This is a genomic window from Thermococcus sp., from assembly GCF_027012695.1.
Taxonomy (GTDB): domain Archaea; phylum Methanobacteriota_B; class Thermococci; order Thermococcales; family Thermococcaceae; genus Thermococcus.
Genome location: NZ_JALUYR010000145.1, coordinates 1 through 45396, shown reverse-complemented (window position 1 = coordinate 45396; position 45396 = coordinate 1). Strand labels below are relative to the sequence as shown.

The window sequence follows — 45396 nt, the reverse complement described above, 5'->3', positions numbered from 1 at the left end:
GAGGTTTTCCCCCTCGAGGAGGCCGTTTTTCACGGCCAAACTCTGAACCGGGAGGAGTTCCTTAACGCCCTCCTTTTTCAGGACTTCCTTAAACTTCTCAGGAACGGAAAGCTCATCAACCTTAATCCTCTCAACCTTCACGCGCTTTGCCTTCAGCTCGTCCCACTTGGTTATCTCCGGATGCTTCGTCGGGTCGAAGCGGGGGTCAAAGGCGTATAGGACTTTATCGAGGTCCCTAAACCTTTCCAGGAGCTTCTTCGCCTGCTCGAACATCGCTATGCTGTTGAAACGAAAGCGGAGCTCCCTCTTAAGCTCGTCCTCGGCACAGCGCTCGCAGATGTACTCGTTGCGGTACTTTATCCTGTTGCCGGGCGTTAGAACCGTTATCCTGCCCTCCAGGAGGCAGAGACGGCACAGCTCGGCCTTTTCAACGCGCCTGTTTTGAAGCCTCCGCCTGAAGTAGTCCTCCCAATCGTCGGCGTTGACCAAAACTATTCTCGCCCCCCTCAAAAGCTTCTCTATCTCCTTGGGGTTCCTGTACTGGCTTCCCTCAAGGACCTTGAAGAGCCTGCCCTCGCGCATTATGAAGCGGTAAACTCTATCGGCCTTAAGTCCCTGCATCTGTGAGAGCTTCTCAGGTTCTTTCTCGATGAAAAATGCCTCAAGCTCGTTCTTCTTCCTGCCGGGCCTTATAACAAAGAGCATCTTTCGACCCTCACTCCACGGGGATCCAGCACTCCTTGAAGGTGTCTATGATCAGCGTTACCTCGACCCGCTCCAGGTTCTTGCCGAAGAGATGCTTTAACCTTCCGGCGAAGGTCTTGACCTCGTCGGTATCGTGAAAGTGGGCCTTTATGAGTATCTGCCTCTCGCCGCTTCTTCTATAGACTGCCTCGACGTTCGCCATCCCCGCTATCCTTCTGAGTATAGGATCAACCGTGTGGTCGTCTATGGCCAGCCTGAGCTCGATAAACACCGAGACGTACTCCTCCAGAAAGGAGGGATCAACGACGGCCGAATAACCCTTTATCGCGCCGAGACCCTCGAGTTTTTCCATCCTGTTTTTAACACTCGCCGGGGAGAGGTTTACCCTCCTGCCCAGCTCTGTGAGGGTTATCCTGCTCTCCTTTCTGAGGATCCGCAGTATCTCCCTGTCCTTCTCATCGACACCGGGCATTTTCCCACCGAATTTAGTTGTTCATAAAGATAACAGGATAAAGCGAAAGGCCAAAATCAGCGGGTAATCTTTACCTGGTTCATCAGCTCAAGCGGTTCAGGATGCTTCTCGAAGTACTCCCTAATGGGTTTGAGCAACTCGATGAGGTACTCGGCAACGCCGTTCTTCAAATCGAGCGGGTGGAGCTTTCCTTCGGCGAAGTCCCTCTTGAGCTCCTCGAAGGTCGTGTAGGTCACATCCCCACCGAACTTGGCCGGGCGGTGAATGGTAAATTCAGTCGGCTCCTCGCGGAAGATTATGTATTCGGCCCAGTCCAGAACGGGGTTGTATTTGACCTCCTTTGCCGGACAGAAGGCCTTCCTGAGCTTTTGCTTTATCTCCTCTGGCGAATCGTGGATGAACACAGCTGAGTAGGGCTTGCTCTTGCTCATCTTCATCTGGGTCTTGAGCTCTTTGAACTGCTCCTCGCTCTCTATCGGCCAGACAGGAGGTTCCTGAAGGCCGAGGAGGAGGTGGTGGTGTAAAGCTACCGGTTTAAGCTTCTCGCCCTTCCACTCGAGGGGATGGTATTTGAGCTTTTGAGCCACTTCAATCGCTATAACGTGGGCCTTCCTCTGGTCCATTCCCGCATGGGCGATGGTAACGCCCTGGTAGAAGATATCAGCGACCTGCATTGCCGGGTAAATCAGCTTGGCGAAGTCTATGGCCTCTCCCATCTGCCTGCCCATTATCGTTATCGAGCGCATCATTCTGGCTAGCGTTACGTTCTTCGAGATGTCTATTACCGTCTGCCAGTAATCACCTTTCTCCAGTATCTCGCTCGCTAAAACGAACTCGACCTTGTCAGGGTCGCCGCCCATGACCTTTATGCTCTGCTTCATGCCCTCCTTGAAGTACGTTAAGGCAACCTTCTGTATAGTCTCAAGGTCACCACCAAGCTTGTCGTTTATCCAGCTGTGCCAGTCAGCCAAGAAAACCCTCGTCTTTATGCCCGCCTTCTGGAGGTCCGCTATCTTAGCGCCTGCCATCAGTCCGGTTCCGAGGTGAATGTAACCGCTTATCTCGAACCCGATGTAGTGCTGCATCGGGATTCCAACCTCAAGGAGGTGCCTGAGGTTCTCCTCTGTCAGGAGCTCCTCCGTGGGCTTCCTCTTTATGAGCGCTATCTTCTCTTCAATGTCCACAGTCATCACCTGAGCCTGAAAGGGTGAAAGGCTTTAAGGGTTTTACTGATCCTCGAGACCCCCAAAGTTTAACGGAGCCGAAAAACTTCTCCTTCATAAGATTTATAACTTCCAGCGCCCTACGATACCCGGTGATACCATGAAGAAGGCTGCAATATTACTTGCAGTGTTTGTTTTCTTTGGCGTTTTCGGGTTTGCCATGGCCAGCGCCACTACCATCGGAGTCGACCTCGCCCACGGTGAGAACGACAAGGGTCTGGCGGTTCTAACGGACAAGGACGGCAACGTCATAGCGGACGGAATGATAAAGACCATCACCGACGTCAACTGGGTCTACATTGGACCGGCGGACAAGGCCGACACCCTCGGAATACCGCAGGCTGGTGAGCAGATCACCTACGACGCCATCAAGGACGTGGACTTCCTCATCATAGGCCAGCCGACCCAGGCCTTTACCCCGGATGAGCTGGCAGCCCTTGAGAAGTGGTGGAACGACGGCAACAGGATCCTCTGGATAGCGGGCGATTCCGACTACGGAAACGGTCCGCAGACCATCGATAACGTTGATGCGGTCCTCGACAGGCTCGGCGTCAACCTTAGGCTCGACCAGTGCTCCGTTGAGGACGCCACCAGCAACGCTGGAGCCGGTTATCGTGTCATAGGCCTCGTCAACCCATCCTCCAACACCCCGGACAAGGACATGCTCACCAAGGACCTCAAGAACGGAGGAAAGGTCCTCTTCCACGGACCGGGTGTCGTTGCCTACGTTGATGACCAGGGCAACTGGAAGAAGCTCCCGGCCGGAAGCGGCATGGAGAACGTCTACGTTATAGTCACCAGCAGCAGCGACGGTCAGATAGTCGAGAACACCGATCCCCCGGCCCAGGCATACACCGCTGGCGAGACTGGCCAGTTCCCGCTCATGGCGGTCCAGGTCTTCCCGGACAAGAAGAACGTCCTCATCGTCAGCGGTGAGACCCCCTACGGTGGCTACGAGCCGATGTGGACCCCTGAGTACCACGGCGTCAAGCTCGATGGACCGCAGTTCGTTACCAACTTCATCCACTGGACCATCAACGTTCAGAGCAACCTCGGTAAGGAAGAGGGTGGCGGTGGCGGAAGCACCTGCGGCCCGGCAATACTCGTCGGCCTCGCCCTCATACCTCTCGCCCTCTACCGGAAGAGGAAGTGATACTTTCCTTTCTTTTTTGGTCGAACCATTAATTTTTTATTGAGTTCTTCGAACCCTTTTCCGACGACATAACCGGGTGGTAGCCATGAGAAAACTCGCGTCAATTGGCGTTGTTCTTCTACTCGCCCTCAGCGTCGTGGCCAGCGGATGTATGAGTGGCGGAGGCGGGGAAACCAGCGGCGTAACCCTCGTCGTCGTCACCAGACACGACGCGACCATACAGTACATGGCAAAGCAGGCCTTCCTCCACAGCGAGATAGCCAAACAGTACAACATCCAGGACATCAAGTTCGTCAAGGTTCCCGAGAGCCTCTGGCCGAGCTATATCGAGAAAGGGGCGGACGTTGGATGGGGTGGTGGCCCGACCCTCTTTGACGACCTCTATAAAGCCGGTTACCTCGCTCCAATAACCGACGAGAAGATCCTCAAACTCATAGGGAACCCGATCCCAACCGAGCTCGCGGGAATGCCAATGATAAGGAAGGACGGCGACAAGGTCTACTGGATAGCTGCCGCGCTTTCGTCCTTCGGTTTCACCGTCAACAAGAAACAGCTCAGGAAGTGGAACCTCCCTATGCCCCAGAGATGGGAGGACATAGCCAGCGAGACCTGGGCCCTCAACCCACCCCAGTACGGCATAGCCGACCCGACGAGGAGCACCTCCAACACGAGGATATACCAGATCATCCTTCAGGCCTTCGGCTGGGATCAGGGCTGGAGGGTGCTGACCCTCATAGCGGCCAACTCCAAGATATACATGCAGAGCGACGCCGTCAGGGACGCGGTCATAAACGGTGAGATCGCCGCTGGAAACACCATAGACTTCTACGGCTACACAGCCATGCAGCAGAACCCCGACTGCCAGTACATCGTCCCGAAGGGGGAGAGCATCATCAACGGCGACCCGATAGCGCTTCTTGCCAAGGCCAAGCACCCGGAGGCGGCCCAGGCCTTCATCTACTGGGTCCTCACCGACGGACAGGCCATCTGGATGAGCCCCGACGTAAACAGGCTGCCCATCAACCCGCAGATCTTCGATACCAAGATAACCGAGGAGTACGCGAAGATCATCTTCAAGGGACAGCACGTTGGTGAAACCTACGGCGAGGCCAGGCCGGCTCTCAGGAAGGCCTACGAGGACGCGATAAAGGCCGAGGGAATACCCTTCGACGACAAGCGCGCCCTCGAGACCGTCAACGCACTCCAGTACTACTTCAAGGCCACGCTCGTTGACCCCAACCAGAAGCTCCACGACGCCTGGGTTGCCATAGTCCAGGCTCACAGGCAGGGTAAGATAACCGACGAACAGTTCAACCAGCTCAAGGACGAGCTGACCGCGCCGATCAAGTTCAAGGATCCTGAGACTGGCAAGATCGTCACGTTCACGGAAGAGTACGCCAAGAGCATAAACGACAGGATAACTAAGGACAGGAACTTCCAGGACCAGCTCGTTCAGGAGTGGCGCCAGGCAGCTAGAGAGAAGTACGATAAGGTCCTCCAGGACCTCAAGGCCCTAACCGGCTGAGGTTTTGCCGGCCTCCTGCCCATTTTATTCCCTTTTCTCAGCTTTTTAAATGCGGAAAATGCAAGGCTTTTCGGAAACGTTTAAATAGACCGCGGCTCGACCCAGTGAGGGTGAATGGCTGAACTCAACGGAGGTTGATGCTCATGAGGGTTAGTAAGTGGAGCGAGAGACTCTTTGGAACGCCCATATTCGACCCCGTAGTTGCGACTTCCTTCCTCTTCCCGCTCCTGTACCTCATATCGTTCCTTATAATACCAGTGCTGGCGATGCTTGCGATAGCCTTCGTTTACAACGGACACTTCTCACTCCACTGGTTCGGCAGCATCCTGGGATCGGACTATTATATCAGCCTTCCATCGGGCGACTTTTACAAACTCGTGACGCTTCCCAGCGGGGAACAGATATACTACGTCCAGGGCGTTGACTTCGGGGTTATACTCAACTCCCTCCTCGTCTCCCTCAGCGTCATGCTCCTCACGACGATTCTTGGGACGATCTTCGCCTTCGTCATGGCCCGCTACAACTTTCCGGGCAAGAACATCGTCAGGATCCTCCTCTTCGTTCCCCTCCTCGTTACCCCCTTCGTCAACGTCTTCATCGTCAAGAAGATGTTCCTCCCGAACGGCCTCATCAACTGGCTCTTCTACGATATCCTCCACATCTTCCCCCACAGGATCGTCATCGATGGTCTGGTGGGCGTCATAATCGCCCAGACAATGACCTACTACCCCATAGTTTACCTCAACGCCTACGCGAGCTTCATCAACATTGATCCAACCTTGGAAGAGCAGGCCGAGAACCTCGGGAGCGGGGGCTTCCATCTCTTCAGAACCGTCACCCTGCCCCTCGCACTTCCGGGAATCGCGGCGGGGGCGACCCTCGTCGGAATATTCAGCCTCGAGGATCTGGCAGCTCCGATAGTCTTCCAGGGCAACCCCCTCGCGAGGAAGCTCATGTCCTTCCAGATATACAGCGCCTTCACGAGCGGTTTCAACGTCGGCAGCCCGCAGCTCGCGGCCCTCGCAATAATAATGCTCACCATAGCCATTCTGATGTTCCTTGGAATCAGGAAGTACGTCAGTATGAGGCAGTACGCGATGCTCAGCAAGGGAGGAAGATGGAAGCCGAGGATAGCAAAGCCCAAGGCCTGGCAGGCGGCCCTTATATACTTCCTCGTCATTCCAATGCTCCTGATCTCAATATTCCCCCAGGTTGGTGTGGTCCTGCTGGCCTTCAGCGAGAGCTGGTCGGGTACCTGGCCCGAGGGCTTCACGATGCAGCACATAATGAGCATAGTCACCCAGCCGGACATAGAGAGGGTCATCATGAACAGCGTCATGTACTCCACCGCGGCGATAGTCGTCATCATACTGCTCTCCCTAACCGCGGCCTACGCCTCCAGCAGGTTCAAGAAGAGCCTCCTGGGTCCCGTTCTCGACAGCCTTTCGACCCTCCCGATAGCCGTTCCGGGTATCGTCATAGCTATGGGCTACTTCTTCTTCTTCGCCAAGGCCTTCCCTGACACCCTCCTCGATCCGACAAACCTGCTCGGCTTCAACCCGGCACTGGTGCTCGTGCTGGCCTATTCCATAAGGCGTCTCCCCTTCGCGGCGCGTTCCATAGCGGCTGGAATCCAGCAGGTCCACGTCTCGCTCGAGGAGGCTGCGCTCAACCTCGGCGCAAGCAGATGGAAGGCCCTGACCGGGATCCTCATACCCCTTATACTCCTGAACCTGCTCGGTGGTGCAATGCTCAGCTTCGTCTACTGCATGAGCGAGACCAGCGTTAGCATAACCCTCGGTTCCATCAACCCCGACTACTACCCGATAACCGCCAGGATGGTCGAGCTCATGACAAGCGCCGTTGGAAGCGCAAACCTTGCGGCAGCGCTCGGTGTCTTCCTCATGACCGTCCAGATAATAGCCATAGTCCTCGCGAACCTGATAACCAAGCAGAGGTACTCCTTCATAGGTCTCACCTGAGGTGGTGGTTGGAATGGTAGATGTTAAGCTCGAAAACGTGGTCAAGACCTTTGGCGATACCGTTGCCCTCAAGGGAATAAACCTATACATAAAGGCCGGCGAGCTCTTCACCCTGCTCGGCCCGAGCGGCTGCGGAAAGTCAACCACGCTAAGGATAATAGCGGGCCTCGACTTCCCCGACAGCGGGCACATATACTTCGGCAATGAGGATGTCACCTACCTTCCCTCCAGCAAGCGCGGGGCCGTTCTCGTCTTCCAGAACTACGCCCTCTGGCCCCACATGACCGTCTTCGACAACGTCGCCTACGGCCTCAAGCTCAGGAAACTCCCCAAGGAGGAGATAAAGAGGAGGGTTGAATGGGCCCTCGAACTCGTAAAGCTCAAGGGATATGAGAACCGCTACCCCACCCAGCTGAGCGGCGGTCAGCAGCAGCGCGTTGCCATAGCCAGGGCCCTCGTGGTCGAGCCGAAGGTTCTGCTCCTCGACGAGCCGCTCAGCAACCTCGATGCAAAGCTTCGCCTTGAGATGCGATCCGAGATAAGGAGAATCCAGCGCGAGCTCGGCATTACAGTGATATACGTCACCCACGACCAGGAGGAGGCGATGGCGATAAGCGACAGGATAGCGGTCATGAACGTCGGAACCGTTGAGCAGGTCGGAACGCCAAGGGACATCTACGAGAGGCCCAAGACGGAGTTCGTTGCTTCCTTCATGGGCAAGACCAACGTCATCCCCGCCAAAGTCGTTGAGAGGACGGGAGACCGCGTTACGGTTGAGTTTGACGGCATCCGGCTGGACGGTCTCCACTACACGGGGAAGGAGGACGAGGTCGTCATAGTCATAAGACCCGAGAGGGTGAAACTGAAACCGGTGGAGAACGCCATCTCCATCTCCGGAATCGTGGACCTCGTTGAGTACTATGGCTTCTTCATAGAGGTCGTCGGTCTCTTCGGGGAAGAGAGAAGGATCATAGCCAGAACCATAAGCGACAGGGACGTTGAGGGTCTTAAACCGACCCAGCCGGTGACCTTCTACGTGAACAGGGACGATGTGATTATTCTGCCGAGGCAGAAGCGCTGACCTTTCTTTCATTCTTCGGGTGATCCCATGCTCCTGGATTTTTTCAACGAGGGGCAGGTCTACGAGGTTCTCCTGGTCACGGAGTCCAACGCCGCTCCAATCGGTGTCGTGAGGAGGGGAGGGCGGCTCTTCTTCAAGCTCTTCGGGGGAAGGAGCGCGGAGGACATACGCTCCAATCCCGTCGTCTCGGTGCAGGTGACCAACGACGTCGAACTCATCGTGAGGCTTGCCCTCAACCTCGACGTGGAGCTCGAGTTCGAGGAATCACCCCACCGCAGGATCAGGCACCTCCCTGGCCTCTATGGAAGGGTCGAGTTCAGGGAGGAACGCCATGAGGATGAGCTCGGTCCCACAACCGTCCTGAGGTGTTCCCTGATCCCGGAAGGAGAACTCCCCGGGTACCTTCCACCCCGCCCGGTTAGTCGCGCGGACAACCATCTGCTCGAAATGGCGGTCAACGTGACCCGGCTGCCCGTTGCCGTGAGGGGGGGAAAGAGGAAAGTGGCGGAGAGACTTTACCGGCGGATTTTGGAGGACTACGAAACCTACCGGAGGCTGGGGGGACGCTCGAAAACCGCCGAAGAGATCCTCAAGCTCGCCGGGAACATTTTTGGGTAACGCCCCGCGGGAAAACTTATAACCTTCCCCGCACACCCTGGAACGGTGATACCATGCAGGGCAAAAGGTTTCTGGCCCTTTTAATAGTACTTCTCGCGGTGGCAGTACCGCTGGGTACGGTCTCGGCAGCAGGCAGTCCCGCCCCGGGAAGCGTTCTGATAAAGCCCCTCCCAGGAGTTCCGGCGATAGGAAAGCCCGGGGAAGTGATCGAGCTGACGCCCGCGGAGGGAGTCTCCATCGAGGCACTCCAGATAGTCTCAATACTCCACGGACCTTATGAGCTCGAAATACTTGGCACCGAAAACGGCGTCGTGAAGGCCAAAATACCAGAAGACGCGGTTCCCGACGTCTACTTCCTCATTGTGAAAAGCAACAAGGGCGAGGTAACGATACCCAACGGCGTCTGGGTAATGAAGGAAAACCCCAAGGTCATCAGGATAGCCCACGTGAGCGACCTCCACGTGACGAGCGGAGCGAAGATAGGTTTCGTCTGCGGTGACTACTTCCAGAAGAGTCTGCCTGAGATAATGCAGTACTGCAAGCACCCCTACGCGATGCACAGCTACACCGCCCAGGTCAGCGCGTTAACCTACTACGCCATGACCGGCCTCAAGGGCCAGGACATCGTCAACCTGATAATCAGCACAGGTGATGATGTTGACACCAGCGGTGACCAGGAAGGCTACAAGATGTTCGATCACGGTGTTCTCCTTGGAACGGCGGCGGGAACGCCCTTTATAAGCATTAAGGGCAACCACGACCACCCGCCGGTTTACTACACCAAGTACCTCGGTCCAAGGTACTTCTACGAGGTCATCGGGGACTTCCTTATCATAGGCCTCGACAGCAGGGGCGAGGAGAGGCACCCTGAGATGGAGCAGCTCCAGTGGATGGAAAGTGTCCTCAAGAGCCACCCGAACAAGACGGTAATAGTCCTCGTTCACCACCCCTTCTGGTACAGCACCCCCGATGGAAAGTGGGGCGGAACCATAAAGGGCTACACGGCCTTCGATGACAACGACTGGAAGGCCCTCACCAGGTTTATAAGCTGGGACTGGGAGGGCAGGAACGGCGAGTACGACGACATAGCGAGGTACTTCCTCAAAATGGTCGAGAAGTACAACGTCAGGCTCGTTCTTGCCGGCCACATCCACAGGGACAAGCCCGTCCTCTACATCGACAAGAACGGAAACGAGCACTGGTTCTACACGGTAACCACGACCGGCGCCCCGGACAAGACCAGCAACCCGCCGAGCGAGAAGGACAAGAGCCGCGGCTACACCACACCCAGCTGGTACGGTTCACAGGTGGCCTACGTCTACTCCAACGGCACCGTTGAGTTCCCGCTCGCTGGAAACGTTCTCCACCCGGGCATAAGCTCCCTCCCCATTCCCCAGAAGTTCATCGTTTACAGGCAGAACGGCGAAGATGGAACCGCCGTCAAGTTTGTCAACGAGCTCGACCAGGCGGTTACCGGGCCGATAGTCCTCCAGATCCCCGAGGGAGCCAGGGTTGACCCCGAGCACACCAACGTAACCTACACCGTCCTCGGCGAGAGGGAGATAGGAGGAAACTACTACATGCTCCTCAACGTCAGCGTCCCCGAGGGAGTGAGCCAGATAACCGCCGTTAAGGAGGCCGACACCAAGCCACCCAAGGTCGCGGTCGGATACCTCAGCCCCAGCAGGCCCAAACCCGGCCAGCGCTTTAAGGTGTACATCTCGGTGGGTGACAACGTTGGGGTGAGGGACGTTACTGTCCGGATCGTCAGCGACGGTAAGACCCTCCTCGAGTACCCCGCCTACTCCATGAAGCCCTCCCTCGTTGACACCACGTACGTCACCGATATTCCCGGCGTTGATGCAAGCCAGTTCACGATAAAGGTTGTCGCCACCGACTTCTACGGCAACACCGCCGAGACCACCTACGAGGTAAAGGCACCCTCAAGCACGGGGAGTCCATCAAAGACCCCGACGACCACCGGCGGTGGCGGAAGCACCTGCGGTCCGGCGATAATAGTCGGTCTCGCCCTCCTCCCGATCCTCCTGAGGAGGAGGTAAGCCCCTTTCCCTTTTCATTTACCGGGAAGGTTTTTAAACCATCATCCCAAGCCAGCCCGAGGGTGATGAGGGTGAAATTCAGGGGGAAGGTTTTCGGCAGCGTCGTGAGAATGGAGTTTGACATCCTCACCCTTAGCGAGCTGAAGATAGAGGACCTGCGCGATTTTGACGTTGATTCCATCAAGATCGAACTCAAGCCCACCTCCTCGGGGCTGAAGGTAATCGGCATATGGGAGGGTCCCGTCGGGGAGGCGGGAGAGGGAATAAAGAAGGCCCTCCTGGAGAGCTACAGGCTTCGCGAGAGGATCCTGAGCAGGATACGGAGCAAGACCGAGGCGATAAGGAGCACGATGCGGCAGCTCGGCTTCAGGGAGGAAGTGGAGGGTTACGGCAGCGTTCTTCGGTTCACCAAGAAGGTCGGACAGTACAGCATCGTGGTCATGGCATCAACCACCGACGACGTTGTCAGGGTGGAAGTGTATGGCAACGACAGGAAGGTAATCAGCCCCGAGCTCGAGAGCGTCTTCGAGGACGTTGAGGTGGAGGAACTTGAGGTATACGACTTCGAAAACGGCAAGGAGGAGAGGCTCGTCATAAACCTGGAGATACCAAAGAACGAGGAAAGGCCCGAGAAGAAAATAGTCGAAGCCATACGGATGATAGAGAGCATGCTGATGGCCTGATCCCTTATCACCCCCGGTGGATGGAATAACCTTTTAACGATACCACCCGAGGGGAAACCGGTGGTGGGATGTTCAGGCTCACTGACTTCAACTTTTATGGAAAGACCGTTTTTCTGAGGGCCGACCTGAACTCCCCCGTCAGGGATGGGAGGATAATCAGCGACGCCCGTTTTCAGGCGGTTCTCCCCACGGTGAGGCACCTGCTCGATGACGGTGCCAGGCTCGTTATAGGCACCCACCAGGGCAAGCCCTACGGCAGCGACTACACGACCACCGAGGAACACGCCCGGATCCTAAGCGAACTCCTCGGCCAGGAGGTGGAGTACATCGAGGACGTCTTCGGCAGATACGCCCGCGAGAAGATCAGAAAACTGAAACCCGGGGAGGCGATGATGCTCGAGAACCTCCGCTTCGCCGCTGAGGAGGTTAAGTACAGGCCAGTCGAGGAGTGTGAGAGAACCTTTTTCGTCCGAAAACTCGCCCCCCTCATTGACTACGTTGTAAACGACGCCTTCGCGGCAGCTCACAGGAGTCAGCCATCACTCGTTGGTTTTGCCCGACTGAAGCCAATGATAATGGGATTCCTGATGGAGAATGAAGTTGAAGCCCTGACGAAGGCCTACGGGACCGGGGAAAAACCCAGAGTTTACGTCCTCGGCGGGGCAAAGGTTGACGACTCGCTCCGCGTTGCGGAGAACGTCCTGAGGAGGGGAAAGGCGGACGTTATCCTCACGGGGGGACTGGTTGGTCACGTCTTCACCCTGGCCAAAGGGTTCCATCTCGGCGATGCAAACCTCGAATTCATGGCCAGAAAGGGCCTCCTCGAACTCGTTGATAGGGCGGAGAGAATACTGGATGGGTTCTACCCGATGATACGAACCCCCGTGGATTTCGCAGTTGATCTCGATGGGGAGAGGCTGGAGGTTGACCTCCTCAGCGACGAGAAGAGGCTCTTCGATGAGCACCCGATACTGGACATAGGCTCCCGCACGGTAGAGAAATACCGCGAGGTTCTCATGAAGGCGAAGATAATAGTCGCCAACGGCCCCATGGGAGTTTTTGAAAGGGATGAGTTCGCCCTCGGCACCGTGGGAGTCTTCAGGGCGATTGGAGAGAGCGAAGCATTCAGCGTGGTCGGTGGTGGCCACTCTATAGCGAGCATTTACCAGTACAACATAACAGGTATAAGCCACGTCTCAACCGGCGGCGGGGCGATGCTGAGCTTTTTCGCCGGCGAGAAGCTGCCGGTCCTTGAGGCCCTGAGAACGAGCTACGAGACCTTTTCAGAGACCGGTGCGGAGGATCGGAGGGGATAGCCCATTAGGGAGGATTGCCCCCGAGGAGTATCAGCCTTACCCTCCGAATGAACTCCGAGAACTCGCGCGCAAGGGCCTCCTTCTGCTCCCCGCTCAGATCGTCCATCGAGTCCAGGACCTCCTTAAGGACCCGCCCGAGCTCCCTTCCGCCCAGCTGGGAAAACTCCCTGAACCTGCGCGCTAGATCCTCGATCTCCTGGAGCTCCTTCTCGTGCTCCCGGAGATATTGGATACCCTTTTCCGTGGCCCGATAGAGCCTCTTGTCCCGGCCACCCCCTCCAGCGGCCTCGATAAGACCGGCCCTCCTTAGAGAGGCGAGGATGGGGTAAACCGTTCCCGGACTGGGATGGGGAATCCCATAGGTTTTTTCGAGCTCGGACATCAACCCGTAGCCGTGCATCGGCTTCTCGGTGAGGATTTTGAGTATAAGCAGTTTGAGATGTCCCCTGAAATACGGACGCTCCACAATATCACCGATATGTCGTCCGATACATTGGGTTATAAGAGTTTCGATACTACCGGCCGTCGGGACGGTATCACACTGAGAACCGGCATTTCGAGTTTAACGCCCCTCCTCTGTGCTTATCTTCGATTTGAGAGACCACCGAGCATCTGGAAGTCTTTAGTAACGTTTTGTTATCATCTCTCAAAAGGTTATGATTTGGTGGGATTTTGTAACGAGTTTTCTTCGGAACTCCGGGAAAAGCCGGGAGATAACTCCTCTCACTCCGAACCCTGCTTAACCCCGACCTTTTCGGCAGAAGAGCACTTTAAAAACTCTAAAGCGGGTTTGAGGGCTTTAAAAACCTCTGGAAGTCTCGTGATTGGAAGTGTGCACTGGCTGAACGGTGGCTGGAGCGCTCTTTTCCGGGCTGGGGGGATTTTCTTTGCCCTTGAACTAAAGGCTTTTCCGGGGTTTTTGAGACCCCCTTGGGGAAAGGCTTATAAGATTGGGGGTTTTAGGTTTCCTGTATTGGTTAAAGGAGCGAAAATCCCGCCTGTTGCAATAAGACTTTAGGAGACTTGAAACGTGGAAAACAGCCGGTACAGCGACATCTGGTGGAAGGTTGCAATAAGACTTTAGGAGACTTGAAACCTATATGAGGGGCATAGGGACGCCCATCGTCTTCGAGTTGCAATAAGACTTTAGGAGACTTGAAACGAAGAAGACTCTCACGTGGGAGGGCATCAAGAACACGGTTGCAATAAGACTTTAGGAGACTTGAAACTTTCTGGTAAGCCTCTTTGTGGAGAGACCAAAGCGTATGTTGCAATAAGACTTTAGAAGAATTGAAACGATGCTGCTCGCGGGTTATCACTCCGCGGCTCTTGAGGTTGCAATAAGACTTTAGAAGAATTGAAACGTTTCCTTGCCGTGCCATAGACTGCCGCTCCGAATATCGTGGGTTGCAATAAGACTTTAGAAGAATTGAAACCTTCGTGGAGCGGGTACTTTGCTATGTTGTCCTGAGTTGCAATAAGACTTTAGAAGAATTGAAACCATGCTGGAGGGGTTGTGATGGCGGTTAGCGTCGCTGCGCGTTGCAATAAGACTTTAGAAGAATTGAAACGTATCTACGGCGAAAAACCATACTCCTGAAAGCTACGTTGCAATAAGACTTTAGAAGAATTGAAACTGAGCTGTTCAACGAGGTTCCTGCCCTCTATGGCGAGGTTGCAATAAGACTTTAGAAGAATTGAAACTGAGGAGTTACTACTGTGGCTTCTTGATGAATTCGTTGCAATAAGACTTTAGAAGAATTGAAACCTGAGGAGTTCCTCAGAAAGGGCTTCAGGGCAATCTAGTTGCAATAAGACTTTAGAAGAATTGAAACCGAAAGCGTAGATGAGGTCGCTGATGGTGAGTGCCCGTTGCAATAAGACTTTAGAAGAATTGAAACTCAAGACAACCTGCGGAGAAAACAACAAGGACGACAATAAGTTGCAATAAGACTTTAGAAGAATTGAAACTTGATGGCTACAAGGCCTTGAAGCCCGGCGAGGGCTGTTGCAATAAGACTTTAGAAGAATTGAAACCCGCAAGGAAGTTTCGGCCCCGTACAATGAGGAAACGGTTGCAATAAGACTTTAGAAGAATTGAAACGCGCTGCATCAAACACTACCTCGTCATTGATTTTCACCGTTGCAATAAGACTTTAGAAGAATTGAAACCTCCTTAGAGCCGGCTTCCCAAACACTCCGATAATCTAGTTGCAATAAGACTTTAGAAGAATTGAAACGCAGAATGGGTTAAGGTTCGAGAGTTCGGAAATGGGTGTTGCAATAAGACTCTAGAAGAATTGAAACGACAAAATCTATGGTTTCAGCGCGTTTCCAGTCCAAATGTTGCAATAAGACTCTAGAAGAATTGAAACTCAGGGAACACTACAAAGGCAGGTATTCAGTTGACGTGAGTTGCAATAAGACTCTAGAAGAATTGAAACTGGGCTTCTTTGGTGCTTCTGCTGGAGTTTCCTCGGGAGTTGCAATAAGACTTTAGAAGACTTGAAACGTCACGGGGTCGGTCTCGTAGTAGGTCGGCTGGCTTGTTGCAATAAGACTTTAGAAGACTTGAAACAACAGTATTGCTACTATCACAATTAGATAGCTCAGGGTTGCAATAAGACTCTAGGAGAATTGAAAGTGGGGGGCATATCGGGGAGGACTTTTGCTAGAAAAACCGAATCTCACAAAAACTCCCCGAAAAGCAGATCCTCCTTCTTCCCCCCAGATTTCATAAAAACCCTCTCGCTCCAGCCCACGTTTCCAACTCCACGCGGGTTATGGGCGTCGCTCGCGAATGTGAGCTTTATTCCCCTTCGTATGCACTCCCTGATAAACTCGACGTCCGGGACTTTGTAGCGGGAGCTTATCTCGAAGGCCTTCCCCTTAGCCTCCGCAAGTTCTAAGATTTCTTCAAGCCCCTCCGCTCCAGGAAAACCTATGTAGGGAAAGTTCGCCCCGAAGTGACCGATTACATCGACGTTCTCGTCCATCAGGGCGGCCTTCACGAGCGTCAGGTATTCTTCCGGCGTTTCGAGCCACTCGTGGACGCTGGCTATAATGAAGTCGAGCTTCTCCGCCATCCATTCCGGAACGTCAACTCCACCGGGGGTTATGTTACCCTCGATACCCACCATAACCTTAACCTCGGAATCCTCGGCCCACCTTTTCACCTCGCGGACGTAGCGGTTCAGCGTCTTAGGCCCGAGGTAGTGGCTGTGGTCGGTTATCGCGAGCAGTGTTAGTCCGTTCTCCTCCGCGGTCGCTATGTTGTCCGCTATGGCACCGCTTCCGTCGGAGTAAACCGTGTGGGTGTGGGCGTCGTGGGGGTACTTTAGCATGCCGGAAAATAGGGCCCCCGGATTAAAAAGGCTTCTGGACAAAATATCCAACGTAAAGCCCACACTTGAACTTTGACAAAGCTTTAAATATCCGGTCCGGAAAATTAATCCCGGTGGTGAGCATGGTAGAGCGCTCAAAGGTTCGCGTTGTCATAGCGAAGCCCGGCCTGGACGGTCACGACAGGGGCGCAAAGGTCGTCGCCAGGGCCCTAAAGGAGGCCGGCTACGAGGTCATCTACACCGGAATACGGCAGACGCCCGAGCAGATAGTCGAGACTGTGATCCAGGAGGACGCGCCGGTCCTGGGGGTAAGCATACTCTCGGGTGCGCACATGGTCCTCATCCCGAAGATACTTAAGCTCCTTGAGGAGAGGGGGTTGAAGATCAACGAGGACGTCGTGGTCTTCGCCGGAGGAATAATCCCGCCCGACGATGCAGAGGAACTCAAAAAGATGGGCGTTGCCGAGGTATTTGGTCCGGGAACTCCTCTAAAGAAGACCATCGAGTTCGTTGACAGGGCCGTGGAGAACCTCAAGAGGTTCAAGGAGGCTTAAGTTTATATCCTCCCCTCCCTATTCTCCCCGATGCCCTATGAGCCTTGAAGAACTGGTCGAAGCACTTCTCAGGGGCGATAAGAAAGCGGCGGCGAGGCTTATCACGCTCGCCGAGAACGACGAGGAGAAGGCCAAAGAGATAGCGAGGCTCGTTCACCCCCACACGGGAAAGGCCTACGTCGTCGGTATAACCGGTCCACCCGGAGCCGGAAAGTCAACACTCCTCGACAAGCTCATAAAACTCGCGAGGGACGAGGGCAAAACGGTTGGAGTTATAGCCATTGACCCGACCTCACCCTTCACCGGCGGTGCCCTTCTCGGCGACAGGCTGAGGATGCAGAGGCACTCGACAGATCCCGGCGTTTTCATAAGGAGCATGGCCACTCGCGGTTCCCTGGGCGGTCTGGCCAAGGCCACGAACGACGCGGTGAGGATTCTCGATGCCTACGGCTGCGACGTCATATTCGTCGAGACGGTCGGGGTTGGTCAGACGGAGGTTGACATCGTCAAGACTGCCGACACGGTGGTCCTCGTCAACGTTCCCGGCCTCGGTGACGAGGTTCAGGCTTTGAAGGCCGGCCTTATGGAGATAGCTGATATCTTCGCCATCAACAAGGCAGACAGAGAAGGAACGGAGATGCTCTACCTCGAGCTGAAGATGGCCATTGAGTTCGAGAGGGACAAATGGAGAAAGCTCGGCTGGGAGCCGCCGATAGTTGAGACGGTTGCCTTCACCCTTAAAGGAGTCAGGCCGCTCTGGGAGGCGATAAAGAGGCACCGCGAGTTCCTCGAGAGGAGCGGGAAGCTGGCAGAGAGAAGAAAGGAGCGCGCCAGGGAGGAGATAAAGACTATCGTCGCAGGAGAAGTTGCGAGGAAGGTGGAGGAGAGGCTGAGGGAGAAGAACGCCGAGGAGCTTATAAATGCTGTTGTGGAGAGAAGGCTCGATCCATACTCTGCCGCCGAAAGGGTTATGGGCGAAACGCTCAAAATTTAGGTGGTGGTCGCGATGTTCAGGAAGATAGACCACGTTGGTATCGCCGTTAAGAACCTCGACGAGGCGATAAAGGTCTGGGAGGGCCTCGGCCTTAAAGTGGACGAGATCGAGGAAGTGCCCGACCAGAAGGTCAGGACCGCGATAATCCACATCGGGGAGAGCAGAATAGAACTCCTTGAGCCGACCTCGGAGGATTCCCCGATAGCAAAGTTCATCGCCAAGCGCGGTGAGGGCATACACCACATAGCCCTTGGGGTGGACGACATAGAGGCCCACCTGGAGGAACTCAAGGAGAAGGGCTACCGCCTCATTGATGAGAAGCCGCGCATCGGTGCCGGCGGGGCGAAGATAGCCTTCATCCACCCCAAGGCGGTAACCGGTGTTCTGCTGGAACTCTGCGAGAGGCCTGAATGAGGACGTACCTTCCCGGGTAAAGCTATATAACCCTTCCCATCCTTTCCCTTTCAGGTGTGAGCTATGCCTTACATTGAGAAGATTGAAATGAAGGGCTTCAAATCCTACGGTAACCGAAAGGTCGTCGTTCCGCTTTCTAAAGGATTCACAGCCATCGTCGGTGCCAACGGTTCTGGAAAGAGCAACATCGGAGATGCCGTTCTCTTCGTTCTCGGCGGGCTCTCAGCCAAAGCGATGCGTGCAACGAGGATAAGCGACCTGATCTTCGCGGGTTCAAAGAACGAACCGCCGGCCAAGTACGCCGAGGTTGCGATGTACTTCAACAACGAGGACAGGGGCTTTCCGGTTGACGAGGATGAAGTGGTCGTCAAGAGGCGCGTCTATCCCGACGGCAGGAGTACCTACTGGCTCAACGGCAAGAGGACGAGCAGGAGCGACATACTCGACGTTCTCAGCGCGGCGATGATATCGCCCGAGGGTTACAACCTCGTTCTGCAGGGGGACATCACCAAGTTCATCAAGATGTCCCCAACGGAGAGGAGACTCCTCATAGACGAGATTTCCGGCATAGCCGAGTACGACGCCAAGAAGGAGAAAGCATTAAAGGAGCTCAAGCAGGCGGAGGAGAATTTAGCGCGCGTTGACCTTCTCATACGCGAGGTCAAGGCCCAGCTCGACAAGCTCGAAAAGGAACGCAACGATGCCCTTCGCTACCTCGACCTTAAGGACCGCCTTGAGAGGGCCAGGGTTACCCTTCTCCTCGGGGAGATAAAGCGGCTTGAGAACCTCATAGAGGAGAGCAACCTCCGCGACAAGGAAATCGAGGCGGAGATAGCGGCCGTAGAGGCACGGCTTAAGGAGGTTGCCAAGGAGATAGTTGCCAGGGAGAGGGAACTGAACGCAATAGAGAGGGAACTCGAGGAAAAAAGCGAGGACGGCATCCTGGAAGTCACTAAGAAGATCAGCGAGATTCAATCGAAGATCGAGATGGCCAGGAAGAACATTGAACTCGCAAGCAGGGAGATAAAGGAGAGTCAGAGGAGGCTCATCCGCGCGAAAGAAGAACTCAAGAAGGTCTCCGAGGAGATAGAGAAGAACAGAAGCGCGATAAACCGCTGGAGCAAGAGGAGGGAAAAGCTAATCGCCGAGATCAGGGAGAAGGAAGTGGTGAAGAACGAACTCGTTGTAAAGCTCGGCGAGATAGACAGGAGGTTCTCCATGGCGAAGGAGGAGTTCGATAAGGTCGTTGCCGAGCTTGAGGAGGCAAAGAGAGAGCTTTACACCCGCGAGGCGGATATGAAGAAGTTCGAGGAGGAGATAGAGCGCGCGAAATCCCGGATAGCCCAGAACAACGCCAGAAGGGTTAGTCTGAAGTCTCTCATCAAGGAGGCGAAGAAGTCGCTCGAGGAGAAGCGCTCCGAGCTCGGCGAGATAGACGGCAGAATATCAAGGATAGAGGCGCGTCTCAGGAAGGCCGAGAAAGAACTGGAGGAGAAAACCAGGGCCCTGAGAAAGGTCGAGGGCGAGCTGGCCAGGGCAAAGGAGGAGCTGATAAAGGCGGAGGCCCGGAGGGAAGTTAGGGGAAACCGCGCCGTGGAGTTCCTGAAGAGGCAGAACATCCCCGGTCTCTACGGCACCCTCGGTGAGCTGATAACCGTTGCCGACGAGAAGTACGCTTTAGCCGTTGAGGTGGCCCTCGGTGGGAACTACGACAACGTTGTCGTCGAGGATGACCGCGTTGCGGAGAAGGCCATCAAACTCCTCAAGGAGAAGAAGCTCGGTAGACTCACCTTCCTGCCCCTCAACAGGATAAAGCCGCGCTCGATGCGTGAAAAGCCTCCCCTCGGCGTTCCTGCCATTGAGGTGGTTCACTACGATCAGCGCTTTAAGAACGCTGTAGCGTATGCACTCGGCGACACGCTTATCGTGAGTGACATGGACGAGGCGAGGAGCGTCGGAATAGGAAAGGTCCGCATGGTGACCCTCGGCGGAGAACTCCTCGAGAGGAGCGGCGCCATAACCGGCGGCCACTACAGGCCGAGGGGTAAGCTCGGAGTCAACGTTGAAGAGATAAGGAAGCGCGTTGAGAGGCTGGAGCGCGAGAAGGAAGCACTCGAGTCAGCAGTCAACGCCCTCAAGCTCGAGGTCAAAGGTCTGGAAAACGAGCTCTTCAACCTGCGCATGAGGAAGAGTGAGCTGAGCAAGGACCTGCAGGTGGTTCAGAAGGAACTGGAGCGGCTTCTGGCCGAGGACAAATCCCTATCCGAGGAGATAGAGGAAAACGAGAAGCTGATCGAGGCCCTCAAAAAGAGAATCCACGAGGCAAAGGGCGAGATGGCAAAGCTCCGTGGCAGGATAGAGCGCCTCGAGAAGAAGCGCGAGAAGCTCAGGAGGGCCCTCGAGAACCCGGAGGCAAGGGAGCTCAACCGGAAGATACGCGAAGTGGAGGCGGAAATAAGCAAGCTCCGCGAAGAGCTCGGAAAGGTCGAGAGCAAGCTGGAGAGTCTCGACGTTAGAATAAACGAGGAACTCCTTCCGAGGAAGGCCGACCTTGAGGAGGAGATAGAGGGCCTCATCAACAGGATAAACGCGCTGAGGGCCAACATCGAGGAGAATGAGAGGGCCATAAAGGAGTACGAGGCCGAGCTCGAGGAGCTTAAGAACGCGGAGGAGAAGGTCAGGGACGAGCTTAAGGAACTCCGCGAGAGGCGCGAGAGGCTCAAGAACGAGATAAGTGACCTCAGGGCGGAGAAGGACGAGCTTTCCTCAAAGCTCCAGGAGCTCCGTATAGAGGCGAACACACTGAAGATAAAGCTCACCCAGTACGAGGGGGCGCTGAAGGAAAAGAGGGACGAGCTGAAGCACTTCGATCCAAAGCTCATTAGGAGCATCAAGGAGATACCGCGCGAGCTCGAGGCACTGCGGGAGCAGATTGAGAGGATGGAGGAGGAGATACGCGCCCTCGAACCGGTGAACATGAAGGCCATAGAGGACTTCGAGGTCGTTGAAAGGCGTTACCTCGAGCTCAAGAGCAAGCGCGAGCAGGTAGTTGCTGAAAAGGAGAGCATCGAAGAGTTCATCGAGGAGATAGAGGGCCAGAAGAAGCAGGTGTTCCTCCAGACCCTCAACGAGATAGCTAGGAACTTCTCGGAGCTCTTTGCCAAGCTCTCTCCAGGGGGGAGCGCCAGGCTCATCCTCGAGAACCCGGAGGATCCATTCGCGGGCGGCCTTGAGATAGAGGCGAAGCCGGCCGGAAAGGACGTAAAGAGGATCGAGGCGATGAGCGGCGGCGAGAAGGCTTTGACCGCTTTGGCATTCGTCTTCGCGATACAGCGCTACAAGCCCGCTCCATTCTACCTCTTCGACGAGATAGATGCTCACCTCGACGATGCGAACGTCAAGCGCGTTGCCGACCTCATCAAGGAGGCTTCGAAGAACAGCCAGTTCATAGTCATAACCCTTCGTGACGTCATGATGGCCAACGCGGACAAGATAATCGGCGTCAGCATGAGGAACGGCGTTTCGAGGGTCGTCGCGCTCAGCCTCGAGAAGGCCATGAAGATACTCGAGGAGGCCAGGAAGAGGAGCGAGGCGGAACATGAAGGGATGTTCGGGCACCTGAGCGGGTGATTCGATGTTCGACCACGAGGAGTTTGAGCGCTGGATTGCGCAGGCGGAGTACACCCTCAAAAGGGCGGAGAACGACCGGCTTAAGCTCCTCTACGAACTCGACAGGACGAGGGCACCGATAGACGCCAAGGCCTACACTCCCGGCGAGGTCAGGAGAATGCTCGCCAAGGGGCACCCCCTGATAATGGACGCACTGGCGGACGGGGAAGTTCTGTACGCTGATGAGGACTACCTGAGGGAACTGATGGGAACCTTTAGAGCCGTTAGAAAAAGATTCCGCAGGTTTGAGAGAGGATGGATTAGAATTGAGAGGTGAAACCCATGGAATCGCGCCGCGAAGAGGAGATAACCCCCGTTGACATCCTCCTTCAGCTTGTCACCATGGGAAAGGTTGACCCCTGGAACATTGACATAGTGGATCTAACCGAGAAGTACATAGAGAGACTGAGGGAGATGAAGGAACTCGACCTTCGAGTCTCGGCAAGGGCGATCCTGGCGGCTTCAATACTCGTGAGGATGAAGAGCGAGGCTTTGCTTCGCGCAGACGAGGAGGAAGAGGAAGAACGTCACGAGGAGAAGCTCCGCGTTGAGGTCGAGCCGCTGGCACCCCCCCTGAGAAGGGTGGAGCGCTACTACACCTTCGACGACCTGCTCGACGCTTTAATGGACGCCCTCGAGGAGGCCGAGAAGAGGAAGCCAAGGAAGAGGAAGAAGGTCGAGATAGAGGAGGAGGTCTTCGTCGTGGATGACTTCAGGGTGGACATCGAGAAGCACGTCCACAGGCTGCACGGGATAGTCCTGGAGATGTACAGGGAGCGCGGGGAACCGATAAGGTTCTGGGACCTCGTCTTTGACCCCAGTCCGAAGATAGTGGCGAGGACGTTCCTCTACCTCCTGTTCCTGTCCAACATGGGGAAGGTTGACCTCATTCAGGAGGAGCCCTTCGGGGAGATCCTTGTGGTTCCCGTTGAGAATGCGTAGCCCTCTCCCCTTTTTTCGCCGGCCTGAGAGTTATCGCCAGCAGAGGCGGCTCGCTACCGATGTAGAGACTCCTCTTCTCCCGGTTGAGGTAGAAGCAGTAAACACCATCAGGAACCAGCTCGAGGAACTTGCCCGGAAGGGTTTCCCTGGCCAGCCTCCCGTCGAAGAAGACGCACCCGTAGGTTTTGGATATATCCGAAACCCACTCCCTTATCTCTTCCAGCGAAATCCTCTCGCACTCGAGTCGAGCGCAGACGAGGCTCTTTCTGCCGTCGGTGAATATCACAACCCGTTCGTTAACGTCAATTCTTCTGGAGCGGTCCAGGAAGGTCCACAGCTCAGAGTAAATCCTGTCGAGCCTCTTCCTCTTCGCGAGCCGTTTTATCAGTCTCTCCCTCGCGTGCCTCGTCAGGAGCATGCCACCACTTAGTCCCAGGGTTTATAAACTTCGCCGCGTAGATGGGGGCATGTATCTCCGCAGGGACCTGATCGAGCCGCGCGTTTACCAGGAGGTCATCTACGCCCGATGCAAGGAGCGCAATTGCTTGGTTGTCCTCCCCACTGGACTGGGAAAGACGCTAATAGCGATGCTTATAGCAGACTACAGGCTGTCAAAGTACGGCGGGAAGGTGCTATTTTTGGCCCCGACGAAGCCCCTCGCACTTCAGCACGCCGAGAGCTTTAGAAAGCTCTTCGACCTCCCGCCGGAGAAGATAAACGTCCTCACCGGTGAGCTTTCCCCCGAAAAGAGGAAGAGGCTCTGGGAGGAGAGCGTCATAATCACTGCAACTCCTCAGACCGTTGAGAACGACATCTTAACTGGTAGGGTCTCCCTTGAGGACGTTGTCCTTCTCGTTGTAGACGAGGCCCACCGCGCGGTGGGGAGCTACTCCTACGTCTTCATCGCAAAGGAGTATCTTAAGACGGCGAGGCATCCCCTCGTTTTGGGATTGACGGCTTCACCGGGGAGCGATGAGGAGAAGATACGCGAGATAGTGAGGAACCTTGGGATAGAGCACATCGAGGTGAGAACCGAAAGCTCGCCCGATGTGAAGCCCTACGTCCAGAGGATAGCCTTCGAGTGGGTCAGGGTCGAACTCCCGGGGATTTACCGGGAGGTGCGCTCGCTCCTGAGGGAGATACTGAAGGAGAGCCTCAAACCGCTCGCCCAGTTCAAGCTCGTCTCCACATACTCCCCGGACATATCGAAGAGGGAGGTTCTCCAGGCAGGCTCGAAGATAAACCAGGAGGTCGCGAGGGGCAACTACGCGGTGGGAAGGCTGAGGATGCACCAGGCAAAGGCAGTAAAGCTCCTCCACGCGATAGAACTCCTGGAGACACAGGGGCTGACGGCTTTAAGGGCCTACCTCAAGAAGCTCCGCGAGGATAAGAGGGCAAAGTCGAGCAGGGAACTCATGGACGACCCGCGCATGAGGAAGGTGATCTACCTCCTCGTCCAGGCGAAGGAGAGCGGAATAGACCATCCAAAGATGGAGAAGCTGAAGGAACTCGTGAGAGAACAGCTTGAACGGAAGCCCAACTCCAGGATAATCGTCTTCACCAACTACCGCGACACCGGGAGGAAGATCGTCGAGGAGCTCAGAGCCATGGGGATTTCGGCGAAGCGCTTCATAGGTCAGGCCAGCAGGGGAAAGGACAGGGGAATGAGCCAGAAGGAACAGAAGGAAACCCTTGAGAGGTTCTCCCACGGGGAGTTTAGAGTTCTCGTTGCCACGAGCGTCGGCGAGGAGGGTTTAGATGTCCCGGAGGTTGATTTAGTGGTTTTTTACGAGCCTGTACCCTCAGCGATAAGGAGCATTCAGAGGCGCGGCAGAACCGGGAGGCACAGGCCAGGAAGGGTCGTCGTCCTTATGGCGAAGGGAACTCGCGATGAAGCCTACTACTGGAGTTCCAGGCGGAAGGAGAAGGGCATGTTCGCGGCGATAAGAAAGATAGCGAGGGAGCTTGAGAAGGAGAGGCCAAAAGAGGAAGCTGAAATAAGGAAAAAAGCTCCGGAGAGTGCCGGGATGGGAAGGGGAAAGATAACCCCCCTGGATGCGTTCCTGAAGCCGAAAGGGGAAGAGGGGAAGGAATCCTCAAAAGCGCGTGCGGGTAAAGAGGAAAGCCCAAAGACCGGAAAGGGTAAAGCCAAAGCCGAAAACCCCTCAGGAGAAGTTAAGGAACTCCCAGTAAAGCCGATTTTTGTTAGGAAGCCGAAGGGAATCGTCGTCTACGTTGACTCACGCGAGCTGAGGAGCGGCGTTCCAAAGCTTTTGAAGGAGCTTGGAGCGGAGGTCGAGGTTAGAACGCTGGACGTTGCCGACTACGTCGTTAGCGAGGAGGTTGGCATTGAAAGGAAGAGCGCCAACGACTTCATCCAGTCCATAATAGACGGTCGTCTCTTCGACCAGGTTGAGAGGTTAAAGAGGGCCTACGAGAAGCCGGTCATAATCATAGAGGGCGAGCTCTACGGAGTAAGGAACGTTCATCCAAACGCGATTAGGGGAGCAATAGCCGCGGTGACGCTCGACTGGGGCGTTCCGATACTGTTCTCCTCAGGCAAGGAGGAAACCGCTCAGTTCATCTACCTGATGGCGAAGCGCGAGCAGGAGGAGAGGAAGAAGGAGGTAAGGCTGAGGAGCGAAAAGAAGGCACTAACCTTGGCTGAGAGGCAGCGTTTGATAGTCGAGGGGCTGCCCAACGTCTCGGCAACCCTTGCCAGAAGACTGCTGAGACACTTCGGCAACGTTGAACGGGTGTTTACAGCGACCGAGGAGGAGCTTAAAGAGGTCGAGGGTATCGGCGAGAAGAAGGCAAGGGAGATACGGAGGATCATAACGGCACCCTACGTCGAGGATGAAGACAGCGAATAGCATCTAATTTCCCCATTTCAAAGGTCGGCAGACGAACAAGCTTTGGAAAAAGCTTGAGCAAAAGAATTCCTTTCTCCCAAGTTGGCTAGTATCATCAGCGTTCACATCTCAAATTCCTCATAAATATAGGGTTACCCCAAAAAACCTTGAAACAGGTTTGTGTTTTATTCTGGCGTCCGAAGTACGCCTTGAGGATGGCAAACGCTCGAGAGATGTGATTAATGAGTAAACCCCTTGAGGATTTGAGTTTTTCAGAATAGCTGGCAATCTTTCCGCCAGCGCTGAAACTTTGCACTGCAAAGTTTTATCAAAGTTCGTGATTCTCGTTAATACTCCCTTTTTAAGGATTTCATGTGGAATTCGCGGGGCATTAATACGTGGATTGTCCGGAAGGATTCTTCTCGAGGGGTTCACTCCCATCGCGCTCCATTGGAGCGCTAAAAAAAGCCGACCCACTTGAAAAACGCTCCCGATAAAAATTCCGTCTTAAAAGGCAACTTTAACGACAAATCCTGTTAAAATTGCCGTTTTGGGCGAGAATCACCAACCTTAATCAAACTCCGCGCAGGAGAAGTTTGCAATGGTGCCGGGGCGGGGCTTTGAACCCCGGACCTCTCGGTTTCTCAGGCTCCCCCCGAAGGGGAGCGGCCCTATGAGCCGAGCGCTCTGACCAGGCTAAGCTACCCCGGCACTGCCCGAGCGCTCGGGTTATACCTTCAGGGAGTCATTTTTAAATCTTTCGGCGTCTTCAGTAGTAGCCGTATCCGTAGGCGAACGCCATCCTTCTCCGGATTTTCTTGCCGTAGTAGTAGCCCATTGCCATGCCAACGAGCAGGCCGCCGAGGTGGGCGTAGGCGTTAACCCCGGGCAGGATGCTGTTCAGCAGGAACAGGAAGAGTGCGTTGAGGAGGGCACTCTGAAGGTCACCGCCGATGATACCCCTCATCACTATCAGGGTTCCAGCTATGCCGAAGAGCGCCCCGCTGGCCCCGGCACTCACGGTGTTCGGCGGGAGGAAGAGGAGGGTGAGCAGGTTGCCGGCCAGTCCGGAGACGATGTAGATCATTACCAGCCTTCTGGGGCCAAGGATCGCCTCCAGCTGGCTCCCCATGATGAGCAGGAAGTACATATTAAAGATCAGGTGGAGCAGTCCCACGTGGACGAACATCGCCGTGAAGGGCTGCCACCACCAGCCGTAGTGCAGAACCGCGTGGTTCCACTGGCCGAGCAGGAGGAGAACGTCCGAGCTTATGCTCACGGGGTTCCCGCTCAGGATGACCTCAACTATGTAAACCGCGATGTTTATCAGGAAGAGGCTGAAGGTGGCCTTCCCGTACCGGTGGAAATAGTGCTCAAGGTTCATTTTCCAGCTCCTCCAGGATGATTTTCAGGAGGTATTCGTCGTTCACCGCTATGAGGTTGGTTCTGTCCGTGGCGCTCAGGTGGACCTCGAGGTCCCCTCCCCTTTCGTCCGTCACAATCGCCCCCGATTCCCTCGCTATGAGGACGCCGGCCGCTATGTCCGTCGGCCTGACGTAGTTCCTCACGTCGATGACGCCGTCAAGGGATCCCCTCGCCAGGTAGGATAGTTCGACCGCTATCGCCCCCAGAACGCGGACGCGCTTGACCCTCTGTATTATCCCGGTGTATCTTCCCCTGGTGTAGAAGCTCAATGCCTCCTTTCCGCGCTCCGGCTTTCGCACGTGAATTCTCCTCCCGTTGAGGAACGCGCCCTCCCCAGGGATAGCCTCGTAGAAGTTCTTTGGAAGGAACTCGTATATGGCACCGTAAACGGGTTTATCCCCCCTGAAAACGGCGAAGCTGAAGGCGAACACCGGTATTCCCGCGGTAAAGTTGTAGGAGCCGTCAACCGGATCCACCAGAACGGTGTAGTCGCTCCCCCTGTCTATCGTCCCGATCTCCTCGCTGATCACGTTGACGCCCAGGGGTTCGAGCCTCGACAGGACGATGTCCTCGGAAACCCTGTCCACGTAGTCAGTGGTGTCGCCGCTGGCATTCTCCCCGATAACCTCACCCGCCTTCCTCGTCCCGAACAGGGGCAGGATGGCCTTCTCAACATCCAGGGCAATGTCCCTGGCTATAGCGTTCCACTCAAACTCCATCTCAACCACCACCCATAAGCATTATCAAAAGGTTCCTCGTCCCCGGCCCGAAGCCGAGGATGAAAACGGTCAGTTTGACGAAGTTGACCAGATCCTCGTCTTCCTCTCCCCTCATCTGGTCCAGTATCCAGACCACCGGCAGGAGGATGAGGAACTTCTCGAGGTACATCGCAGCCGGTGTTCCCAGCGTATCAATCAGCCATCTGGCGAGAACGTGCTGTTCCCAGAAGCCGAAGAACTGAATTCCGACGAAGGTTGTCGTTGCGTCGTAGAAGTGGGTGTAGAAGAGCAGATCGTTGTCCCTTATCAGCCTAAACCTCCTCGCCAGAACCCAGATGAAAGCCTCGGCTACCAGGAGGGCGGGGATGAAGTACTTCAAAACACCCCAGTTAAAGTCCACTTTATCCAGATTTATCGCCAGGATGAAGAGCAATCCTCCAACGAGGATCCATCCGAAGTCCCGGTAGAGGGGATGGAACTTCTCATTCCCACAGTGCCTCCAGACAGTGTAGAGGGAGGCTATCGCAAAGGCCGCTATGACGAAGTAGCCGCCGGGACTTACGGTTAAGTATGTCCTCGGCAGGATCCCCACGTCGGTCATGCTCCTCATGAGGGGGCCGAGGATTACGTAGGGTATCAGGGCCCTGAAGAACCGCTCGTCAACCCGAATTCCCATGCGCTTGAGCATCCGGTAGAGGAGTATGACCGCAATGCCGAGGATTAGGGCGTAAACAAGGGTGTTCACCGGGTTATAGCCCTGGTTCTCCTTGATTGGAAGGATAAAGTACTCGTAGAAGAACTCGTAGAGACCCATTCGACCACCCCTCTGGGTTCTTCCGATAGCCTTAAAGCTTTTCCCACCCTAGTGCAGGGGGTGGTGAGAAAAGTGCACCTGATGCAGCTCCCCAGAGAGGTGCTCCTGGGCGAGAACCTTATAGGCGAGACAGTGAACGTGGCGGAACGCCTCGGACTGGGGAAGAAGGCCCTGGTGCTCTACGGTCCCAGGACCCGCAGGATAGCCGGGAAGGACGTGGAGGATGCTCTGGGTGATCACTACGAGGTCGAAGGCGTGACCGTTAGTGGGGCCACCATGGGCGAGGTTGAGAGGGTTATCTCGATAATCCAGGATCACCGCTCGGACTGGCTCATAGCGGTCGGCGGAGGGAGTATAATAGACGTAGCCAAGCTGTCCTCCTTCCGGGCGGGGGTTCCCTTCATCAGCTTTCCGACAACAGCCTCCCACGACGGGATCGCGAGCGCCAACGCCTCCATAAGGGACCTTGGACTCAAGACGTCCCTCAAAGCCGTCCCCCCGATAGCTGTAATAGCCGACGTGAAGGTAATAAAAACCGCACCATACCGCTATTTAGCGGCGGGAGTCGGGGACGTCATAAGCAACCTTACAGCTGTTAAAGACTGGCAGCTGGCCCACAGGCTGAAGGGAGAATACTACAGTGAGTACGCGGCCTCGCTGAGTCTGATGAGCGCGAAGATGACAATGCGCAGCGCCGACATAATAAGGCTGGGCAATGAGGAGAGCGTGAGGAGGGTCGTGAAGGCCCTGATAAGCGGTGGGGTGGCCATGAGCATAGCCGGTTCCTCAAGACCCGCGAGCGGTGCGGAGCATCTCTTCAGCCACGCCCTCGATTCCCTCCTTGAAAAACCTGCCTTGCACGGTGAGCAGGTCGGCGTCGGGACGATAATAATGGCCTATCTCCACGGCCTTAAATGGGAGCGCGTTAGGGAAACCTTAAAGAAGGTGGGAGCGCCAACTAACGCATACGAGCTGGGGATTGATCCCGAGGTAATCGTCGAGGCCCTCACCATAGCCCACACCATAAGACCGGAGCGCTACACGATCCTTGGGAGGGAGGGCCTAACGAGGGAGGCGGCCGAGAAGGCCGCTGAAATCACCGGAGTCATCTGACTGTCATCACTCACGACGGAGGTGTTTGAGATGGCGATAATCACGTTAGTCGGTGAAAAGCTGGCAAGACCGGGAGTTGAGTTCATATTCTACGGCCCTGCTGAGCCGTGCAAGACGTGCAAGCTTGCAGGAGTCTGCGTTGGAAACCTCGAACCCGGACGGAGGTACAAAATCCTGCGCGTAAGGAGCATGCCGTCGCACTCATGCCCGCTCCACGAGGGGAAGGTAAGGGTTGTCGAGGTCGTTGAACCGAGCATCGAGGTGGCAATAGAGCCAAGGCTCGCAATAGCGGGTTCAGTGATAAAGCTGCAGTTCGCGGAATGCAACGACAGGGAGAAGGCGGACCTCTTCAGGCCTGAGGGCCTCTTCGAGGGCGACCAGGTGAAGGTGATAGAGGTAACCGGGGAGGTCGAGTGCAACGGGAAGACCTACAAGGTCGTCAAGGTCATGCGCAAGAAGGATTAGCTCTTTTCCACTTTTGTGAAGGCTATTCTCTCTTCTTCTCCAATTTTAATTCTGTATGCCCCCATTTCTCCCGCGAGGAACCCTTCTATCGCCTTCAGCGTTTTCTCGCGCCTCCGCAGGATTTCCTGCGCCTCCTCAACTCCCACAGCCCTGAACCACACTCTTGTCCCGGGCCTGCTTTGAGCCAGGAGGTGTAAATCAGCGCTTATCACCGTTCCAATCTTCGCGTAGCCGCCGGTGGTTTGTGCATCGCGCATCATCACTATCGGCCTTCCATTGGCTGGAACCTGAACGGCTCCAGGAATTAGCGGTTCCGTGACGATGCCGGCACCCTTTTGAGAGTGCCCTATAACCGGCCCGTCCATCCGGTAGCCCATCCTGTCGCTTTCAGACGTTACTGTATAGGCTTTGCTCAGAAAAGTCTTCACACCAGTCTCGCTGAAGTGCTCTAAATTGGGACCGAGAACAACCCTTATTTCCCGTTCCTTACTCGAATAATCAGGCCTGAGTTCGGGGGACAGATAACGCCCTTCTCTGCCGGTCAGGATGGCGTAACTCAGGCTTAACCTGTCGCCGGCCTTCAGCGGCCTTCCAAGGTTCGCCCTCGGATAAGCGGAACAGCTGCCCAAAAGTTTTTCACATTTCACCCCGCCGGCAAAGGCGATGTAGCCGTAGAGTCCACTTTTCAGGGTTCTAACTTCCAGAACGTCCCCCCTCTTTCCCCAGTAGCTCGTCCAGGGTTCGACAGGAACGCCATTGAGCTTAACCTTGACGTCCCCGGCGACGGCAAAAACCGCGGAGGCGTTGAACCTCATCGTCGGCCCCGTTAGGAGAAACTCCAAAAGCGGAGCGTTTCCGGGGTTTCCAACGAGGTAGTTTGCTATTCTCGCGGAGTAATCATCCATGAAGCCGGAAACCGGGACGCCGAGCTTTCTGTAGTCGCGCCTTCCATTATCTTGAACCGTTAGGAGAGAGGGAACACTGAGGAGCTCAATCAATCCCCTCACCCCACTCCTTCTCGTACAGCCCCCTGAACTCGCTCTCGTCTATGGGCACGAACTTCACCCTGTCACCCGGCTGGAGAAGGGTTGGCGGCTCTTTCGACGGGTTGAAAAGCCTCAACGGTGTTCTCCCGATGAGCCGCCAGCCGCCGGGGCTTTCGAGGGGGTAGATGCCGGTCTGCCTTCCCGCTATTCCCACGGAGCCGGCGGGCACTTTGAGGCGCGGTTTTTCCAAGCGGGGCGCCGCTATGCGCTCGTCCATTCCGCCGAGGTAAGCAAAACCAGGGAGGAAGCCGAGGAAGTAGACGCGGTAAACCGGCCCCGAGTGAATCTCGATAACGTCATCAACGCTCAAACCGTTGTATTCTGCAACGAACTCCAAATCCGGGCCGTACTGGCCACCGTAGACAACGGGAACCTCGACGAGCCTGCCCCTGAATGACTCTGTTTCAGCGCTTAACAGCGGCTTTATGGCGCTCTCGACTTCGGCGTAGGTGGCTTTGAGAGGGTCGTAGACCACGAGGAGGGAGGAATAAGCGGGAACGACCTCCACGAGCCACTCAAAGCCTGCTTTTTCTATGGTCCCTGCAACGGCGTGGACCCTGCCGTTTATCTCCTCGTCTATGGCCTCACCGAAGGAAATCAGAAGGGCGGAGTCGCCGGCGGGCTTTAGCTCTGGCATCATGGAGTTCACCAGAAAAGAAAGTCGATCCTTTCAAGAAGATACATCCCTGTCCCACTCCTTCCCGAGCTTCTCTAGATCCACGTCTTCCCCCAGGATCCCGAAGGCGTCGTTTAGGTCTTTAATGAACTCGTCCAGAATTATCAGCTTCACCCTTCTCTTTTTCGGAAGGTGAGGCTTCTTCAACGGCCTGAAAACCCCGTTCCCATAAATCGTTTCCACGACTCCCATGCTCCCACCGTGCTTACTTGGTTATCTGACCTTAAAAACTAACGGACTATCTCCTTCATCGGCACGACCTTCACTCCCTCCCCCTCAAGGGCCTTCCTCACCACTGAGGTTATCTCCACAGCTTTCGGATTATCACCGTGAACACAGATGGTGTCGACCTTCAGCTCGACCCACTCGCCGTTTATCGCCTCAACGCCTCCGTCCTTGACCATCGAAATCACGCGCTCCGCTATCTCCTCCTTGTCGTGTATTACCGCCCCGGGTTTCGAGCGGAGGACAAGGGTTCCGTCCGGATTATAAGCGCGGTCGGCAAAGACTTCGTGGGCCACCCTAACGCCCATCTCCTCCGCTACCTCCGCTGCCCTCGAGCCGGAGAGGGTCACGAAAATAAGCCTTTCGTCGAAGTCAGCCATACCCTCAATGACAGCCCTCGCGAGTTCTTCCTCCTTCACGAGGGCGTTGTAGAGTGCCCCGTGGGGCTTGACATGCTGGAGTTCGAGGTTTTCAGCCCTCACAAAGGCGTAAAGCGCCCCAATCTGGTAGAGAACGTAGTTTCTCGCTTCCTCCGGAGAAAGCTTCATGTATCTCCTCCCGAAGCCGAGCAGATCCGGATAGCCGGGGTGCGCACCAACGGCGACGCCGTTCTTCTTTGCGAGCCTCACGGTTCTCCTCATGACGATTGGATCTCCGGCGTGCCAGCCGGTCGCGACGTTGGCGCTCGTGATGTACTTCATAACCTCCTCATCGAGGCCGAGCCTGTAGTGACCGAAGCTCTCGCCGAGATCCGCGTTAAGGTCAACCTTCATGTTCCCACCGCTTTCCTTTCGACGGAAATCTAAAAAAGGGTTTCTCCGAGGTTCTACCATGAGAAGACCCAACGTTATAGACAGCGCCATATTCATCCAGGGGGTCGAGGTGGAGGGCGTGACCGCCCCGGGCGTTGTGGAAGAGGTAAAGGACCCCGAATCCAGGCTTTTCCTGGAGGGTCTCATCAGCGCCGGAAAGGTCAGGGTTTTGGCTCCATCGCGGGAGAGCATCGAAGTTATCGAAGACGCCGCGAGGAGAACCGGCGAGTTGAACGAGCTGAGCGAGGCTGACGTAGAGATTCTCGCACTGGCCTACGAGCTCAAAGGAATTCTCTTCACCGACGACTACAATCTCCAGAACATCGCAAAGACACTTGGCATTGAGTTCCGGACCATGAAAAGGGGCATACGAAAGGTGATTCGCTGGAACTATGTCTGCATCGGCTGTGGAAAGCGATTCAGAGAGATGCCGCCCGGGGGAACCTGTCCCGACTGCGGAAGCCCCGTGAGACTGCTCCCGAGGAGGAGACGTCAGGGGCGCAGGTAGGGGAGTACCTCGTCGTAGACCCCGCTCCAGTCAACGATGCCGACCCTCTTTGTAATCCCCCTTTCAATCAGCTCAAGGATTTCCCCAACCACTTCATCCGGATCCTTCCCGGTCGTGTCGACCTCTATGACCCTGTCGTTTTCCTCGATGGCCTCGACGAGTATCACGTCCACGAGCTCGGCCTCGACGTTTTCTCCCACTTTCTCCCTCGGGTAACCCCTCTCCTTCAGTCTCTCCCCTATGAGTCCCGGATGGGCCCGGAGAACCACCACGATGTCCGCGTTGAGGAAATGGCTTAGGTGCCCGTCAACTACGACGTCCCTTCCCGCAAAGTCCCGTTCAAAACTTCTGGCAAGCTCGTCAACGTCCAGCTCGAGCTCATCACCCCTCATCTCGCCGAGACCCTTCTCAAGGGCGTAATCCTTAATGTTGACGTATTCGTGGCCCAGTTCCCTCGCAAGGAGTTTCGAAACGGTTGTTTTTCCAACCCCGGGAGTTCCGGTTACCGCTATTATCACGGGATCACCTCCGTGCGTCCCGCCGGGCTCGGCGCTCATAGGGTACGTCATCGCCTCCGGCTCAGCCCGTCTTGGATTCACCATCGCCCGGCGGGACGGCGTCAGCGTTCCTTTCTCTTCACCCATCCGAGCAATTCGCTTTCATCATCCGCAGGTTAGCCTTAGAGATAATAGGATATAAGCTTTCTGAGTTCGGGGTCCCTGTTGGGGGGAAGCCCCAGCAACCTTCTCAGCCGGTTGTTCTCGGCCACGAGACCCGAGAGCTCAATGGCCAGGATTCTGTTGTCTTCGCTCAGCCCGTAGGCTTTAAACCGGAGCGGAGCGTACTTCTTTTCAAGCTTCCATACCTTTCCCTCCACTTCCTCAACAATCCTCTCCAGTCTTTCAACGTCCCCCTCCGGTTTTTTAAATTCCCCTACCAGGGCGAGCTCTATTATCTCCTCCACGGGAACCCCGTACCTCTCGCTCAGCCTTTCAATCTCCCCTCCAAGTTCGTCCTCGAGCTCAACCACCATCTTCCCGAGGCCCTTCTCAGGCTTGATAACGAGCCGCATTTCATCCCCTCCCCCTGCGGTTTTTCTCGAACTCCGCCCTCAGCCGCGCGTTTTCCTCTTTGATTCTGTCCCGTTCCGCGGTTAGGAACGCCCTGTCCCCGAGGGCCTTTTCGTAGAACTCCCCGAGCTCTTCCATCTCCTCTTCCATCTCGCGGAGTTTCTCCTCGAGTCTGGCCATTTTTTCCAGAAGAACCTCTTCTCGCCCGGCCAGGAGGGTCTCCTCAACCTTCGGCAGGTTTTCTTTGATCATAGCCTTTATATCCCTGCCCCCGAGGGCCCTGAGTTTATCCTTTGGAAGAACGAGCAGTACCTCCTTCATCTTCTTTTCCGCTCCAGCTCCGTCTTTCTATCGTAGCAGAGGACGTAAAAGGCCAGAAGCCCCTTCCACCTTCCGAAGGGCTCTAGTACTTCCCTCACCTCGCGCTCCCCCACTTCCCTAACGTTCTTTCCGATGATCTTCGCCACCCCCCGCCGCAGACCCAGGTCCCCAGCGGGATAGACGTTCTTCCTGAGGCCATAGGCGAGGAATAGTTCGGCAGTCCATCGTCCTATTCCTCTGAATCCGGTCAGGTACTTTACCGCCTCCACAACGCTCAGATTCCAGAGATTGAGATCCAGCTTCCCGGAGAGGTAAAGCTCTGTCAGTCCTACGATGTAGCGGGCACGATAGCCGAGCTTCGCCTCCCTGAGACCTACTTCGCCGAGTTCCGCGATCCTCCCGGCGGTGGGAAATGCGCGAAGCTCTCCGACCCGCTCGCCGGCAATCCGGACGAGGTTTTCTATTGTTTTCTGGGCGAAGTCGAAGCTGATCTGCTGCTGGGCCACCGTTTCAACGAGTGCCTGATAGGGATCCGGCGATGCGGGGCTTACGAGCCCGTAAAACTCCTCCACGAGGAAGGAGAATCGCGAATCACCTATCTCCGTATAGAAGGAGTCCAGGTCCGTGTCCAGGCCGAGAACGAAGGACAGCTTTTTTCTGGCTTCCCTCCGCTCCCCCCCGTCCCAGTCTTCGGGAAAACTGAACTCACCGTTGTAGGAAACTATGCCGGTCTTCCCCGTGCTCAGCCTGAGCGCCTGGTAAAACGTCCCATCCCTGAGGGCCCAGGTTCCGTTGCGAATCATCTCCCGGCTCGTCTTCTCGATGTCAACGACCATCGGTCAGCATCACGGGTTTATCCTTATATTCCTTTGGGGTCGGGCGGGTTTTGTCACGCGGATGCAGATCACCGGAGTGATGGACAAAAGGTTTAAACCACCCTGGGGGTACTATCTACCGGCGGTTGGGATGAAGGTAACGGGTATCCTTGCGGTGGCACTTCTCCTCCTCGCGCTCCTCCCCGGGGTGGCGGCCCACGGCACCGTCTACGTGGCGAGGGTTGAAGGGGTTATAACCGGCTACACCGCGGATCAGTTCGACAGGTACATATCGAGGGCGGAGGATGAAGGGGCCGAGGCGATAGTGATAGAGCTCAACACCCCGGGAGGAAGGGCCGACGCGATGCAGGAGATCGTCAGCAGGATTCAAAACGCGGGGGTACCCGTGATTATCTACGTCTACCCTCCTGGCGGGATGGCGGCATCGGCCGGGACTTACATAGCCCTGAGCTCTCACCTCATAGCTATGGCCCCGGGAACGGTCATCGGGGCCTGCAGGCCGATCCTCGGCTACGGCCAGAACGGAAGCATCGTCGAGGCCCCCCCGAAGATAACCAACTTTTACGTGGCATACATACGCGAACTGGCCAGGATGAGCGGTAGAAACGAGACTCTCGCCGAGGAGTTCATCACGAAGGACCGGAGCGTTACGCCAGAGGAGGCCCTGCGGTACGGAGTCATAGAGGTCATAGCGACCGACATCGGAGACCTCCTCCAGAAGGCTGACGGAATGGAGACGAAGATACCGGTTCGGGGAAGGGGGAGGGTTGTGCTGCACCTCCGAAACGCCCGGGTGGTCCATATAGAACCCTCCCTCAGGGATGAGGTCGTCAGGTACATAACCGAACCGACCATCGCCTACCTGCTCCTGAATCTCGGGATCCTGGGCCTGATATTCGGCTTCCTAACGCCCGGCTGGCACGTTCCCGAGACGGTGGGGGCCATAATGCTCGTGCTCGGAATCATCGGTCTCGGCTACTTCGGATACACCAGTGCGGGCCTTGTCCTCACGATCCTCGCGATTGTGTTCTTCGTGGCGGAGGCGCTGACGCCAACCTTTGGCCTGTTCACCGTTGCGGGGGTTGTTTCCTTCGTTCTCGGGGGAATAATGCTGTTCAGTGGAGGGGGTGAGTACCTGGTGGCAGGGGAAACCTACGACGTTCTCAGAATTGCGATAGTGGTAATGGCTATACTCCTCGGCCTGTTCTTTCTCTTCGGTGTCGCGACCGTCGTCAAAGCCCACCGCAGAAAACCCGGGGCAGGAAAGGAGGAACTAATCGGGGAGATAGGGAAGGTGATTGAGGACCTTGACCCCGAGGGGGTCGTGAAGCTCCACGGGGAGCTCTGGACCGCCGAAAGCGCCGATGGAAGGAGGATCCCGGTTGGAGAAAGGGTCAGGGTGGTTAAGGTTGAGGGGCTCAAACTGATTGTGGAGCCCCTTGAAAAACCCGAGGGAGGTGGATGAGTTGGACATGGGGACCGTGGTTCTGGGAATCGTTTTGCTTTTCGTCCTGATAATACTGGCCAGCTCAATAAAGATAGTCAAGGAGTACGAGAGGGCCGTCATCTTCCGGCTCGGAAGGGTCGTCGGTGCCAGAGGACCGGGTCTCTTCTTCATAATCCCGATATTCGAGAAAGCTGTGATAGTCGACCTCCGCACGAGGGTTCTCGATGTACCGGTTCAGGAGACCATAACCAAGGACAACGTCCCGGTGAGGGTCAACGCGGTGGTTTACTTCCGCGTCATAGACCCCGTCAAGGCGGTTACTCAGGTCAGCAACTACATAATGGCCACGAGCCAGATTGCCCAGACAACGCTGAGGAGCGTCATCGGCCAGGCACACCTTGATGAACTCCTCAGCGAGAGGGAGAAGCTCAACCTCCAGCTTCAAAAAATCATTGACGAGGCGACGGATCCGTGGGGAATAAAGGTATCAACCGTCGAGATAAAGGACGTCGAGCTGCCGAGCGGCATGCAGAGGGCGATGGCCAGGCAGGCCGAGGCCGAGAGGGAGAGAAGGGCAAGGATTCTCCTGGCCGAGGCTGAAAGACAGGCCGCTGAAAAGCTCCGCGAGGCGGCGGAGATAATAAGCGCCCACCCGATGGCGCTCCAGCTCAGGACACTCCAGACCATAAGCGACGTCGCAAGCGACAAGAGCAACGTTATAATACTGCCGCTCCCGATGGAGATGCTCAAGCTCTTCAAGAGCGTGGGGGAGGCGGCGGAGGCGGTAAAGAAGTCCGTTGAGGGTAAAGAGAAGAAAGCCGAGGCCCTCCAGAAGAAGTCCGGCTAGGCACTTTCTTTTTTTTGTTCCGGGAATTGGACCAATTGACCGCAAAAGATAAAAGCCGTTTGGTGTAGCTTCTACGCGCAGAATGGATACCCTCAAATTTGCTGGGATTGTTACAGCGTATCCACTGCCCGCCCCGGAGGTGTTGAATTTGGAAGGCCGTTCAATCGTCTTTGCGTCCGGTAAAGGTGGAACCGGTAAAACAACGACCGTTGCGAACCTCGGTGTCGCCCTGGCCCAGTTCGGAAAGGAAGTGATTCTGCTCGACGCGGACATAACCATGGCAAACCTCAGCCTGGTTCTCGGCATGGAGGACATCCCAATAACGCTGCACGACGTTCTGGCCGGAGAAGCCGACCTCAAGGATGCCATCTACGAGGGTCCCGCAGGAGTCAAGGTCATCCCCGGTGGACTGAGCCTCGAGAAGATCAAGAAGGCCAAGCCCGAGAGGTTAAGGCAGCTCATCAGGGAGATCGGCCAGATGGCGGACTTCGTTCTCATTGACGCCCCCGCGGGACTGGAGATGACCTCGGTTACAGCCCTCCTAATAGGAAAGGAGCTCATCATAGTCACCAATCCGGAGATATCCGCCATAACTGACTCCCTCAAGACCAAACTGATAGCGGAAAAACTCGGAACCCTCCCGCTCGGCGCGATACTCAACAGGGTCACCAACGAGAAGACCGAGCTCACCAGGGAGGAGATAGAGGCCATCCTCGAGGTTCCGGTTCTGGCCACGATTCCGGAGGACCCTGAGGTCAAGCGCGCTTCGGCCTACGGTGTCCCGCTCGTCATCAAGAACCCGACCAGTCCGGCGGCCATAGCCATAAAGCAGCTCGCGGCAAAGCTTGCCGGGATAAAGTGGCAGCCTCCCGAGCCGGAGAGCCCGATAAAGAGGGTCTTCAAAGCCATCTTCGGGGGGAAGAAGTGATGGCAGACGCTCTGGTCTACGGGATAGTCATAATCCTCGTGGTCCTGAACATAATCCTCCTGATGCTCTACTACTCCGCCAAGAGCAACCCCTACTACGTGGTCTACGACGAGGAAACGAAGAACGCCCTCAAGAGGCGTGTTTCCAGCCTCAAGGAGGACCTGGAGAGCGAACTCGTTGACTTTGATGTCGAGGACTGGGAAAAGACGCTGGAGGAGTCCATTGACGAGGAGGTCAGGAACCTCTGATTCTTCATCCTTCTTCCCGTCTTCGTTGGTTGTTCTGTTCGGGGGTCTTCCGGCGGTTTTAACATCATCCTGCCCAATCCACGGGTTCTAATCGCCCAATTTGACGTTCCCCAGGATGAAAACGTTTAAGTACCTCCCTGCACAATAATGGAAACTCGTGTGAAAGGGGGGTTTAAAATGAAGGCAAGGGTGAAGATCCTGGATATGTACAGCGGAAGGTACTCGGTGTTCATAAACGAGAAGGAGGCGAAGGAGTCAAAGCTCCACCCCGACGACCTGGTGAAGCTCGAGGCCGGGAAGAAGACCGTCTACGGCAGCGTCGTCATAAGCAACCTGGTTGGCGAAGGGGAGGTCGGCGTCAGCAGGGACATCCTTGACCTGCACCACTTTTCCGAAGGGGAGACCGTCGAGGTCATCCCTGCGGGAACCCCCGAGAGCGTCCGCTACATAAAGAAGAAGATGCATGGTGAGAAGCTGAGAAAGGTCGAGATCGAGGCCATAGTCAGGGACATCGTTGATAGAAAGCTCCGGGACATAGAGATAAGTGCGTTCGTTACATCACTCGAAATAAATGGCCTCGACATGGACGAGATAGCGGCTTTGACCATAGCGATGGCAGAGACCGGCGACATGCTCGACATCGATAGGAAACCGATAATGGACGTCCACAGCATCGGCGGCGTTCCCGGAAACAAGACCAACATCCTCGTCGTCCCGATAGTTGCCGCCGCCGGCCTCACGATACCCAAGACCAGCTCGAGGGCCATAACGAGCGCAGCGGGAACGGCCGATGTTGTCGAGGTCTTTGCCAACGTGAGCTTCTCCCTTGAGGAGATAAAGCGCATAGTCGAGAAGGTAGGTGCCTGTCTCGTCTGGGGCGGAGCTTTGAACCTCGCCCCCGCGGACGACATAACGATCAAGGCCGAGAGGGCGCTCAGCGTTGACCCCACCGGTCTGATGCTCGCGAGCATAATGTCCAAGAAGTACGCTATGGGCAGTCAGTACGTCCTCATCGACATCCCGACAGGAAAGGGCGTTAAGGTTGAAACCGTCGAGGAGGCGAGGGCTTTAGCCAGGGACTTCATAGAGCTCGGCAAGAGGCTCGGCCAGTACGTCGAGGTTGCGATAACCTACGGCGGCCAGCCGATAGGCCACACGGTTGGACCAGCTCTTGAGGCCAGGGAGGCCCTCTCGACACTGATGACAGGCAAGGGGCCCGGAAGCCTCATAGAAAAAGCCACCGGGCTGGCCGGCATACTCCTGGAGATGGGAGGCGTTGCTCCAGCCGGAATGGGGAAGAAGATGGCAAAGGAGATCCTGGAAAGCGGAAAGGCCTGGGCAAAGATGAAGGAGATAATCGAGGCCCAGGGAGGGGATCCCAACATCAAGCCGGAGGAGATACCCATAGGCGACAAGACCTACACCTTCACCGCCCAGACGAGCGGCTACGTTACCGCGATAGACAACAGGGCCATAACGGGGATAGCGAGAGCCGCCGGAGCACCCGAGGACAAGGGGGCAGGACTGGAGCTCTACGTCAAGGTCGGGGAGAAGGTCAGGGAGGGCGACCCGCTCTTCACGATCCACGCCGAACACGAGGCGAGACTCGACCAGGCCGTTGTCTACGCCAGGAGAACCGAACCGATAAGGATAGAGGGAATGGTCCTCCAGAGGATAGGAAACATCTGATCCCCTTTCATTATCCCTCCGGATCAGTCCTCAGCCCCTTTTTCCATGTCTCTCGTACCAGCCCCACTCCTTCTTGGGCCCGAAGGCCCTGACGCCCCTGTGGGCAAGTGTCACGCGGAGCTCCTTTGCCATCTCCGGTGTTATCTCCCCCCGCTCCTCCATCCAGTTTATTATCTCAAGCGCCTCCTCATCGGTCTCGCATCTCCTGAGGAAGTCTATCACCGTTGGGTTGTAGCCCGAGAAGTCAATCTGTTCTTCTTCGGTCTCAGTTTCCTCCGTCCGATATGCATCAACGGGAATTCCCTCCCCCTCCAGTTCTCTCGCGAGGGCAGGAAAGGTCCGCTCGAACTCCTCCTTATCGTACTCCTGCCAGGCGAAGTCATCAATCGCCCTCTTCTTTTTCCGCTCCATCCTCCACACCGGCATAGTTTGGGCCCGAGGGTTTATAAACTGTGGGTAAAAGCTCCATCCATGAAGGGCTCCTACTTCCTCGTTATGCGCCTCAATGAAGACAAAACCGTGAGGACGAAGGGGCGGGAGTTCTCGCTCAGGGCCGGCCACTACGTCTACGTTGGCTCGGCCATGAACTCCCTCGAAAGGCGCGTTGCCAGGCATTTTTCAAAGGAAAAGAAACTCCACTGGCACGTTGATTACCTTCTGAAGGAAGCCGAGCTGCTGAGGGCCTACCTTATCCCGGGCGAGGAAAGACTGGAGGAGAGGCTTTCACTGGAGGTTTCGCGCTTTGGGGAACCGGTGAAGGGCTTCGGTGCCGGGGACCTCAGGCTCAACACCAACCTCTACCGCTTCGAGGGGGAGCCGGATGACGTTCTTACGGCCATTCTGAAATCCCTTGGGTTGGAGTGGAAAAGGGTTAAAAGCCGGGAGGAGGTTATGGGGTTCGGGGGGAGAAAATGAAGCCCAGGATCGGCAAGGTTGAATCCTACATACACGAAAAGCTCAAAAGGGAAAAACTTCACTTCGTGCTCCTCGATCCAGACGACGTTGACCCGGAAACGGCCGGAGGGATAGCGGAAATAAGCGAGGAGATAGGGGTTGACGCCATAATGATAGGCGGCTCAACCGGGGCCGAGGGCGAGGTTCTGGACGGCGTTGTCAGGGCCATAAAGGAGTCCTCCTCGCTGCCGACAATACTTTTTCCGGGATCGCACGGAGGGATAAGCAGATACGCGGATGCAATATTCTTCATGAGCCTGCTCAACTCAATCAACCCCTTCTTCATCACCGGTGCCCAGGCCCTTGGAGCGTTCCGGGTGAAGCGCTATGGGATAGAACCCATCCCCATGGCCTATCTCATAGTCGAGCCCGGCGAGACCGTCGGGTGGGTCGGCGATGCGAAGCCGATACCAAGGCACAAGCCGAAGATTGCAGCGGCCTACGCTCTGGCCGGCCAGTACCTGGGGATGAGGTTCGTTTATCTTGAGGCCGGAAGCGGTGCCGACAGACCCGTTCCGCCGGAGATGGTGGCGGTGGTCAGGAAGGTCGTTGACGTTCCCCTCATCGTGGGCGGGGGCATACGAACCGGAGAGCAGGCCGGGGCCGCCGTGAGGGCAGGGGCCGACGTGGTGGTGACCGGCACCGCGGTGGAGAAGGCGGGATCCGTCGAGGAGGCAAGGAAAAAGCTGGAAGAACTGAACCGGGGAATAAAGGGGTAAGCTCAGGCCTCTGAGAGGATCCTGAAGGTTACCCTTCCGTTTCTGATTATCTTCTTGAGTTCTGCGAGAAGCTTTGGAACGTTCTCCTCAATGACTTCCATCCTAATCTCGCTGATACCCCTAACTGTGGGCGGGAAGAGGTGTACATCCCTTATCCTGCCCCTGATTGTAGAATACAAACGGCCTAAGATCTCCCCTCTGTCTTTGTAGGGCAGTTTTATTTCGATCTCAACAATCTGCATTCCTATCACCGTCTCATTTTATGAAAGAAGCCCTATAAAACCTTTTTCATAAGCGAGGATCATCTGTTCTGAAGGGGTATATTCCCCGTGGTTATTGGGCGGCCGAAAGACTTATCCCGCACCGCTTCGATTTGGATCGCGGTGATGTGGGTGAGGGCCTTTATATCCCTCGACCTTGAGGGACTTCCCTACATAGTGAGCAGGGAGCACCTCTTCGTGAGGGGTGCCCTCTATTCCGAGGCTAGAAGGATAGCAACCGAGATCGTGAAGACCGTCGCCGGGGCGCTCCGCGAAAATGGTTTTGACGAGGTTACGGTGGCCGACAGCCACGGACCCATGGTGAACATCCTGCCCGAGGAGATGCCCGAGTACGTCGAGCTCGTCAGGGGTTTTCCCAGGCCCCTCAGCATGGTGACCTCTGCCAGGGGAAGCGACGCCGCCCTCTTCCTGGGCTACCACGCTAAGGCCGGAACGGGAAGGGCGACCTTTGACCATACTTACAGCAGCGCCAGCGTTGACAGGCTCGAGATAAACGGCGTGGAGGTGAGCGAGTTCCTTCTAAACGCCTACCTCCTCGGGAGCTGGGGAATCCCCGTTATCCTCGTGGGGGGAGATCGGAGGTTGATAGAGGCAGACGTGAAGGTTCACGCCCCCTGGGCTGTGGGCATTCCCCTCAAGGAGGCCGTTTCGCGATACGCCGCCAGGAGTCCCAGTATGGCGAGGATAAAGGGGATGCTGGAGGCGGGCGTTGAAGAGGCCGTTGAGAGGTTTAGGAAGGGCAGAACCGAGCTCCTGACAGCGGAAGAGCCCGTCCACGTGAGCCTGCGCTTTCTGAACAGTGCCTTCGCCGATGCCTCGGAGCTTCTCCCCTTCGTGAGGCGTGTTGATGGAAAGACCGTGGAGTTCGAGGTAGAAACGGTGGAGAACGCCTACAGAACCGTTGAGCTCCTCGTCCTTGCGGCCGCCGGTGTCAACGCGATCGTCACGAGGTAAAAGCTTAAGTTGGGAAAGGGCAAAGATGGTAACGCCCCCGGGAAACCGCGGGGGATGAGCGATCGGCGAGCAGTGAGTCCCCTTCGCTCCCCGGGGGCACAGCCCGGCTAACGGATCCCGTAGCCCGACCGGTCCCGTGAGTAGCTTCCCCGTCCTTCCCGATCTCTCGAGCGACGGGGTCTTCTGCGGTAACCCTCTCCGAAGTGGGTTCCAGTCATGTGTCTTTCGGGATGATCCGCCGGGATCTCCTCGCTCAGCTCGGATCTTCTGACCTCAACGCCGGCACGACGGGAAATATCCCACATCTTCCTCCTTTCCCGGGGTGTTACGAAGGTCACTGCCCGGCCCTTCTTACCCATCCTTCCAGTCCTGCCCACCCTGTGGACGTAGTCTTCGGCCGTCATTGGAACGGAGTAGTTGACGATGTGGGTCACGTTCTGCACGTCAAGGCCCCTCGCGGCGACGTCGGTCGCGACCAGAATCCTGGTTCTCCCCTCCCGGAAGCGCCGGAAGGTCCTCTCGCGCGCGGCCTGACTCATGTCGCCGTTTAGAGCTTCGGCGCTGTAGCCGTCGCGTCTCAACCTCTCGCTCAGCTCCCCTGTTTCCCTCCTGGTCTGACAGAAGACGATGCCGTAGAAGTCATCCTTGAGAATCTCCCTAAGCTTTCCGTATTTTCTTCCTGGAACGACCTCGACGTACTCCTGCTCCACCATCCCGGGGATTATCTCGTCCCTGCTGACTATCACCACCTCTGGATCGCGCATATACTTTTTCGCCAGGAGGAGAACATTCATGGGCATCGTGGCCGAGAACATCAGCGTTCTCTTCTCCTCCGGTGTCTCCCTGAAAATCGCCTCGATGTCCTCTATAAAGCCCATGTCGAGCATCCTGTCGGCTTCGTCCAGAATGAAGAACCTGACGCCGCTCAAATCAAGAGTGCCGCGCCTTATGTGGTCGAGAACCCTGCCGGGGGTTCCGACTACGATGTGCGTGCCCCTCTCGAGTGCCCTTATCTGCGGGCCTATCGGCTGGCCGCCGTAGACCGCGTAGACGTATATCCTCTTCCTCCCGCGGAGGCTCTTGATCTCGTCCGCCACCTGGAGTGCCAGTTCCCTCGTCGGGGTGAGGATTATCGCCTGGACGCCCCGCTTCCCTGGATCAATCGCCTCAATTATCGGAAGCGCAAAAGCCGCCGTCTTTCCGGTCCCGGTCTGGGACTGCCCAATGACGTCTCTATCGCCAGAAAGGAGAATGGGTATAACCTCCCTCTGGATGTCGGTTGGTTCCTCAAAACCCCTCTCCCTGAGGGCCAGTAACGTGGCCCTGGATAAGCCTAACTCCTCAAAACTCATTTTTCTAACTCCTGTACGTTACTCAGACGCACCCCTTCTCAAACGGAACGCGCCGAGAAGAAACGCGATCTGGCGGGCCGGGGGGGATTCGAACCCCCGACCACGGGATTAAGAGTCCCGCGCTCTAACCATGCTGAGCTACCGGCCCTCAACCCGAAACCATAGAGGGGCGGCCAATTTATAAGGTTTTCGGTCGGTTGGAGGGAGAGGGAAAAGAGAAAACTTTATAAATCCTCTCCGAGCGTTATAATCTGGCGGCGCGGGGGTTGCCGAGCCTGGTCAAAGGCGCGGGATTGAGGGTCCCGTCCCGCAGGGGTTCCGGGGTTCAAATCCCCGCCCCCGCACCACATCAAACTTCGC

The 45396-nt window shown here is 56.1% G+C and carries 45 protein-coding genes, 3 tRNA genes, 1 pseudogene and 1 CRISPR repeat array; of the genes and pseudogenes, 27 read left to right on the top strand and 22 right to left on the bottom strand.

The annotated features are described in order from the left end of the window. The 3 genes and pseudogenes from MV985_RS09920 to MV985_RS09910 all read right to left on the bottom strand — a co-directional run. A pseudogene (locus MV985_RS09920) lies at positions 1-705 on the bottom strand (RNA helicase); the annotation flags it as partial. 10 nt (positions 706-715) lie between these two features. Continuing rightward, on the bottom strand, positions 716-1177 hold the full coding sequence (locus tag MV985_RS09915) for an Lrp/AsnC family transcriptional regulator (protein WP_297465835.1): 462 nt from the start codon (positions 1175-1177) through the stop codon (positions 716-718). Between the two features lie 56 nt (positions 1178-1233). Beyond that, entirely contained in the window at positions 1234-2361 is a 1128-nt protein-coding gene (locus tag MV985_RS09910; protein WP_297465859.1) for a tyrosine--tRNA ligase, read from the bottom strand. A gap of 139 nt (positions 2362-2500) precedes the next feature. Here MV985_RS09910 and MV985_RS09905 point away from each other — a divergent pair, with 139 nt between their 5' ends. The 8 genes from MV985_RS09905 (at position 2501) to MV985_RS09870 (ending at position 12818) form a co-directional block, all read left to right on the top strand. Then, positions 2501-3553, top strand: coding sequence for a CGP-CTERM sorting domain-containing protein (locus tag MV985_RS09905; protein ID WP_297465833.1), 1053 nt, complete (start codon positions 2501-2503; stop codon positions 3551-3553). An 85-nt stretch (positions 3554-3638) separates the two neighbouring features. After that, entirely contained in the window at positions 3639-5078 is a 1440-nt protein-coding gene (locus tag MV985_RS09900) for an ABC transporter substrate-binding protein (protein ID WP_297465831.1), read from the top strand. A gap of 143 nt (positions 5079-5221) precedes the next feature. Then, the gene (locus MV985_RS09895) at positions 5222-7060 is read left to right on the top strand and encodes an iron ABC transporter permease (RefSeq protein ID WP_297465829.1); all 1839 of its coding nucleotides are present in this window, start codon (positions 5222-5224) and stop codon (positions 7058-7060) included. Positions 7061-7073: 13 nt separating this feature from the next. Further along, positions 7074-8141: an ABC transporter ATP-binding protein gene (locus MV985_RS09890; protein ID WP_297465857.1), complete on the top strand. Its 1068-nt coding sequence runs from the start codon at positions 7074-7076 to the stop codon at positions 8139-8141. Positions 8142-8168: 27 nt separating this feature from the next. Then, positions 8169-8759: a DUF447 domain-containing protein gene (locus MV985_RS09885; RefSeq protein ID WP_297465828.1), complete on the top strand. Its 591-nt coding sequence runs from the start codon at positions 8169-8171 to the stop codon at positions 8757-8759. A 53-nt stretch (positions 8760-8812) separates the two neighbouring features. Then, positions 8813-10819 (top strand): metallophosphoesterase, encoded by a 2007-nt coding sequence (locus MV985_RS09880; protein ID WP_297465826.1) that lies wholly within the window; start codon positions 8813-8815, stop codon positions 10817-10819. 71 nt (positions 10820-10890) lie between these two features. Further along, positions 10891-11502 carry a hypothetical protein gene (locus MV985_RS09875; protein WP_297465855.1) on the top strand — a complete coding sequence of 204 codons (612 nt, stop codon included), beginning with the start codon at positions 10891-10893 and terminating at the stop codon, positions 11500-11502. A 68-nt stretch (positions 11503-11570) separates the two neighbouring features. Next, on the top strand, positions 11571-12818 hold the full coding sequence (locus MV985_RS09870; RefSeq protein ID WP_297465824.1) for a phosphoglycerate kinase: 1248 nt from the start codon (positions 11571-11573) through the stop codon (positions 12816-12818). Positions 12819-12822: 4 nt separating this feature from the next. Here MV985_RS09870 and MV985_RS09865 read toward each other — a convergent pair whose 3' ends face one another. Beyond that, complete coding sequence (locus MV985_RS09865) at positions 12823-13284, bottom strand: PadR family transcriptional regulator (RefSeq protein ID WP_297465822.1); 462 nt, start codon at positions 13282-13284, stop codon at positions 12823-12825. A gap of 534 nt (positions 13285-13818) precedes the next feature. After that, positions 13819-15462: a CRISPR direct-repeat array (repeat unit 30 nt; unit sequence GTTGCAATAAGACTTTAGAAGAATTGAAAC). 43 nt (positions 15463-15505) lie between these two features. Next, entirely contained in the window at positions 15506-16162 is a 657-nt protein-coding gene (locus tag MV985_RS09860) for a PHP domain-containing protein (protein ID WP_297465820.1), read from the bottom strand. A 122-nt stretch (positions 16163-16284) separates the two neighbouring features. Here MV985_RS09860 and MV985_RS09855 point away from each other — a divergent pair, with 122 nt between their 5' ends. The 6 genes from MV985_RS09855 to MV985_RS09830 all read left to right on the top strand — a co-directional run bounded on the left by MV985_RS09855 (position 16285) and on the right by MV985_RS09830 (position 22735). Then, the gene (locus MV985_RS09855) at positions 16285-16716 is read left to right on the top strand and encodes a cobalamin B12-binding domain-containing protein (protein WP_297465853.1); all 432 of its coding nucleotides are present in this window, start codon (positions 16285-16287) and stop codon (positions 16714-16716) included. 37 nt (positions 16717-16753) lie between these two features. Then, positions 16754-17710 (top strand): methylmalonyl Co-A mutase-associated GTPase MeaB, encoded by a 957-nt coding sequence (meaB, locus tag MV985_RS09850; RefSeq protein WP_297465817.1) that lies wholly within the window; start codon positions 16754-16756, stop codon positions 17708-17710. Between the two features lie 12 nt (positions 17711-17722). Further along, positions 17723-18124 (top strand): methylmalonyl-CoA epimerase, encoded by a 402-nt coding sequence (mce, locus tag MV985_RS09845; RefSeq protein WP_297465851.1) that lies wholly within the window; start codon positions 17723-17725, stop codon positions 18122-18124. Between the two features lie 63 nt (positions 18125-18187). Beyond that, positions 18188-21754 (top strand): chromosome segregation protein SMC, encoded by a 3567-nt coding sequence (gene smc, locus MV985_RS09840; RefSeq protein WP_297465815.1) that lies wholly within the window; start codon positions 18188-18190, stop codon positions 21752-21754. A gap of 4 nt (positions 21755-21758) precedes the next feature. Further along, positions 21759-22070 (top strand): hypothetical protein, encoded by a 312-nt coding sequence (locus MV985_RS09835; protein WP_297465813.1) that lies wholly within the window; start codon positions 21759-21761, stop codon positions 22068-22070. Between the two features lie 5 nt (positions 22071-22075). Beyond that, positions 22076-22735 carry a ScpA family protein gene (locus MV985_RS09830; protein ID WP_297465811.1) on the top strand — a complete coding sequence of 220 codons (660 nt, stop codon included), beginning with the start codon at positions 22076-22078 and terminating at the stop codon, positions 22733-22735. Here the strand turns inward: MV985_RS09830 and MV985_RS09825 are convergent. Further along, the gene (locus MV985_RS09825) at positions 22680-23153 is read right to left on the bottom strand and encodes a hypothetical protein (RefSeq protein ID WP_297465808.1); all 474 of its coding nucleotides are present in this window, start codon (positions 23151-23153) and stop codon (positions 22680-22682) included. The genes MV985_RS09830 and MV985_RS09825 overlap by 56 nt on opposite strands. Positions 23154-23202: 49 nt before the next feature. Between MV985_RS09825 and MV985_RS09820 the strand changes: the two genes are divergently transcribed. Next, a complete protein-coding gene (locus MV985_RS09820; protein ID WP_297465805.1) occupies positions 23203-25608 on the top strand; it encodes a DEAD/DEAH box helicase in 2406 nt (801 codons plus the stop codon). 581 nt (positions 25609-26189) lie between these two features. On the opposite strand, the gene MV985_RS09815 is transcribed toward MV985_RS09820, so the two are convergent. The 4 genes from MV985_RS09815 to MV985_RS09800 form a co-directional block, all read right to left on the bottom strand. Beyond that, positions 26190-26298 (bottom strand) — tRNA-Met (locus MV985_RS09815). 58 nt (positions 26299-26356) lie between these two features. After that, complete coding sequence (locus MV985_RS09810) at positions 26357-26971, bottom strand: rhomboid family intramembrane serine protease (protein WP_297465803.1); 615 nt, start codon at positions 26969-26971, stop codon at positions 26357-26359. Beyond that, positions 26961-27731, bottom strand: coding sequence for a bifunctional fructose-bisphosphatase/inositol-phosphate phosphatase (locus MV985_RS09805; RefSeq protein WP_297465848.1), 771 nt, complete (start codon positions 27729-27731; stop codon positions 26961-26963). Before MV985_RS09805 ends, MV985_RS09810 begins: the two co-directional genes overlap by 11 nt. 1 nt (position 27732) lies before the next feature. Beyond that, the gene (locus MV985_RS09800) at positions 27733-28545 is read right to left on the bottom strand and encodes a DUF63 family protein (protein ID WP_297465801.1); all 813 of its coding nucleotides are present in this window, start codon (positions 28543-28545) and stop codon (positions 27733-27735) included. Between the two features lie 72 nt (positions 28546-28617). Here MV985_RS09800 and MV985_RS09795 point away from each other — a divergent pair, with 72 nt between their 5' ends. Both MV985_RS09795 and MV985_RS09790 read left to right on the top strand, forming a co-directional pair. Continuing rightward, positions 28618-29658, top strand: coding sequence for an NAD(P)-dependent glycerol-1-phosphate dehydrogenase (locus MV985_RS09795; RefSeq protein WP_297465847.1), 1041 nt, complete (start codon positions 28618-28620; stop codon positions 29656-29658). Positions 29659-29688: 30 nt separating this feature from the next. Further along, the gene (locus MV985_RS09790; protein ID WP_297465799.1) at positions 29689-30123 is read left to right on the top strand and encodes a UPF0179 family protein; all 435 of its coding nucleotides are present in this window, start codon (positions 29689-29691) and stop codon (positions 30121-30123) included. Here the strand turns inward: MV985_RS09790 and MV985_RS09785 are convergent. The 4 genes from MV985_RS09785 to MV985_RS09770 are packed head-to-tail and all read right to left on the bottom strand — an operon-like array spanning position 30120 to position 32843. Further along, the gene (locus MV985_RS09785) at positions 30120-31121 is read right to left on the bottom strand and encodes a biotin-dependent carboxyltransferase family protein (protein ID WP_297465797.1); all 1002 of its coding nucleotides are present in this window, start codon (positions 31119-31121) and stop codon (positions 30120-30122) included. The genes MV985_RS09790 and MV985_RS09785 overlap by 4 nt on opposite strands. Beyond that, positions 31114-31809, bottom strand: a complete 696-nt coding sequence (gene pxpB, locus MV985_RS09780; protein WP_297465795.1) for a 5-oxoprolinase subunit PxpB — start codon at positions 31807-31809, stop codon at positions 31114-31116. Before pxpB ends, MV985_RS09785 begins: the two co-directional genes overlap by 8 nt. A gap of 30 nt (positions 31810-31839) precedes the next feature. After that, positions 31840-32037, bottom strand: a complete 198-nt coding sequence (locus MV985_RS09775; protein ID WP_297465793.1) for an antitoxin family protein — start codon at positions 32035-32037, stop codon at positions 31840-31842. 38 nt (positions 32038-32075) lie between these two features. Then, positions 32076-32843, bottom strand: coding sequence for a 5-oxoprolinase subunit PxpA (locus tag MV985_RS09770; protein WP_297465791.1), 768 nt, complete (start codon positions 32841-32843; stop codon positions 32076-32078). Between the two features lie 58 nt (positions 32844-32901). Between MV985_RS09770 and MV985_RS09765 the strand changes: the two genes are divergently transcribed. Continuing rightward, positions 32902-33390: a type II toxin-antitoxin system VapC family toxin gene (locus MV985_RS09765; RefSeq protein WP_297465788.1), complete on the top strand. Its 489-nt coding sequence runs from the start codon at positions 32902-32904 to the stop codon at positions 33388-33390. On the opposite strand, the gene MV985_RS09760 is transcribed toward MV985_RS09765, so the two are convergent. The 4 genes from MV985_RS09760 to MV985_RS09745 all read right to left on the bottom strand — a co-directional run bounded on the left by MV985_RS09760 (position 33375) and on the right by MV985_RS09745 (position 35617). Continuing rightward, positions 33375-33908, bottom strand: coding sequence for an adenylate kinase family protein (locus tag MV985_RS09760; RefSeq protein ID WP_297465845.1), 534 nt, complete (start codon positions 33906-33908; stop codon positions 33375-33377). The genes MV985_RS09765 and MV985_RS09760 overlap by 16 nt on opposite strands. Before the next feature lie 161 nt (positions 33909-34069). After that, positions 34070-34462 carry a hypothetical protein gene (locus MV985_RS09755; RefSeq protein ID WP_297465786.1) on the bottom strand — a complete coding sequence of 131 codons (393 nt, stop codon included), beginning with the start codon at positions 34460-34462 and terminating at the stop codon, positions 34070-34072. A 1-nt stretch (position 34463) separates the two neighbouring features. After that, positions 34464-34781, bottom strand: coding sequence for a hypothetical protein (locus MV985_RS09750; RefSeq protein WP_297465784.1), 318 nt, complete (start codon positions 34779-34781; stop codon positions 34464-34466). Next, positions 34778-35617, bottom strand: a complete 840-nt coding sequence (locus MV985_RS09745; protein WP_297465782.1) for a DNA-3-methyladenine glycosylase — start codon at positions 35615-35617, stop codon at positions 34778-34780. The genes MV985_RS09750 and MV985_RS09745 overlap by 4 nt, the downstream gene beginning before the upstream one ends. Positions 35618-35747: 130 nt before the next feature. Between MV985_RS09745 and MV985_RS09740 the strand changes: the two genes are divergently transcribed. The 5 genes from MV985_RS09740 (at position 35748) to MV985_RS09720 (ending at position 40776) form a co-directional block, all read left to right on the top strand. Next, positions 35748-37082, top strand: a complete 1335-nt coding sequence (locus MV985_RS09740) for a nodulation protein NfeD (RefSeq protein WP_297465780.1) — start codon at positions 35748-35750, stop codon at positions 37080-37082. A 7-nt stretch (positions 37083-37089) separates the two neighbouring features. Continuing rightward, complete coding sequence (locus MV985_RS09735; protein WP_297465843.1) at positions 37090-37911, top strand: slipin family protein; 822 nt, start codon at positions 37090-37092, stop codon at positions 37909-37911. 148 nt (positions 37912-38059) lie between these two features. Further along, positions 38060-38839, top strand: a complete 780-nt coding sequence (gene minD / locus MV985_RS09730) for a cell division ATPase MinD (protein ID WP_297465778.1) — start codon at positions 38060-38062, stop codon at positions 38837-38839. Then, entirely contained in the window at positions 38839-39087 is a 249-nt protein-coding gene (locus MV985_RS09725; protein ID WP_297465775.1) for a hypothetical protein, read from the top strand. The genes minD and MV985_RS09725 overlap by 1 nt, the downstream gene beginning before the upstream one ends. A gap of 177 nt (positions 39088-39264) precedes the next feature. Then, complete coding sequence (locus tag MV985_RS09720) at positions 39265-40776, top strand: AMP phosphorylase (RefSeq protein ID WP_297465772.1); 1512 nt, start codon at positions 39265-39267, stop codon at positions 40774-40776. 30 nt (positions 40777-40806) lie between these two features. On the opposite strand, the gene MV985_RS09715 is transcribed toward MV985_RS09720, so the two are convergent. After that, the gene (locus tag MV985_RS09715; RefSeq protein ID WP_297465840.1) at positions 40807-41187 is read right to left on the bottom strand and encodes a DUF2095 family protein; all 381 of its coding nucleotides are present in this window, start codon (positions 41185-41187) and stop codon (positions 40807-40809) included. A gap of 60 nt (positions 41188-41247) precedes the next feature. On the opposite strand from MV985_RS09715, the gene MV985_RS09710 reads away from it, so the two are divergent. After that, positions 41248-41691, top strand: coding sequence for a DUF123 domain-containing protein (locus MV985_RS09710; protein ID WP_297465770.1), 444 nt, complete (start codon positions 41248-41250; stop codon positions 41689-41691). After that, positions 41688-42449, top strand: a complete 762-nt coding sequence (locus tag MV985_RS09705; RefSeq protein WP_297465768.1) for a geranylgeranylglyceryl/heptaprenylglyceryl phosphate synthase — start codon at positions 41688-41690, stop codon at positions 42447-42449. The genes MV985_RS09710 and MV985_RS09705 overlap by 4 nt, the downstream gene beginning before the upstream one ends. Positions 42450-42451: 2 nt before the next feature. On the opposite strand, the gene MV985_RS09700 is transcribed toward MV985_RS09705, so the two are convergent. Next, positions 42452-42691, bottom strand: coding sequence for a hypothetical protein (locus MV985_RS09700; RefSeq protein ID WP_297465839.1), 240 nt, complete (start codon positions 42689-42691; stop codon positions 42452-42454). Positions 42692-42841: 150 nt separating this feature from the next. On the opposite strand from MV985_RS09700, the gene MV985_RS09695 reads away from it, so the two are divergent. Beyond that, positions 42842-43684: a M55 family metallopeptidase gene (locus tag MV985_RS09695; RefSeq protein WP_297465837.1), complete on the top strand. Its 843-nt coding sequence runs from the start codon at positions 42842-42844 to the stop codon at positions 43682-43684. 107 nt (positions 43685-43791) lie between these two features. Here MV985_RS09695 and MV985_RS09690 read toward each other — a convergent pair whose 3' ends face one another. Together MV985_RS09690 and MV985_RS09685 are read right to left on the bottom strand one after the other, a co-directional pair. Further along, entirely contained in the window at positions 43792-45036 is a 1245-nt protein-coding gene (locus tag MV985_RS09690) for a DEAD/DEAH box helicase (protein WP_297465766.1), read from the bottom strand. A gap of 70 nt (positions 45037-45106) precedes the next feature. Continuing rightward, a tRNA-Lys gene (locus MV985_RS09685) sits at positions 45107-45184 on the bottom strand. 111 nt (positions 45185-45295) lie between these two features. Between MV985_RS09685 and MV985_RS09680 the strand changes: the two genes are divergently transcribed. Then, positions 45296-45383: transfer RNA gene (locus MV985_RS09680), tRNA-Leu, on the top strand. The last annotated feature ends 13 nt before the right edge of the window (positions 45384-45396 follow it).

Excerpts from the sequence above, each read along its gene's own strand:
- MV985_RS09905 (WP_297465833.1), top strand. The coding sequence starts at position 2,501 with ATGAAGAAGGCTGCAATATTACTTGCAGTGTTTGTTTTCTTTGGCGTT.
- MV985_RS09835 (WP_297465813.1), top strand. The coding sequence starts at position 21,759 with ATGTTCGACCACGAGGAGTTTGAGCGCTGGATTGCGCAGGCGGAGTAC.
- MV985_RS09745 (WP_297465782.1), bottom strand. The coding sequence starts at position 35,617 with ATGGTCGTTGACATCGAGAAGACGAGCCGGGAGATGATTCGCAACGGA.
- MV985_RS09885 (WP_297465828.1), top strand. The coding sequence starts at position 8,169 with ATGCTCCTGGATTTTTTCAACGAGGGGCAGGTCTACGAGGTTCTCCTG.
- MV985_RS09700 (WP_297465839.1), bottom strand. The coding sequence starts at position 42,691 with ATGCAGATTGTTGAGATCGAAATAAAACTGCCCTACAAAGACAGAGGG.
- MV985_RS09900 (WP_297465831.1), top strand. The coding sequence starts at position 3,639 with ATGAGAAAACTCGCGTCAATTGGCGTTGTTCTTCTACTCGCCCTCAGC.
- MV985_RS09775 (WP_297465793.1), bottom strand. The coding sequence starts at position 32,037 with ATGGGAGTCGTGGAAACGATTTATGGGAACGGGGTTTTCAGGCCGTTG.
- MV985_RS09805 (WP_297465848.1), bottom strand. The coding sequence starts at position 27,731 with ATGGAGTTTGAGTGGAACGCTATAGCCAGGGACATTGCCCTGGATGTT.
- MV985_RS09750 (WP_297465784.1), bottom strand. The coding sequence starts at position 34,781 with ATGAAGGAGGTACTGCTCGTTCTTCCAAAGGATAAACTCAGGGCCCTC.
- MV985_RS09765 (WP_297465788.1), top strand. The coding sequence starts at position 32,902 with ATGAGAAGACCCAACGTTATAGACAGCGCCATATTCATCCAGGGGGTC.
- pxpB (WP_297465795.1), bottom strand. The coding sequence starts at position 31,809 with ATGATGCCAGAGCTAAAGCCCGCCGGCGACTCCGCCCTTCTGATTTCC.
- MV985_RS09890 (WP_297465857.1), top strand. The coding sequence starts at position 7,074 with ATGGTAGATGTTAAGCTCGAAAACGTGGTCAAGACCTTTGGCGATACC.
- MV985_RS09855 (WP_297465853.1), top strand. The coding sequence starts at position 16,285 with ATGGTAGAGCGCTCAAAGGTTCGCGTTGTCATAGCGAAGCCCGGCCTG.
- mce (WP_297465851.1), top strand. The coding sequence starts at position 17,723 with ATGTTCAGGAAGATAGACCACGTTGGTATCGCCGTTAAGAACCTCGAC.
- MV985_RS09720 (WP_297465772.1), top strand. The coding sequence starts at position 39,265 with ATGAAGGCAAGGGTGAAGATCCTGGATATGTACAGCGGAAGGTACTCG.
- MV985_RS09860 (WP_297465820.1), bottom strand. The coding sequence starts at position 16,162 with ATGCTAAAGTACCCCCACGACGCCCACACCCACACGGTTTACTCCGAC.
- MV985_RS09715 (WP_297465840.1), bottom strand. The coding sequence starts at position 41,187 with ATGGAGCGGAAAAAGAAGAGGGCGATTGATGACTTCGCCTGGCAGGAG.
- MV985_RS09800 (WP_297465801.1), bottom strand. The coding sequence starts at position 28,545 with ATGGGTCTCTACGAGTTCTTCTACGAGTACTTTATCCTTCCAATCAAG.
- MV985_RS09880 (WP_297465826.1), top strand. The coding sequence starts at position 8,813 with ATGCAGGGCAAAAGGTTTCTGGCCCTTTTAATAGTACTTCTCGCGGTG.
- MV985_RS09710 (WP_297465770.1), top strand. The coding sequence starts at position 41,248 with ATGAAGGGCTCCTACTTCCTCGTTATGCGCCTCAATGAAGACAAAACC.
- smc (WP_297465815.1), top strand. The coding sequence starts at position 18,188 with ATGCCTTACATTGAGAAGATTGAAATGAAGGGCTTCAAATCCTACGGT.
- MV985_RS09735 (WP_297465843.1), top strand. The coding sequence starts at position 37,090 with ATGGGGACCGTGGTTCTGGGAATCGTTTTGCTTTTCGTCCTGATAATA.
- MV985_RS09790 (WP_297465799.1), top strand. The coding sequence starts at position 29,689 with ATGGCGATAATCACGTTAGTCGGTGAAAAGCTGGCAAGACCGGGAGTT.
- MV985_RS09725 (WP_297465775.1), top strand. The coding sequence starts at position 38,839 with ATGGCAGACGCTCTGGTCTACGGGATAGTCATAATCCTCGTGGTCCTG.
- MV985_RS09740 (WP_297465780.1), top strand. The coding sequence starts at position 35,748 with ATGAAGGTAACGGGTATCCTTGCGGTGGCACTTCTCCTCCTCGCGCTC.
- MV985_RS09895 (WP_297465829.1), top strand. The coding sequence starts at position 5,222 with ATGAGGGTTAGTAAGTGGAGCGAGAGACTCTTTGGAACGCCCATATTC.
- MV985_RS09870 (WP_297465824.1), top strand. The coding sequence starts at position 11,571 with ATGTTCAGGCTCACTGACTTCAACTTTTATGGAAAGACCGTTTTTCTG.
- MV985_RS09755 (WP_297465786.1), bottom strand. The coding sequence starts at position 34,462 with ATGCGGCTCGTTATCAAGCCTGAGAAGGGCCTCGGGAAGATGGTGGTT.
- MV985_RS09820 (WP_297465805.1), top strand. The coding sequence starts at position 23,203 with ATGTATCTCCGCAGGGACCTGATCGAGCCGCGCGTTTACCAGGAGGTC.
- MV985_RS09810 (WP_297465803.1), bottom strand. The coding sequence starts at position 26,971 with ATGAACCTTGAGCACTATTTCCACCGGTACGGGAAGGCCACCTTCAGC.
- MV985_RS09830 (WP_297465811.1), top strand. The coding sequence starts at position 22,076 with ATGGAATCGCGCCGCGAAGAGGAGATAACCCCCGTTGACATCCTCCTT.
- MV985_RS09915 (WP_297465835.1), bottom strand. The coding sequence starts at position 1,177 with ATGCCCGGTGTCGATGAGAAGGACAGGGAGATACTGCGGATCCTCAGA.
- meaB (WP_297465817.1), top strand. The coding sequence starts at position 16,754 with ATGAGCCTTGAAGAACTGGTCGAAGCACTTCTCAGGGGCGATAAGAAA.
- MV985_RS09770 (WP_297465791.1), bottom strand. The coding sequence starts at position 32,843 with ATGAAGGTTGACCTTAACGCGGATCTCGGCGAGAGCTTCGGTCACTAC.
- MV985_RS09705 (WP_297465768.1), top strand. The coding sequence starts at position 41,688 with ATGAAGCCCAGGATCGGCAAGGTTGAATCCTACATACACGAAAAGCTC.
- MV985_RS09825 (WP_297465808.1), bottom strand. The coding sequence starts at position 23,153 with ATGCTCCTGACGAGGCACGCGAGGGAGAGACTGATAAAACGGCTCGCG.
- MV985_RS09690 (WP_297465766.1), bottom strand. The coding sequence starts at position 45,036 with ATGAGTTTTGAGGAGTTAGGCTTATCCAGGGCCACGTTACTGGCCCTC.